Below are 57671 nucleotides of genomic sequence, written 5' to 3'. Positions count from 1 at the left end.
ATTGCGGGATTCTCGGGCGTGCCCTGGGTTCGATCGAGATGGGCGCGGAACTGGTTGAGGGTACGAACGATCTCGGTCGAGAGATGATCCTTTGTCGCCGCACCATTCACCAACACGAGCCAGAGCGTATCGAGGCCGCGTCGCTCACGGGCATGTGCAGACAGCCGTTCTGCGATATCGACGGCGCGCCCGACGGGAGCGATCGTGATCCATTCCGCAGCCTCGCCGGTCACGCTGCGCATTTTATAGGCCGTGCTGCGCACCCTGTGCCGCTCGATCAGGCCGTCGGCGCTTCGTTCGACGGAGTGGCATCCGACCCGCATCGCCTGGACCTCGCTGTCGCGCATTCCGGTCAGGTATGCGCAGACAATGTAGGCGGCCGCCTGCAACATCTTTTCCTCGCGCATCAGCGTGAACTGATCGAAGCGCTGCGAACGCCATGGGCGTCCTGTATCCGGGTCGATGCTGATCGGGGTGTCCATGCCGCCGATCTCGGTCCCGAGTTCGGCAACCGCCGTCAATATCGTACTGTGATGGCGCCGGGCCTGGCATATTGCACCGGCGCGGCATCCGATGCGCAGAGCCATGTAGCCGTAGTTGACGCGAGTCCCTTCCTTGCTGACGACGCTCACATCATCCGGCCAGACGGGCACACCGCGTCCTTCCTTGCGTAACCGGGATAGATAGGCGTCCAGTCGCTGTGCAATGGCATCGGATGTCGGATGCCCGAGTTCGGTTCTTGCTATCGTCGCCTTGTTGGCCTGATCGGCGAGCATGGTGAGCTCGGCCCGAGCTGCCAGAATGTCGGCCGAGAACACGTCGACATATTTGAGCGACCAACGAAGCAAGGCGTTGATGACGGGCTCCGGAATGCGTGGGGTCGTATTCTCTAGTGGCGACGGCTTGCAGCCGGCGACCTGGAATGGTGCTCGACCTCGCCAAGGCTCGAACTGATACCCTCCCTGCGTCAGCCGATCCGCGTGGGCATGCAGATCGACCGGAATCTCGAGGAGCGCAGCAACCTGCCTGGGCAATCGCCCGGGTGTCCGGATAAACGCAAGCCATGCGTCGAGGTCCGCCTGCGTCAGTTCTCCAAGCCGGAAGCTGCCTGTCCGCTCCTCGATAAAGGCGATGAAGCGGCGCATCCGGTTATAAACGGCGCGGACTGTGGCCGGGGCCATCCGGGATCGGGGTGCGCCCGCGGGTTCATGCAGCCGAGCGAACAGGTATTCCTTGGCGGTGAGCCGGGTGAGCGGATTGGACAGATGCGTGAAGTCGACACTACAATGGCATCGCCTCGCGTTCTCGCGGAAGACAGCGGGTGACAGGTTCCAACTATCCTCACCGAACAGAGGCAACGGTTCCGCCTTTTTGCGCGGATGAATGCGGAGCCCATCAAGGACACCCTGACCGTCCTTGACGTGGAGAGAGGCTGGCGCCGTCGCTGGAGCTGTGGCTGGCTTTACGCTCATGTCGCGCCGAGCTCCGGCGGCAAATGGATCAAGCCAGCCCGGTTTTGCGCCAGTGTTCTCGCTTCCGCGACCACAGCCTCAGGGAAGGCCGGGAGAACCTGGTCGGTGATCCGGGCATGAGCCTGGCCGAACTTGGCCTGCCAATCGCTCGCGGATAGGCTCGCGCGCTGCTCCACCATGAACGTATCGAAGGCCACGATCGCTGGCAATTTGGATGCGGTAATCACCGCGCTCTTGCATTCGAGACACCCCCAGAACGGAACCGGGCAAGCCTCGCCTGCGCGACCGAAGGGGCTGGCATAAAAGCCGGAACAGCTGGCGAGCCATAGATCCTGGGAGCCATTGAGCAGTTCTGCGATCTCGGCAGCAGGCAGCGGGAGACCGGCAGCCTCGGGCGAGGCACGCATTCGCATCTCGTCTTCCGGCATGAGCAGCTTCGGCGCCAGCGCAGAATCGAGAGCCTCCTTCAAACCGTCGGCGACCGTGGTCTCGTGCAGCGAACGCAGTGCCGGGATGTCCGCATAATGGTTCGCAGCGATCTCCTTGCTGTGATTGACGGCGAAGCTCTCCATCTGTCCGCGCGTCTGCCTGTACCAGTGGGACTTCTGGGTCTTGCGCAGCCGGGCCAGGACCAGATTGATTGGCTGTCCTTCCGCATCGGCGATCTCGTGCCGCGCCACAAATCTGGCAAGTGATTCCGCCGAGGGATGACCTATTCCGGCGACCAGCCGTCCATCATTGAAGTAAGCCCAGAGGCTATTGGTATCGAGGCGCCTGCGCGCCTCGGTTCCGAGCTTCATCGCGAGCCGTATCAGGCCTCCAGGCGTACCACTGCCGCCGTCGCGCACCCGCAGCCTCTTCCATTCGGCGCCTCGAGCTCGCCGCTTTATATATTCGATATCGACGTGGCCGCCCGCGGCATTCTTGAGGCAATCGACGCCCAATTCCTTGCAGCACTCGATCTCGATGCCAGTCGTCAGCGACAGCATCACCAGGAAGGCGATGATATCCTGAAGGTTGAGGTAGAGATGGCCATGCAGTTCGTCCACGAGGTTGCCCGTCGACAATCCCTCTTCCTGCCGGAGCCAATAGAGGTACTTGTAGATAGGCTTACTGAAGCTGATCGTACCGTCCAACTCCAGCCTGCTCATCGTCATGCGGTAGGCAGATCGAAGTTCTTCGCCGCCTTCGATGGGACCATCGCGCCGCACGGCATTGCCGACGGTAACGATGCGGTTGTGGGCCGCGTGAACATCGCGTCGAGCCGCTTCGCGGAGCGCTGCATTTACATGGTCGTCGTAGGCGTCGCGCGGTTTGCTCGGGTTATATGGCGACCCGACATAGTGCAGCCGGGACAGCATCAGCACGGAGAGCGTCGCCGGGCAATCCTGATGGACGAACCGGAGACAGCCGACAATCTTTGCGATCGTCTGATAGCTGACAACCTCGGTGTGTCGCTCGCTCAGCCATCCCGCAAAGTCATCGAGATGCTGGGGTGCCATCTGTTCCAGACGGCAGAGGGCAGGATGGCGATCATCAAGATAGGTCCAGAACCGGCGGGTGGCGGCGACGTAAGCCTTGGCGGTGCTGACCGAGCCGGCCGGTCCGCCGATCTGGCAGATACGCCACAATGCATGGGCGAATGGGCCGAGCAACTCTGGCCGCCCCAGGTCTGCGAGGTCAACGACCATCGAACCGCCATGTCGTAGAGTTGCATGGAAGCGGAATGTTGTTTTTGCCTCCTGTGCTTCGGGCGTCGGATCGGCGATATCGGGGAAGATAACGCGGCCCCTGCGGCCAATGATGGAAGAGGCCGCCTTCACGCTGGCGCTCCGATCTCCAGATCGTCGAGCGTATCGGCAAAATCGCCGGCGGCCTTGTCGACCAGCATGCGAGCTTCATCGAGGCTGTCGAGGTAAATGTAGGTGCTGGCGATGCTGGCGTGACCGAGGAGGCGCTGAAGTTTTTGAAGTGGATCTCCGATGACGCGACGATAGGCGGCGCTCTTCTGATCAGGATCAGGCCCGATCCAGCCAAGCTGCGCCCGGATGAGGAGCGACAGCATGTGAACCGCAAATACGTGCCTCAACATGTGCGGTGTGATGTGGATATCAAGGCCGTTTTGCCGACACCGCGCTTCGGCCCGCGCGAAGACCGCCTCCCATGTCGAGGGTCGCATCGGCCGGCCGTCATCCGTCAGCCACAATGCCGCCGGTTCGAGGGGCAAACCGGCGGCATCCACCATGAGCAGGCGCCTTCGTTCGGAAGGAAGAAGCCCATCGCGGCGGCGCCGGGACTGGCCATTGCGATCAGAGACAAGTGCGAAGTCCCGAGACCAGCCCTGGACCATGATTGGCTGACGGATGTTGTCCCAGCGGCGATGTTCGCGCCAGCGAGCAACGATCTGGGAGCGCTCGATCCCAACATACTGATCGATGCGGCGCAGAAGGCGGCGCGGAACGCGGATCTCTCGTCCCTTGCCACCTTTGCATATCGCCGCCGGCAATTTGAGTGGACACGAGCGGTCGGCGCCGAGAGCCGGATCGTCGTGCCTCGGCAGGTCAGCCGGAAGCAGACTGGTTGCCTCTTCAAGACGTAGACCAGTGCAGACGAGAAGCTCAGCAAAGAGCGCATCGCGTTCGCCGTGGCGGCCACGCCAATCCGGATTGTCGCGGCCATCCGATTGACGACCACGCAACCCGATATCCCGGAAGGAGTAAAAGCGATCGAGCCCAACGTAGCGCATATCATGGTGGCGGGCGCCAGCTTCACGGTAGGAATAGCGCTGGCCTTGGGCCGGGCCGCGCGGAGTCCGGGATATTTTGATCCAATCGCGTTTGCCAAACGGCGTAGTGGTCAGAAGACCCTCGTCACGCGCCCAGCCGTAGAACTTCTCGAAGGCGGTAACGGACCTGTTCCAGGAGGACGCCGATATCCGCGCGGAGTGATCCGTGAGACGCCGCGCCCGATGGAAAGCGATGAGGTCCTGTCGATCCGCCTTCCAGATGCCCTTTCCATGCCGCTGTTCATGCAAAAAGCGCGAGAACGTCAGAATATCCAGCGCATAGGCCTTGATCGTGTTCGGCGAGCGAGCCCCCATGGTGGGGCATTCGCGAAAGAAGCGGTTCAGATGATGATCGTAGCTGCCATCATCATCGAGAATGAACGGTATGCCGTCGATCAGGCCAAGGTCGCCTGCGTGTTCGCCGGCGGATAGCAACGGCTGATGGCTCACGCCATCGAAGGTCGTCGGCTCTCGAAGAGCTACCAGGTCGGTGAAGTAAAGCTCCGGCACCACGGCCTCCGCAGTTTTTTGGCGAGGGGACGGGCTCGAGCCCGCCCCCTCGCCAAAAAACTGCGGCAGCGCTCCGATCGAAAGCTCGTCGTTACGCCGCACAATGTCTGTCGAAGATCACACGGGTAAGACAGGATCAAAGAATCCGGATAACACACAGCACTCCTCGGCCGCGTAGGCAGCCGAGCCGAACCGACCCGAGAGATCGCGGTCCAGCCTGTGCTTTGCCCCGGAAGCGTGGCCGTTCTCATGCAGCCAGACCCCGTAGAACGACGCGGCATCCCGGAAAGAAGCGAAGTCCGGCATGAACACCGTGTCCGAGGAAGGAACGTAGCAGGCTTCCGAACCGCCAAACACGGTCTTGATTCCGAGGTTGGCGATGAAGGCCTCGGCGTGGGCCAGACGCTCTTCCTCCGGCAAGATGCTCGTCGACGGACGTTCGTATCCATCCACCTGCGCGATGTTGAACACCGAGAAGGCCCGCGCGAACATCCGAACACGGCCGCTGTCGTCGCCGTCATCGTCATCCGTCGAGTCGGACGAAGCGATCTGCTTCCACAACACGACGGTGGTCGAGCGTTCGCCCTTGCGCACCTGCGCTCCGGCGTCCTGCCATTGCCGATAGGTGCCCCACAGGCCATCGCTGTAACCGTTGGCCATGGCTGCGACCCACAGCGCCACCGTGTTGATGCCGCGATAGCGGCGGCCAGATGCGACGTTGGTCGGGCGGGCGGCGCTGGTTCCGTTGTGGAACCACGGTGCGCGCCAATCACCGGCACCTTCTTCGATTGCCGCTATGATCTCGGCGGTGATGCGCGTGTAAACGTCGGCACGCGCTCCGGACTGTATCCTGGAAGACATCGTGATAGCTCCTTGGGAGCGACGCGAGCGCACGGGATCGCCACCGCTTGCGGGCGGCGTCGGGCTCAACGTCGGTGGAATGGGATCAGTGAAAAGCCGGTGAGACAGCTTGACTGTTTAGATAACGACCGTAATCTGGCCCCGTCACTGCTCGAAGCTCGAGACGGCCGTTCTCGACTTCGAGCGTCTTCACCTGCTCGGCGCGGTTTGAGGTCAGGCCGTACTGCAGATTGATGGCCGCAAGAGGGGCCGGGAGCTGGCGCAGATAGTGGGCCGGTGCGCCGACCAGGCTGGTAAGCTGGCCAAAACTCCAGTGCGTCGGCGCGACAGGCCTGTCTGAATCGGGCAGCATGAGCGTGAGACGTTCAGCATCGTCACGGCTGGCCTCAACGTGGATCCGTTGGGTTTCGACGACGCGCGTGCGGCTGCGCTGAGACCGGGCCTGCACTGCATCGCGTAGCTCGGTAAGTGACAGGAACCGCTCGTCGTCGGGCCGATTGAACCATTCCGACGAGACGCGGCCGATGCGCTCGCCACGGCTGACGTCTACCTTGTAACCGTCTCTAGGGTTCCGCGCCGGCGTTTGAATTTCTATCTGGGTCATGGCTGTTCTCCACGGCGGGCGCCAGGAGCCTCCCTCCCGGACCTCAACCCGCCATGACCCCGAAGGCCGTCCTCTTACTCTGATGGGAACTGCCGACCAGCGCGCGAAAGCCGGGCTTCGCCTCTGACCAAAGTGTGAATCCAGTTTCTGGTCAGCAACCGTTCACGGCCCGTTGCTGACCAATATTCATATATAATCTTCGGTCAGAAATCGGCCGATATCACACCTGCCATCCGACGCCTTGCTCGTATCCATGACCGCCGCCTAGGCGGCGCCGGCGGCCGTGCGGTACCCGCCGATTTTCTCGACATCGGGACGTCCAATCCGTCCAGAAGGCGCTGCACGGGTTGTGCGGTGGGGCGGCATCCGCCGGACCTATCGCGGTCTCTATGACAAACTGGAAGGTAGCACAGCTGACGGGCATGGGTGTTCCGCCCGGGACGTCGTTCATCGACTCCATCGCCCGGAGCGTTTCCGTTTAATCCGGGTCATATCGCATTCGGCAGGCGTAAAGAGCTCGATCCTTCAATTAGGCGGACCGGCTCGGCCCACGTCCATCGGCGCCCGAAAATCCTAACATAGGGGAACGGCAGATGGCAAAAAGGTCGATCAATTCGGGCTCACGGCGGATCGCTATTCCTCGTCGTCGCGCAAATCCGCCTCATAGTCCCGGCCGCCATAATAGACGCCAAGAATGTTCACCGTGTCGTCTGACATCGCAAACGCAATCGTTGCCTGTCGGCGGTATCCGACCGTCCGCAAACCCGCTCGAATATCGTCGCGCCGTGTGCCACGAGTGGGAACGCCGAGAATGTGCGGCAATATTTGACTATGGCGGCCGTGTATCGCTCCCCGATCGTCGGCGACGATCTCTCGGCAATGTCCCGATACAGCTTCACAAGCTGCGCCTCCGCCCTAGGCGAGAAGATGACGCGATGCGACATGCTCTCTACCGGGATTTCGACTGGCGCCCGGTCTCGGCTTTCAATGACGCCAACACCTGTTCGGGCGTCCGTCCCTTCGATGGATCCGCTTTCAGTTCGTCATAGGCGGCGGCAACCTCCGTGCGCAGCCAGGTATCGAGGGCCTTGTCACGCGCCTGCAAGGCGCGCAGGCCGTCACGGATAACTTCGCTCTCACTGGCATACTCGCCCGATGAAACCTTGGTCTTGACCATCTGCGCCATTTCATTCGGCAACGTGACGCTGAGCTGTTGTGTGCTGCGCATCGGTCACTCCCGTTCGGATCGCGCTAAATAGGATTGAACACTATCACATAATGCTTCGCCGGGAAAGTGCGTCAGCGTGACGACGCCCCACAGGATCTGGCGGTTCAGCTTTGCGCCCTTCGTTACCAGGCTGCGTAGGCCAACGTGGGGACATCCCAGACGATAGCTGGATGAGGACCATTGTTGGCGCAACACAGGTGGGCCGTTCAACAATGCAGACGCGCCTTTCCGACAAGACAATTGAAGAACTGGTCGTCGAGATGGCATCAAATGTGGTTTGCCCATGGTCTTCGAAAAGCCTGCAGCATAGTCAGTGCTCCTACGTCTTTGGGAAATATTAAGTAGGTAAGGAGCTCCCTCGGAGGATCGGCGAGAATGGCAGGGTCAAGAAACGGCCATTGCTCAGTCTTCAACATCTCCGGCGGCTCAAGATGACCCGCTGCTTCTATGCGCTCTCATTTGACCGCTGAAATGGCGCCGCCATATTGCGCGATTCTGTACAGCACATTCCCTAGTCAGCGACTGATCATCATCCACCCCGGTTTCCTGTCGCCTACGCGGCGATGCTCCGGACCCTTGAAGACCCATCCTTCCGAGCGCATATCATTCGCTTGCGTCGACTGCGTTTCGGCTGGTCGGGTGGCAACGCCGATTAGGTGTGGAGGATGTCATGAACGATAAATTTTTCGGCAGTCCCGTCTTCGTCAAGGATGGTCAGTTCACGATTGCGGAGATCGCTTCCATTGCCGATGCGTTGGATTTCCTCGATGAATGGCCGCTCGAACTCCAGGATATCCTCTATCAGACGACGAAGCGGGTCTGCCACGCTGCTCACGATGGCCGCCATCCACTCGATGCAGCTCGTGATGCCTTTGCCCAGTGGGCAAGGGCCGCAAATATCCTGGAAGACATCGCTCCGATTCCGGCCTGGATGACCGGACCAAAATCCGGCCCCGGAGGTGTTTTGGCGTAAGCATGATGGTTCCGCGGTTCCGCGCATCGTCTCGTCGACTAACACAGGGATCATGCCGGCACCCTACCCTGCCCTTCGCTCTGGCGGCGAAGCATTGGCTTTGAGCGCAGCCATAAGCATAGGGCCGACCGAAAATTCCCCGGCTCTCGCCTTGTCGGTCAGCGCCCGCAGGTAGCCACCCGCCGAGTTGATATGCTGAGCTCGTTGCAGGATGCAGGCGATGACGATCGCCGCCGTTTCCTGCCCCATCACGTGACAGGCGTCCTCATAGGCCGACGGCGAAACACCGAGATAACCTCTCACCTGCGCCGCGGTCACCATCAGATCGCGCCAGTTGGCGATGCCGCCGGGGGCGTAATCCGAAATTTCAGGGCAAGCTTTCAGCACAAGTCCAAGGTGATACGTCTTTGGCGGCTCCTGCGGTTCTCGTCTGGGCTCGGCCGATCCCCCGGCTTTCTCGAAAGCGGGTTCAAATTCAAAATGAGAGTCGGTATTTGAATCAGATTGCTGCGGTTCATTTTGAGACTCATTGGCGCTCGGATTCGTGTCATTCATGAGACTTTTCAATGCGATGTTGACTTCATCCCGGATCGCGTCGAGTGCTGCCGCGAACGGCTCCAGCTCGCTGATGCTTGCTTTCCGCGGAAGCTGATCCACGACGGCCCTGAACCGCCTCCAAAGGGCCTGCCAGGCACCTGGGGCACCTTCCTCGATCGCGGCCTCGATAAGCTTGGCGATGTCGCGGCGCTGCAACGTGATGCGCTCACGCATCAGCTTCAGCGCACGACTATCCGCACGGACGCGCTCGGCCGCTGCGTGGAACTCCTCGGAGCGGGACAGTAAAGGCGCCAGGGAGAAGCCGAAGGCCTCCTCCAACTCCCCTCCCCTGCCCTTGCGGGCATATCGCTTGCCGTTGGGGCTGTCCCTGCGAAAGATGATGCCGCACTCGAGCAGTGCAGCCAGGTGCCGGCGTAGCGTTGCGTTTGCCATGCCATGCGAGCGCAGCGACAACAACCTGTTCGACGGGAAGACGATCAGCCCGTTTTCTTCCGACAGCTCATCATCCGGATGGCATGATAGCAAACCGGCCAGTACGGCCAGCGCTCGGTCGCCAATGCCAACAATGGTCTTGCCCTCGCAGAGATCGCGATAGACCTGCCATTTGTCGACGGCCTTGCCTTCCGGAATCTCCTTGGCTTCCATCTGCGCTGCCATAAGGGCAAGCGACATCGGTCGGCTCCCGAAGGGAGTCGTTGCAATTTCCTTCTCCATTTTCCTTCACCTTCAATCAGGCAAAAGAAATCTGCTCGCCGAAACGACGCCAAGACTCTTGACAGTGATTCGCGGATTTGCGATTCTCGGAGTGCTTAGATCTGAGAAGGGCTTCCGCGCGGTGACGTTCGGGGGCCTTTTCTTTTGCGGTTTTAAGTCTCCTGCTTCGACTGCCTGTAAGCCTCGTAGAGGCTGTCCAGATTGCCTGTTATCCACTCTGCGAAAGGCTTCGCTTCGGCCTTCGTTATGTCGAGCAAAACGCCTTTCGTGCGTGATTTTGCGACGACGGCAACTGATTTGTCCGGAGGCGCCCAGGATGTGGCTTCCGCCGTGTTGGCGGGATTCCTGACCTTCAATTCAGCGTAAACGGCCTGGAACCTGTCATCGCTCTTCTGTGCAAGGAAATCAGGTTGTTGAATAAGCTTCAGGGCTTTTGCCCGTTTGCCATTCTCCTCGATCATGTCGGCCAGTTCAGCCCAGCGCAGGCGTCCGAGTGACGGCGCAGCGCCGATGGCCGCGATCAGCTCCGGCGGCAACCGCTTCGTCAGCGCAATCTGGCGAGACAGGGCGGCCTTGTCCACGCCAAGGGACGCCATGATGATTTCACGAGAGAACCCGCGCTCCTCGAGTCTCAAGGCAAAGAATGACCTCTCAATAAACGAGAGGTCGGTTCTAGCGTTGTTTTCCTGGCCTTGAGAGACGACGAGGAGTTCGTCAGTGAGATCGCGTACAACCGCCCTCACCTTCCTTCCGAGTTCCTTGGCGGCCGCCAATCGCCGATGGCCGTATGCAACCTGATAGCGGCCTTCACTTTCCGGATGCGGACGCACCAAAATGGGCACCTGCTGACCGTGTTCCCTGATCTGGGCAACTAGGGACGCCGTGTCCTCGGCGTCTACACTAAGGCGATCAACGACGAACGAGGAGTCGATCAAAGAGGCGTCGAGTTCGACGATCGTCTGACCTTCTGCTAGCTTTTTCTCAATCTCCTCGGCTCTGTGGGCGCGGGAATTGATGTTTTCAAGCGACTGAGAAATCGAGCCCAGTGGACTGGCAGGCCTGATTGGCCTCTCGAGACCAAGCAAGGGACGCCCCAGCTTCGGCTGCGCGAGCCCTGCAGCTGCTTTGGTGGTTTCCTGCTCCGGTGTGAGATCGAAAACGTTCTTTCGAGCCATAAGTTATTTCCTCCCCCACTTGGAGCGGATGAGGTCTTCGATTTCGCCGTTGACCTGTGTCAAGGATTCGAGAGCGCGATCATAGGTGCCGCGTGTGAAGGCAGACTTCTCAACTTCGTAGAGCGTCTGTTTGGTCAATCCGGCATCCGATATCGCGGTGGATTTCAACATCGAGTGCTCGAGGACCCGCTGACCGAAAATGGAACGCATAAAGCCTGCCATCTGGCTCTGCGGACCATCATTTGGCTCGTAGCGGGTAACGAGGTAGCGCAGCCAGTCGTACTCGGTGCTGCCGCCCGCGTTCTCGACCACCGCGAGCAAATCGCCCGTCATGGTCAGGAACTGGGACATTGACATGACATCCAGCATCTGCGGGTGAACGGTGATCAACACCGCAGTCGCCGCGCAGAGCGCCGACAGCGTCAAGAATCCAAGCTGGGGCGGGCAATCGATGATTACGACGTCGTATGCGTTTTCGATATCGGCGAGACTCTCCCCAATCCGGGAGAAGAACATCGACTTCTCGGTGCGGTCAGCCAACGCCTTGGGTGTCGTATGCTCGAATTCCATCAATTCCAGATTGCCCGGCACGCAATGCAAGCCAGGCGTATAAGTCTCACGTACGATTTCTGAGATGTGACGGCGGCTCTCGTCATATCGGATCGCGCCGTAGATTGTTTCCCCGTCTCCAACATCCAGTTCGGGCTGGTGGCCGAAAAGGGCCGACAGTGACGCCTGTGGGTCGAGGTCGATTGCCAGCACCCGATATCCTCGCAGCGCGAGATACTGAGCAAGGTGAGCGGAGGTCGTGGTCTTTCCAGACCCTCCCTTAAAATTCATCACACTGACGATCTGGAGCTTCTCGCCCGGTCGGCGATGCCGGACATACTTTGGCGCTCCCTTTCCACCCTCGTCGAGAACGCAACGCAGATTTTCGATATCGGCGACGGAGTACAGACGTCGACCGTTTGGCATTGGCTCCGGACCATGGCCTTCGGCGACGATCTGTCGGAGATAGCCTTCATGGATGCCAATGAAGTCGGCAGCTTCGGCCGGGGTGAACAAGCGTATCGTCTTTTGGGAAGTCGGCGGAAAAGTCCGCTGCTGGTGCGCCTGCAGTTGTCGAGACAACTCATTGGCGTCAGCCATGATCTGGCTACGAAGGTTCGAAACGACGACGTGCGTTTGGTCAAGGTGTGCGTTTACCAAAACTCTGCCCCTGATATCCGCGCTTATTTCGACGTCCACGCCAAAAATGCGCTGATCATATAAGCCAGATTCGGAGGCCGGTGGCAAATCTTTTAAAGCTAACAAAAAGTTAACGCTACCCCGGCTGTCCAAAAGCGACAGAGTTGTACATGTGCAACTCGACCGGGCGACTGTTTAAAGCTCTTTCCCTGTCCCCTCTGATGTGCGTGTAGCAGCACAGCCTACATCTCACGCGCCACTTCAGGCGGAAAGTTGTACATGTGCAACCTGGCAGGTCACCACGCGTAGACATACGCATCGGAGGCCTTACCCCGCATGTTCGCGGCAACTGGAATCTTCAACGTCACGAATCTCCTCTCCGACAAGCCTGCATTGAGAACCTCCGTTGGCAGATTGCCGATCGTTCGAACGCGTGAAGCAGACTGTGAATCGGAGGGCAGAGCGTGGCTTCCGCAGTCGGTCGACATCTGCACGTTCCGGGTTCCAGCTGGACATGATTATCGCGCCATATGTATCAAAGTGAGCGGCTCGCGAAATCCAAACTAGTCGTGAACGTGATTGCCTAGATCTAAGAGAGGTCTACGAGAGCAGTTGGCGTTGAAGAACAACTCGTTTGCCTCAAGCGCTCTTGAAGGTTTCGGGATTGTCTCGATTGGCCACCAGAAGATAGGCAGTCGTCGACAAGGAGTCTCCATCGTTTGCCTGCTGCGAGGGCGATGAAGCCGAGCTAATTTACCCGATCAGAGGGTCCATAGAGGCATTCGGATCACGTTGAGAAACTGCACCTGATTCCAGAGCGCAATAGATAGCTTCAGAGTCGGGCGACGGCGCCCTTGCCATCGCGGCATCCGTGCCTGCGCGCGCGGTCCTCTCCGCAGCCGGCTGTTCAGCGCATGTGCGGCAGGAAAATAGAGCGACAGCGCAGAGCTCTTTAGGATGTCCACGGATTGTAAAGATCGATCCCGAAGCCTTCGAAATCCTTCGTGTTGCGGGTGGCCAAGGTGAGCTGTTTCGCGATCGCTGTCGCGGCGATCAAGCCATCCATGGATGACAGACCGCGACCGCGACGCTTGGCCAGGGCCATCAGATCACCCCAGGCCAGAGCGATCGGCTCGTCAACATGGAGAACCCTTTGCTGGAAACGCTGCGGCAGATCCTGCGCCAGCCATTTGGTCAGAGTCCCGCGTTTCCGGCCTTCGTCCATGAGGGCGACGCCGCGCCGGATCTCGGCAATCGACACAACGCTGATGAAAGAACGGTCCTCATCGAGCTGGTCTAGCCATTCCAGAACGTTTGGGTCGGGGGTTGGCTTCGTCACCTCAGACAGGACGTTCGTATCGAGCAACAGCCTCACAGCCGCAGATCACGCGGTTCGTCTCGCTGGCGCTCGAGGTCGAGATCGGCGCCGCTCAGCGGTGATTCCATAAGGAACTCCGCAAGCGTGCCCTTGCGCACCGTCTTGCGATGCCATTCCTCGGCTGAGACGACGACGACGCTTGGCTTGCCGTTCCGGGTGATCGTTTGAGGTGCAGACTGTGCGCGCTCGATGACTTCCGACAGCCGGGCTTTGGCTCCGGCGACGGTCCAGCTAGTATCTTTCTTGGGTGCAGATAGCATTGTTTGCCTCCGTGACCACCTTGACTATCCTGACTATATGGGATTGCCCATACGGCTGCAACAGGGCAGATGGGGTATTCGGCTTGAGCCTCATCTTCACACGCCGGTGGGCTGTAGAGGGGTGCTGCGCTTCGAGCGATGATAGAACGTGGTCATGTTTTTCAACAGCCACAAGCATCGGAAGGGAAGCGCAGCATGAAACACTATAGCGGCCTCGACGTATCGGTGAAAGAGACGTCGATTTGCATCATTGATGAAACCGGCAGGATTTGCCGCGAGATCAAGGTGGTCAGCCATCCTGACGACCTGGTGGCCGTGCTACGAGATCCTGCCTGGAATTTGGAGCGCATCGGGCTTGAAGCGGGGCCGCTGTCGCAATGGCTGTTCGAAGGCCTCGCCAGGGCCGGGCTGCCGGTGATCTGCATCGAGACGCGCCATACCAAGGCATTCCTGAAAGCCCAGCCGAACAAGACCGACCGCAACGATGCGCGCGGCATCGCGCAGATGATGCGGGTCAACCTGTTCCGGCCTGTGCATGTGAAGACGCTGACCAGCCAGAAACGGCGGGCCTTGCTGACGGCGCGCAAGCTGCTGCAGGAGAAGGCGATCGCGATTGAGAACGACCTGCGCGGCCTGCTGCGCAATTTCGGGCTGAAGGTCGGGATTGTAGGCGCCATGAAGTTCGAGGAGCGCATCCGGGAGCTCGTGGATGACATGCCCGACATCCGGGAAATCATGGAGCCGTTATTGGCGGCACGGCAGAAACTGCGTGACGAATTCACCCGATTGCACAAGAAGGTTGTCGACATCGCGCGCGATGACAAGACATGTCGACTGCTTATGACGATCCCGGGAGTAGGGCCCATTGTATCGGTTGCCTTCACCAGCACGATCGACATTCCTCAGCGGTTCAGGAACTCAAAGACCGTCGGCGCGGTATTGGGTCTGACACCCAGGATGAACGAGTCCGGCGAGAGCAAGCGCGCGGGGAAAGTCTCCTGTTGCGGAGATGGCATGATGCGGATGCTGCTTCATGAAGCGGCGCAAACCCTGCTCTCGGTCGTCAGGAAGTGGTCATGGTTGAAAGCCTGGGCGATGTCTGTCGCCAGGCGGCGAGGGCGGGCCAAGGCGATCACCGCACTGGCGCGCAGGCTGGCTGTGATCATGCACCGCATGTGGAGCAACGGCACAGAGTTCTGCTGGACACGGGCGGAGCTTGCGGGCGCATCACACGCGTGATCGGCCGCGTTTCCATCAATACTGAGATTAACCAGTTCCGCGGTCCGCGGACAAATGTCCCTCGCAGGACGATGAGTGAAGCAAGTTCGGCCCTCCCCTGGTATCGATCGGATCGACCGATCAGAACGCGTGGGAGATTGTTCTGCTTCATTCTTCTGACCCCATAGTGGGAGCGCCGACTGGCGCATCCCGGAGAGAAGCAAGACCCTGCGAAGGCCCTTGACCTAACCGCCAACAACAAGATCGAAAATCGCTTGACCTCAACCAGCCAAATAGAGAAGGGGAGGGGGCATTTCAGAGCCCGGACGCCTTGGTGAGGTTGACTCGGAACCGATCGCGCCGGCGCTGGTATCCCCGGGTCATCTCGGCGCTCGCGTGCCCGAGCTGTTTCTGCACATAGCGTTCGTCGACCTCGGCTGAGGAGGCCAAGCCGGCGCGGAGCGAATGGCCGGCGAACATCATTCCGCGTTCGCCCTCCGGCAGATCGCCGCGCACACCGGCCGCCAGCGCGGTTCGCTTGACTAGGCGGGCGACCTCCTGGTCGTTGAGCCGATTGGCGCCGACGGCCTTACCCCGGCCGGTGACGCGCCGAAACAGGGGACCGTGCGCGATGCGCGCGAGCTTGAGCCAGGTCTCGAGCGCAACCACCGGGCAGGTCGCATCGGAGGAGCCGCGCCCGACCTCGACCTCACGCCAGCCGGTTTTGCCGCGCAGGCGCAGCAGCATGCCCTTGTCGAGGATCTCGATCCAGCCGGAGGAATCCTCGGTCTGGTCGCGGCCGACATCGAGGCCCACAACCTCGGAGCGGCGCAGGCCGCCAGCAAAGCCGAGCAGGAGCATCGCGCGATCGCGCAGGCCGCGCAGGGCGCCGCGGTCGAGCGTTTCCAGCATGGCGATAAGGTCCTCGGGCAGCACCGCCTCTTTCTGGCGGGGCGGGGCGGCGTGTTTGTTGCGGATGCCGGCCATGACAGTCGCGATATGACGGTCCTTCCTGTCCAGCGGCTGGCCACGCTGGGCAAAATTCCAGGTCAGGGAGGAGAGCTTGCGCTCGATCGTCGACACCGATTTTTTGTCCCCCGAGGCTGAGCCTGTTGCACTGCCGGACGCAAGCGCGGTGATGTAGAGCCCGACCACGTGGGGATCGGGCGGCATGATCGAAAAACCTTGCCGGCGGCACCAGCTCGCAAAATGCTTCCAGTCCGAGGCATAGGCGCGCCGCGTATTGCCCGAGCTCGCCGCCTCGACATAGTCGCGGGCGCGATCGGCCAACGCATCCAGATGCGCCGGCAGGCGGGGATTGGCGACGGCCGGAAGAGGGGAGGGGGCTTCGCCCGCGTTTCCGGTAGACGCCTCATCAGTGGGGGTCATGCCCATGGCGCGAACCATCTCGACGATGTCGGGCAACTCTTCCTCTGTCTCATCCATGCCATGGCTTTCCGCTCGCACGATTCATGCCTGAGAATCATATTTGGTCCGGCAGGCGCTTGTCCACGAACTCAGGGATCTGGCGCGTCTTGAATAAGATAGCACCGAGTGCTATCTTTCGCCATGCCTGATCGAGTCTTCAAAACAGCCTGGTGCGCCAGTGCGGCGCGCAAGGCGCGGCTTTCGGATGCCGCGCTTCTACGTGCTGCCAGGGAGGCTGTGCAAGGCAAGGCGGACGATCTGGGTGGAGGCGTTTTCAAGAAGCGGCTCGGCGACAATCGGCTTCGGTCGATCCTGCTCGCCAAGGGCGGTGAATTCTTGGTCTACGTCTATCTGTTCGTCAAGCAGGACAGGGGCGAACATCGATGACGACGAATTGCGTGCGTTTCGCGAGCTGGCAGCGCTGTATCGGCGTAAATCCGCCACGGATCTGGACGCGGAATTGATTGCTGGAGCTTTGACGGAGATAGCCATTGGCCACTAAGCGGAAGTTCAAGAGCAGCGCCTTCGAGGCAATCCATAGCGCGGTGGAAGGCATGGTGCGTGCCGGCACGGTCAACAAACAGACTCTGCGGTCCTTTGACGAAAGGTGCCTGTCGATGCCGGTGGAGTTCGACGCCAGGAAGATCAAGGCGCTGCGCGAGCGCAATCACGTCAGCCAGCCGGTGTTCGCACGCCATCTGAACACGTCGGAATCGACGGTGCAGAAATGGGAAAGCGGCGTCAAGCGGCCGAGCGGCATGGCGTTGAAGCTTTTAACCGTAGTCGAAAAGCACGGCCTTGACGTCCTGAGATAGGCTGTCACTCTGCTTGGATGAGTGGACTGTATGCCTTTATTTTGTAACATTCACCGCTCACCTTAATTCCGTGGATTCGTCCAGGTTAGGTGGATTCTTACCCCTGATTTGGTGGACGAAGGCGATGGCGACAGTGATGGGTCGTAACCCCGCACAAGCTCGCGGCCGACAATGCCGACTGGCGCGGTAGCGTCCGAGGCCATCATTCGCCTCCGGCATCCAAGGATCGCATGTCCCCCGCCGATATAGGCCTGGCATGCCGCCAGCTCGGTATAAAACCGGCACGTCTTTGTGAACTTCTCGGTCGATATCGGGCTTCCCCTGTCGCGAGTTCGCTGCTCGGCCACAATCCCGATCCGGCGGAAAGGACGACGGCGCTCGATCATCGATACTGAGTTCGGCTTCTTGTCGTGGTCGCCTTTCCCGAGGCACGATGGAGACGGTTGCGCGATTGGTTGAGGCTTCCGGGCTGTCCGGCGGCTGTTTGGCAGCATTCTGACAGCCGTCGTTTGTACGCCTTTAAGACACATCGGCTTGACGCGCGGGCACTGCTCAGCTACATCGGGACAAGAGAGTAAAGGGGGTTCTTATGCCTCGGGCAGCGGTTGAAGCGAATGAACGGATGAACTTGCGGGTGGCAGCGCAGCAGAAGGCCACGCTGATGCGGGCGGCCGCGCTTGTGCATGCGGATTTGACGGAGTTCGTCACCCGTGCGGCCTTGCGCGAGGCCGAAGCGGTGATCGAGAGCGCCGAGAGGATAGTGGTCTCGGAGCGGGATTTCCTGCACATTCTGAAGCTTCTGGACAACCCCCCGCCGCCGAACGAAAAACTGCGGGCCGCGATCGCCGCATTGCCGCGTGACCGATGAGTCTTCCGGCATGGCATGAGGAGCCGATCGCGAAGGAGCACGATCGGAGCAGCTTCGATTGCGGTGACGCGGACATGAACCAGTTTCTGGCCCGTTATGCGCGCCAGAGCCATGAGCAGAACGCCACCAAGACCTATTGCGCAATCGAAACGGCCCGGCCAGAGCGGATCCTTGGATTCTATTCGATCGCGCCGTCGGCAGTGGCCCACGCAGCCGTCCCGGCGCGGATGATCAAGGGATTGGCGCGCCATGACGTTCCGGGCTTTCTGCTGGCGCGCATCGCCACCGACAGATCGGTAGCGGGGCAGGGGCTGGGTGGCCAACTGCTGGTTGCCGCAGCCAGGCGGTGCCTGCGGCTGGTGGCGGAGGGTGGCGGCATCCTTTTGATCATCGACGCCAAGAACGAGCGTGCGGCCGACTGGTACGCGTCGTTTGGGGCCGAGCGCCTGCAGGGCCAGCCCGAAGGCCAGCCTTTACGGCTGGTCATTCATCTGTCGACATTCGCGGCGGACTTGCGGGCTACTGGCCATCTTTGAACGACTGTCGTCCGCCGTGGATGGCCGCGGGGCGATTTTTTCGAGCCACCCAGAAGACGAGCGGTTTCGGGGCTTGCGATGCGTTGCCGGTCACGCGGGCGAGAAAAACCTCTGTACGGCCTATATGGCCGAAATCGCCGATTTTGCGGCACGGCACGATCGGCGGGCAGGACGGGCCGCGCGCATCTTGAGCAAGGCCCGGGATTGTGCTATACAAAGGCCTGTAGTCGCTGACGGGCGCCCGATTGGACGTCAAATGGTTGTTGGCCACCACCGTAGAGCCGGAGGACGGCCCGCAACATCGGCGCCGCGCCGGCAATCTCAAGAAATCCGCTCCAAAAACGCCCCGGCGAACGGGATTCCATGGCTTTTTAAAAACGACCGATAAGGCAACATTATCAGTCATTATGTGATGAAGACAAGCCGTGCGGATAACTGCGAAGAATCTGGCCTAAACCGCACCGATGCAGTAGTCTTGCGGACATGGATTCGTCTTTCGCCACCGCCTTTCCGAGATCCGCGCCACCGGCCCTGCTGCCCGCCTGGTCTGTTCCGCGCGGACGTGATTTGGCAGAGACGGATGCGGCGTTTCATGCCGGTATCGCGCTGAAATCACTTGATGATCTTGTGCGTTCCGAACCGAACTGGGCCGGCTGCTGGCGGCAGCGCCAGGCGCTGAAATGCGCCGCAACGGCCGTGCGACTGATGGGCCGCAACGAGGACGAAACGGCGCTGCGGGTGGCGTCGCCTTAACGGGCTGTTTGCACCGACTTGCTATCGGGCTTTGATGACCGAGACCTCGCTTGCCCACTTCAAACGCCACCGGTTTCCCGCTGAGATCATTGCTCATGCTGTCTGGCTCTATTATCGGTTCCCGCTCAGCTTCCGTGATATTGAGGATCTGTTGGCGGAGCGCGGCATCAGCGTCTCATTTCAGACCGTCTCGGAATGGGCGGCGAAATTTGGCGTGAAGTTCGCCCATCAGCTCCGACGCCGCTCACGAGGCCACTTTGCCGACAAATGGCACCTCGATGAGATGGTGGTGACGATCAAGGGAAAGAAATACTGGCTGTGGCGCGCTGTCGATACCAACGGTTACGTCCTCGATGCCCTGCTGCAAAGCCGAAGGAACAAGGCGGCCGCTATGCGTTTGATGCGCAAGCTGCTCAAGGACCAGGGTACCGCCCCGCGTGTGATGGTGACCGACAAGCTGCGTTCCTATTCCGCCGCAAAATCCCAGTTGATGCCGGGCGTCGAGCATCGCTCGCACAAAGGGCTCAATAATCGGGCCGAGAATTCTCACCTTCCCGTGCGACGACGCGAGCGACGCATGATGCGCTTCAAATCCGCGCGCCAATGTCAGCGTTTCGTCTCAGCTCACGGCCAGATTGCCAATCTCTTTCTTCTTCACCGGAAATACTTGACCGCCGCAGACCATCGCCAGCTTCGCGCTCACGTCATCTCGACATGGCGCGAAATCGCTTCATCCATTGGCGCGTGAAATTCTAGCGGAAGAAACTATCGCGTCTCAAAATCGGTTAAGGCGACGCCACCACGCGGAGAGTTCACAGCGTTCCATTGGCGGCATGTTTCAGCGCCCGAACGCCGTTCAGATTCGCATAACGCTCGATGAGATCGAGCCTGAGATCTGGCGTCGCCTTGTCCTGCCATTGGACTGGACTCTCGAGCAGCTCCATCTGGCGATCCAGGCTGCCTTCAATTGGTGGAACTATCACCTCCACGAATTCCGGATTGGTGGTCTGCGCTTCGGCGATGTCGCGCTTCTCACGGAAGATTCGTTCGACGATGATCCCCGCATCTTCGATTTCCGTGAGGTCCGGATGCGTGATTTCGGACCGGGATCGGCATTCATCTATGCCTACGACTTCGGCGACAATTGGCGCCACGTCGTGGAGATCGAAAAATTCCTTGTTCTCGATGCAACTCCAAAGCATGGCATGTGTATCGATGGCGCCCGCGCCAGGCCACCGGAGGATGTTGGCGGAACACTGGGTTACGAGCGGTTTTTGGCGATCCTCGCAGACCATGAAGATCCGGAGTATGCGGAAACGAAGCGCTGGTGCGGCGGTCACTTTGACCCGGAATGGTTCGACCTGTCGATCATAGACAAGGATGTCCGCAATGCCCTGCGGCCGAATGTGCGACGGCGTCTTCATCAGCCTAAGCCCAAACGCGCCAATCATTGAGCGCGGCAGAAAAAGATCTTACTTCCGCGGTCCGCGTAATCCATGCGTTCGTCCTGGCCGCTCATGCTTCGCGCGCGCCACCCCATCCGACATTCGATACGCTTGCGATTGCGTTGTGTGACAGGTCGTACTATTTTGCACACAAGAGTTGATGGAACATGACATGCCGAACCCAAGCACGATCAAGGCCAGCGGCGTCCCCACAGGAACGCGCAAAGCCGGCACTCCCGGACTGGCCTCGGCCCTCGAAGATGCCCGGCGCGCCGGGCTCCTCGATGGCGAGAAAACCGCGCACGTCTCGTTTCGGGCGCCAAAGGCGCTGATCGAGGCGGCCAAGCGCGAAAGCGGCGTCGAATCCCCGACCGATCTCGGCATCCTGGCGCTCGCGACGCTGGCCCAGCCCGATCCGGTGGCGGCCTTCCTGAAGCGCACGCACGGCAAGCTCGGCGCGGGTCACACGCTTGAGTTCTGATCTCCGCACCGTCCTGCGGCGTTACAAACCCTACAAGCATCGAACCCAGCTTCGGCCAAGGCCACGAGACAAACTGGTCGGCGTCGCGGATATCGGTCCGACCGGCCGGCCCATGCTCGTGCCGGACACCAACGTCTACACCATGTCCGCTGCCGGTACCCTGCCCGAGCTGGCGCGGCTGCTGATGGAGCGCGCGTTGCTGTTCCACTGTTCGGTCTGCCTGGCAGAACTTGCCACCGGCGTCGCCAATCTCGACCCGTCGCGTTCCGAATGGCGTCCCATTCGCGATCACTATGCCGCCCTGTTCGCGAGCGTCGCGGACAGCCGGCTGCTGATACCTGATCATCAGCTCTGGATCGAGGCCGGCGTCATCGCCGGCATGCTGGCGCGCACCCAGAATTTTCAGAAACACCAGCGTAAGGAATGCCTCAACGATGCGCTGATCTATCTTACGGCCGCCAAGGCCGGCCTGTCGGTCCTCACCGCCAATCGGGACGAATTCGATCTCATCCAGCAAATCGCGCCGCGAGGACAGTTCGTGCATCTTTGAAGAGCCGCCGCAACGCCAGAGGCGACTTCCAGACATCTCCTGGAGGATTGGCGGCGCGTTCGCTACTTCGTACGCAGCAGCGACATCGACTGATTAGCCGTCCTTGGGAGGCCTGCCGCGAACGCCGCTATTGAATGGTGTCAAAGCGTGAACCGGGAGCCGACTGCCACGCCCCCAAGCGATCGAGGAAGGTTCGTGCGGCGGGGTCGTTCGCCCGGAGATCCTTCGAGCGATTCTCCAGCGTCATCGCATCAATTCTGCCAGCACGCCAATCCGTCCACAACTGCCTTACCGACGGCGGGGCAAAGTTAAGCACATCGTCGAATTCCATCGCGGATCCTTTCACCGAGCGGTTGCTTGTTGCGAGGACCTGCACTCGATCCAGGAGATCGAGCACGGCGAAGAGAATAAGGGTTTATAGGTTTCGATGCAACAATCTGGCAAAAAGATGCGATCGTCCCGTCGCATCTCTGGCCCATTTCATGTTTTAAAGTTGAACGCGGTTGGCTGTGCGTTGCAACATCGCAAGCGGACGCATACCCTCTGCATGCTGTTCGTTCCTCTCCTCCCAAGCGACCGGCGATGAATGCGGCACACGTCCTTCGCGTGTTGCAACTTGGGACAGAGCCCGCCGCACTCCTCCCGCGGCGGGCTTTTCCTGGACAGCCACCTTATGCTCAGCTAGTCGACCGGCATGACAGTCCCGGTGGAGGTAATATGACTGGTCGGGTGAAGAGATCCGCCGCCGAAGGCGGATTTCTCGCGCCTTCAGGACGATGTTGGCCGCGGTCGTCATCGTCGCCGCCATTGCCGCGTTCGTCTTTCGCTAATATGTGAATTCGGTGCTCGCCAAGCATCATCTTGAATTGCAATGGTGCGCTCGGCAGGGTTTGAACCTGCAACCCCCAGATTCGAAGTCTGGTGCTCTATCCAGTTGACGCTACGAGCGCATGGCGACTGCCAGTTGCATTCTATCGGTGCCTTCACCGGGTTGATCAAGAAATGCGGCGAGGTCTTCGGCATCGGCTATTGTGACGCCAACATCGCCGTTCCGGTACGTGTCCGTGTCGACGCCAGGATGGTCCGGGCGTTATCCTTCCCTGAAGACGACAGAATCGACCATCGCGCCAAAATAGGGACGGGCGCGCAAAACGGCAAACGATGATAACGGCGGCGGACAGGTTGCGCGCCGGGAGCGCAAGAACCGCTGCCGACTCTCATGCCGGCAGCGGTGGAGCTGTTGCAGTTGTCGCGATCAGACGATCAGCGACCCATCTTCATCGCGAGGCTGGCATAGGCCGATATCGGCCGGTCCGCCACGAAGTGCAAATCCCGCTCGACCGGCAGGCCTAGGCCGCCGCGAATGTCTCGAATTTCCGAAAGCCTGACGGCGCCGAACTCGACGCATCCGAGACCGAGGTCGCAGAGGTCTTCCAGAATGTCCGGATCTTCAGGATCGACGGCCGATATCAGCCAGGTCGCGCTGGCATCCGGCGTGAACAGTTTTATCACGGGATAGGGATCGAACGTTGGGTCGGCGGCGGATCTCCTGCCGTTTTCAAGGAGGATGTCGAATTGTTCGTCGGTGATGAGTTGCATGGCGATGGGTTCCTTTGCGACTTGCCGGCCGGTGCGGCCGGGCGTTGGACCAGGGCGCCGGCCCCGCGGGGAGCGGGACCGGCGTCGGCGGCGATCAGGCAGGCGGGTTCCAGAGGATCACCTTCTTGGCCGGGTCGTTGCCGGGGGCGGGCGCGACGTTGCCGTAGATGACGCCGATCTCGGGGGCCGACAGCTTGACGGAGGTGTATTCCTCGCCGGTCTGCTTCGAGACGCGGTTCCAGCCGGCGCCGAGTTCGAAGCCGCTGCGCCTGGCGATGACGCGGAAGTCCGGAGCGTCGTCGTTCGCCTTCATGGCGTTGGGGACAATGGCGATCGGGGCGTTGATGCTCAACGTTGCCAGGACGCCTTCGAGCGTGCCGTCGTTCTTCTGGGTGAGGGTTGCTATCGTGGTGGCCATTTTCAGTCTCCTTCGGTTGCTCGGGACCATTCCCGATGGAGCCAAGGGAGAGGAGCGACCGCCGCCGTCACCGAGGCGAAGCCGAGGGGAACCCCCTTGCGGGGTTGGCGGCACAAGGCGGGCGGTCCTCTACAAAGGCGACATGAATCGGGAATGGTCTTCGAAGCGGCCGTCAGGGGAGACGAATTGATGTGGCTATCCGATCGCTGCCCCGGGCAGGAAACCGGCCGGTCGAGGCAACTGCATGACCTCGCATCGCCCGACCATCGCCTGCGCAACGCCACGCCGAACGCGCGACCGCTGCGTCACCATAACCATCGCCCCGGCGCTTTCGGCTGCTCGGGGATTGGTGGATCGTCCTGCGACATCATGTGACGAGGATCGCCTCAGGCTGGCGGCTTAGCAGATATCGGGTTCGTTGGTCTCCGCCGCACCATGCGACGCCGCGTCCAGATCGCCGGCGGCTCTGCTTGCCTTCGTCGCCGGCGCTCCCGCACCGGCGGGGTTCGCCCGTCATGGCCCGCGTGTCGATCGGTCCGGCTGCTTTGCCTCGCGCCCGATCTGTGCCGATACGTCGCCGCCCATCGCAATCGACCCTTGAAATGCCTGGCGTCAAGTGTCATATTGAAATGCGACAGATGACGCACCGAGGTGAAACCAATGGCGATCGCGGCTGAAACCATAGCTGCTGAGAGGGGTACTGGCGACCTGCAGAAAGTCGCGGAGCTGCTGGGCGGCGCCCGCATCCTGTCGCGCCGCGTAACCAGCGCGCTCGATGCGCATGAACTGCTGCTGCACGGCTTGCCGACGTCGGCGCTGGATTATCTCGTCGGGCGCCTGGTGTTCATTCACAAGGCCGAGTCCCTCGAAAAGGCCGTCGGCATGAGCGTGCGCACCTATCAGCGACGCAAGGATACACCGTCGAAGCCGCTCAGCCAGGAGCAGAGCGGGCGGACGTGGAAATTCGCCGAGATCCTCGCCAAGGCGACGGATGTGCTGGGGTCGCAGGCCGAGGCGGAGCAGTGGCTGGAGCGCCCAGCGATCGGACTGGACCAGCGCCGGCCGATCGATCTTCTGGCGACGCCCGCCGGCATAGAGCTTGTCGAGGATTATCTCGAACGGCTCGAATACGGCGTCTATGCATGACGCCGCTGCCGGCGGCGCTCGGCGGCACGGAGTTCCTCGTCTGGCGCCTCGATCAGGCCGGCTTTGCGCCGACCTGGGACAGCGGTGAAGGCGCCTATCGTGTCGGCGGGCGGTGGAACAGCAAGGGCGTGCGCGCCGTCTATTGCTCCATCGATCCTTCGACCGCGATTCTCGAAGTGGCGGTTCATAAGGGTTTTCGGGCGCTCGACACGATACCGCATGTGATGACGGCGGCCGTCATCAGCGACACGACGAACGTTCATGTCGTGGATCCCGCCGCGGTTCCCAATCCCAACTGGCTGCGTCCGGGCATTCCCGGCGCAGGACAGCAGGCCTTCGGTGATGATCTCCTGCGGCGTCATCGCTTTGTCGCGATCCCGAGCGCAGTATCCTCGCATAGCTGGAACCTCGTCTTCGTCGCGAGTGCCGTAACCGGCGCCTATGCGCTAAAGCTTCAGGAACCCTTTGCGCTGGATACCCGCTTGCATCCGCCGGCAACGGCGTGAACGGCGAGTTCACGCTATAATCGCTGCACGCTAGCCCATCCATAGGAGGACCCGCATGCCGAGACAGCTCGAAGGCGCTTTGCCTGTGGCAGCTATCGGTATAGCGATAGCGCAACGCCATTGCCGATCCCGACATCTGTCACAATGAAAAACACCGCTCGCCCATTCACCGTCGAGGTCAAGCGTCGCGGCAAGAGACTGGTCGAGACGCCGAAAACATCGATCTGGCCGGACCCCTCCATCCTCCGCGCGGCGGAAGATGTTTCAGAGGATGACGGTGGCAATCCTGCCGCGCAGGCTGAGGCCATTGAAGTGTCCGCGAAAGACCAGCACGAGCAAACCGCGATGCCTCGGATTCTGCTGGACCTGACAGATGTGAGCGATGAGGACCCGCACCATCGTGCTAAAAATCCGGGTGGGAAAACCGAGACCGGCTGAAGGGCTCCGTTTGGGAGCCCTTCAGTCTGGGCTGGCGGTCAAGCGTTGGTTGCCGAGAACCGCAGGACCGGGATGCCGAGCTTCCTGGCCTTGTCGGCGAGATTTTCCTGGATGCCGGTGCCGGGGAAGACGAGCACGCCGATCGGCAGCGCTTTCAGCATCGCATCGTTGCGCCTGAAGGGCGCGGCTTTGGCGTGCTTCGTCCAGTCCGGCTTGAAGGCGACCTGCGCGACCTTGCGGGTCTGCGCCCAGCATGAAGCGATCAGCTCGGCGCCCTTCGGGCTGCCGCCATGCAGCAACACCATGTCGGGATGCTTGGCATGGATCCGGTCGAGCTTTGCCCAGATCAGGTGATGGTCGTCGAAGTCGAGCCCGCCGGTCAGGGCGACCTTGGGGCCCGCGGGCAGCAGCACTTCGGTGTCGGCCTTGCGCCGGGCGGCGAGGAAATCGCGGCTGTCGATCATCGCCGCGGTCAGATGGCGGTGGTTGACCATCGACCCGGTGCGTGGACGCCACGCCGAGCCGGTGTGCCGCTCATAGTGCTCGCCGGCCTGGTCGCGCATCAGTTCGAAGACGTCGCGGCGCTCGATCATCGTCTGGCCCTGGGCGGTAAGGTTTTCGAGCTCGACCGCCTTGATCTCGGTGCCATCCTGTTCCCGCTGCAGCCGGCGCTGCGCCTGCTCGTTGTCATCCAGTTGGCGCTCGACCCGCAGCACGGCGCGATGGAAGACATTTGTGGTCGACCAGAGCAGATCGTCGAGGTCGGGTCCGAGCCGGGTGTCGACGAGGGTAGCGATCAGGGCGTCGAAGATGTCGGCCACGGCGCCGGCGACGTGATCGCCTTCGGGCAGCGGTCGCGGATCGGGCTCGTCCGCGTAGGGGCGCCAGCCGTAGAGCTGGAGTTCGGTGAGGACGTGATCGGTCGGAGAGAGGGCGTGATGCGGTTCGGTGTCAGCGTGCTTGCTCATGGGGTGCTCCCGTCGGTTGGACCGCGACCCTCGCGGCCTTCATGGCGGCGAAAGCCCACAGGCGGGAGGGTCTGGCAGGCCGAGCGCAGCCGAGGCCCTTGATGGCCAAGGCCGACTATTTTGTTTCGCGCTGCAAAGCGCCCGCAGGGCGCGGCGGAAAATAGTCGGCCTTGGCCATTGCCGGACCAGCCCGCCTGTGGGCTCGATCGCCCTCTCGAAGGCCGGGGCGCGGCTCACATCCGCCGGGCCGCCATCCGAGCGATGCCGACGGCGTGATGCGCCACGCGGCGCCCATCGAGTCAGCCCGCGCGCTTCAGATAGCGGATGCGGTCCCTGCGCATGAGCTGGTCCGCGATCGATTTCCGCAAGATCTCGAGGCCGCGGTAGACGAGGTCTTCGTTAAAATCCTGCATCGTAGGCGACAGCACAATCGCCTCGATCCCGGCCTGCCTCGCTCGTTCGACCAGCATGTCGCGCGCACTGTCGCCGGCCGGATCGTTGTCGCAGATGATGTAGAGCCGGCGTAGGCTCGGCGGGAACCGGATGGCAACGAGATGCGCGGCCGAGAGCGCCGCGGCCATCGCCATGCGGGGCAAGGCGCAGCGCAGCGACAGCGTCGTCTCGATGCCTTCGCCGGCCGCCATGACGGAATTCGGCACGCCGAAACGGACAGCGTTGCCGAGCAGGTCACCCATCGCCCGTCGCGGTGTATCGACCGGTGCCTTGCCACGCCCGTCAGGAGCAAGCCAAGTGCGCTGCGCGCCGGTCTGCTTTCCGGCAAGGTCGGTGACCGCGGCGATCATGGCCGGCCAGGTTTCGGTGGGCGAATGCTCATCGGGCCGATGGTAGCAGCGCGGATGGAAGCGCAGCGCGCCGGTTCCGTGCAAAGACGAAATGGAACGCCCGCGCAGATACGTCTCCACGATCGTGCCGCGGATCGGTTGCGACATGGCGAAGAGCCGCCGTGATGCTTCCGGCGAACCGGGCGGTACGGGCTGCCGCTGCTCGTTTCGCGTCTTCCTTTCCAGGTCGGGATGCGGAAGACGGAGGAACCTGCGCGCTTCGGCGGCCACGTCCTTGAAATCGACAAGGCCAAGCGCTTCACGGATGACATCGAGCAGGTCGCCATATTCCGAGGTCGCGGCGTCGACCCAACGCCCGGCCGGGCCTTTTGCGGAATCGTTTAGCCGGACAAACATGGAGCGGCCCGGCGTGTTGTGCACGTCGCCGACGATCCAGTATTTGCCCTGGCGCCTGCCGTTGGAGAGGTAGTGGCGGCATACCGTCTCGGCATGGTCGGCAAGCCGTCGCGCCAGCTCATGCGGTGCTTCTGGCATGTTGGCCTCCATGGAAAAGGCCCGCCGTCGGGGTCCCCACGAAGTAGTACTTCGTGGGAGTGCCCCGTCGCCGGCAGGCCCGTTTTGAATGGACGTGGACTATTCGGCCGCGATGGTCATCGCCGTCGAGCCGGCATCGTCCTCCTCGATGCCGTCATCTTCGGCCGCGGCGCTTTCGCCGACGGCTTCAGCCGGCTCCGCGACGGTGGCGTCGGACGTTTCCACATCAATCGTCGCCGCCTGGCCTGGCGTGCGCAGCGGCTCAGGCAGCCAGCCGGAACCGGCGAGCAGCGTTTCGGCTTCCGCCGCCATATCGCCCTTCTTCAGATTGGCGATACGGTTTGCGGCGTGCTGCCCCTTGGCCTCGGCGACCGCCTGCAGGATGCGTGCCTTGGTCACGCGACCGAGGAACGTGTCCACGGTCGGCGTCCAGCACGCGGCCATGTCGAGACCGACAGCCTCAGCCAGCCGATCGGCGTGAGCCAACGCCCTCGGCTTCCGATTCCATGCCTCGTGCACCGCATTGACCGAGAGGCTGACGACATGGGCGAAGAGCGCCCCCCGGCTGTCGCTGTCCCATTCGCCGAGCGCGTCCCAGAGATCCTCCGACTCCTTCGGCAGGGTTTTTGCCCAGTTCTCGTGCCGTTCGCGGATGGCTTCGGCCGAGACGCTGTCGTTCAGCCCCGGCGCCTGGGCGCCGAAGCTGACGGCCTTCAGATCCAGCTCGAGGCAGCTGTCCGAGCCATAGTGGTAGAACGCCTTGAGCGTCAGCGCGTGCAGCGCCGCGCGCAACGCGATGTCGGGCTGTTCGCCCAGTGCATGCCGCAGGCCGAGCGTGCGGTGGGCCGTCAGCTCCGTCATCAGCCGGTCAGAGATCGGCGAAAGACCCTCGTCCTCGTCGGACTCGGTCAAAGCTTCATCACCGGCGTTCTCGGCGCGATCGACATCGTGCGCGCCATCCGATGCTTCCCCGCCGGTCGCTTCGTCATCGGACGCGTCGTCCTCCGGCTCGGCGGGCGCTTCGTCCTCGGGTCGGACATAGCCCCGGTCGACGCGCAGGCGGCCGTCGCCCGCGATGCTGACGAAGGCGCCCGCTCGGGCGACCTCTTCGGGATCGAAGGTGAGCGGCCGCTCATCGAACGCCTCGATCGCGGTCTCCAGTTCGCCGAGCCGCTCATCGACATCGTCGGGCAGTTCGTCAGCGTCCTCATGCGTCCCGACGAGACCATCATACTCGGCCTTGAGGGCGTCGCGCGTCGCTTCCTCCTCGGCCGACAACGGCACGGGATCGCCGTGCAGCCGCCGCAGGCCGTAGGTATGGCCATAGGCGAAGTCGGGCGCGACCTCGGTCCACTTCCACCCTTCGGCGGCCACGGTCTCCGATTCCGCCTTGAGCTTGTCGGCAACCATCTGGTTCACGAGATCGACGTCCTGCAGCCAGCCGCCGCCATCGCTCTCGAAGAGATCGCGCAGCACCATGCCTCCGGCCTCCACATAGGCGTCGATGCCGATGAACTGCACGCGCTTGTCGGAGCTTCGGACCGCGCCCTCGGTCAGCATGCGACGGATCACGTAGGGCGACTTGTCGTAGGAGGTCTTCAGGCGCTCGAACACCTGCTCCTGGCGCTCATGGTCACCCGACACGGTGAAAGCCTCGAGCTGGCCAAGCGCCATGCCGTCCTCGGCATAGACTTCGAGCAGCACCGGCGAGACCGAAGCGAGCTTCAGGCGCTGCTTGACGACGTTCACCGACACGAAGAACGTGGCGGCGATCTCCTCCTCGGACTGTCCCTTTTCGCGCAGGGTGAGGAAGGCGCGAAACTGGTCGAGCGGGTGCAGCGGCGCTCGCTGGACATTTTCGGCCAGCGAGTCCTCTTCCGCGATACCGCCCTCGCGGATGACGCAAGGGACAGGTGCCGCCTTGGCCAGGCGCTTCTGCTTGACCAGCAGTTCGAGCGCCCGGAAGCGGCGGCCGCCGGCCGGCACCTCGAACATGCCGGTTTCCGCGCCGGCCTGGTCGACGACGGGTCGGACGGTGAGGCCCTGCAGGATGCCGCGGCGCGCGATGTCCTCGGCCAGTTCCTCGACCGAGATGCCGGCCTTGATGCGCCGGACATTGGCCTGGCTGAGCACGAGCTGGTTGAAGGGAATGTCGCGCGAGGGCGACAGGGTGATGGTGGGCTTCTTCCTGGCACTAGCCATGACGATCTACTCCGCGACGGGCGGCCGAAACCTTTCCCGGCCTCCTGACCCGTCACGAAAACCGGCGCCGCCCTCTCACTTTAGAGGACGGCGCCGCACGACGGGGAATCGGGAAAACACGCCGCCGAAGACACGGGCGCGCCTGTTCGGCGTCGTTGAGGTCAGCGTGCGAGCTCGAGGAGCTTCTTGGCCTTGCCTTCGAGGTCGAGCCGGGCATCCTGATGTGGTTTATCACGTGCGACGCGCGTAATTCCCTGCACGAAATCGAACACGGTCTCGGGTTTCCGGCCCTCTTCGGCCAAAACCGTGTCGATGATCTTCGCCGTTTCGGCCCTGGAAAAACCACGCTTGCGCAAAAAACCCTCGCGATCCTCATCGTCGCGGGCAACGATCCGATCCCGCGCGGCCTTGATGCCGTTGACGAACGGCATGGGTGAGGATTCGGCGAACTGGATCAGCGCCGGTTCCGCTTCCGCGGCGAAGCGGGAGGCCGCATATTTGGAATGCCGTATGGTGATTTCCTCGAAATCTTCGACCCCCCACAGCGTACGATTTTGGCAAACGGCACGCAGATAGAAGGACGCGATGCCGAGCGTGCGGGCGCCCACCTCGGAATTCCAGCAATAAAATCCCCTGAAGAAGACATCGGGCGAACCATCGGGCAGTTTGCCGGCCTCGATCGGGTTCAGATCGTCGACGAGGAAGACAAAGACATCGCGATCGGATGCGTAGAGCGTCGTTGTGTCCTTCGAGATGTCGATGTTGGGGTTGTAGACCCCCGTCGACCAGTCGAGCACGCCAGGTGTTTTCCACCGTGTGTCGCCGGTTCCGTCACCGGCAATTTTCTGTACCGCCTCGATCAGTTCTTCATCGAAAATTCGACCGTTATCCAGACTCTGTGTGCCTGTCTCACAGACGTCAGGGTTGGCGGTTAGTATCGCCGACAGTCAGAGACATAGAACCGTCGAGTGGTGCCGGTGCGAAGTTTTTGCCGGGGGCGGGCTCGAGCCCGTCCCCGGCAAAAACTTCGGCGCCGTTGGGAGGTCCATTGCCGCAGTTATTCTTCACCGATCTTTCCGCCGTGCACCGCTCCGTGACGGTCCACGGCACGACATACGAGTTGTCCTCAGACGAGATAACGGCCGCGGACAACGTCGGGCTCATCGAGGGCATGCCGTTCATTCTGGGAAGCGACGGCGCCTACGATCACCACCTCAACCGTTTCCTCCGATCGTGCCCGACCATGGGCGTGCGCTCGATGAACAGCCTTCGCGCTTATGCGCGGGACATCGTCGTCTGGATGCGCTTCCTCGAAGAGCGACGGGAAGGCAAATCTCCCTGGGCGGCAGATCGCGATGACATTGCCGCATTCCACGAAGCCCGGCGCATGTCCGAACCGCCGTTCCGGATATCGGCCTCTTCCTGGAATCGGATGATCGCGGCGCTCGACAAGCTTTATCGGTGGGCAGTCGACGAGAAGATCCTTGCCGCTGCTCCATTCACCTATCGGCAGCTCTGGTCACGCGCATCGACGTCAGGTGCGGTCATCGCCATGGCGGTGAGCTGCGCCAAGGAAAGCGGTGCCCGCAAGGGCGACATGCGCTTCCTCGACATGCCGCGCTATCTGGCATTCCGCGAGATCGGGCTGCGCGGCAGACTTCCCGATGGCCGGGAAGACCCGACATGGCGAGGCCGCAACGGCGAGCGCAATGCGCTGTTCACGGAACTGCTGATCACGACCGGCCTGCGGCTGCAGGAGGCGTCGAGCCTGCTTCTGAGCGAGTTGCCCACACTGGATACATGCGTGGACACCACTGCTCGATCGCTGCCCTTCCGACTGGCGGCTGCGACCGCAAAGGGCTCGCGCGGTCGGGATATCCGCATGCCGACCCGTCTGATCGGACAGTTGCACGACTATGTCCGGATCGAACGGGACAACGCCCTTGGGCGAGTTCGGCGGAGCGATCGCATCCGCCGGCGTAGCCCGATCCCGGTCGTCGGATGCGAGCACCGTGCCGTTCGCGTGAGCGATGGCGACCGCGCCTTGAAGGTAAGCGTCGATCAGTTGACGCCGTCGGAGCGGACGCGCCTCGTCGACGCCGCGACGGGCGCGCCGCTGGCGCTCTGGTTGACCGAGGACGGAGAGCCGATGCCGATGGCGTCGTGGGAGGCCGTGTTCGGACGCGCCAGCGAGAGATGCCGTCGCTTCGGCTTCGATGACATGCACGTGACCCCTCACATGCTGCGACACAGCTTTGCCGTGCACATGCTGACGCTGCTTCTGCGCGAGCAGGTTGTCTGGGTGGTCAGCGAGCGATCGCAGTATCTCGGCTCCGCCTATCGCCGGATGATCGGTGATCCTCTGCTGAAGCTCCAGAGATTGATGGGGCATAGCAGGATCGAGAGCACCTATATCTATCTCGATCACCTCGCGGACAGCCAAGAGATCGTCGATGCGGCGGCGGGCAACCTTGGTCTCGACGTGACCTCCAAGGACCTGGCGCCATGAGTCGGGGGCGACGGGCAACATTCCCGCGTCAGTCGGATGCGCTGGATAAGAACGCTGCTGCAACCGTCATCGTCGCCGATCCCTGCCGCTTCGCTGTGCGCGTCGACACGGGTGGCGAGATCATCGTCGACCTGAGTTCCTGGTCGACCCCCTCCTTCGTTGCCGAGATCGCTCCGCTGGTGCGGGAACGCATCCGCCAGATGGGCCCGACGCCGATCGGACGTTCGGTGCAGCGTCAGGTGCTCAAACTCCGCCGGTTCTGGTCGTTCCTGGATGATCGGAAGATCGTCCTGCACGGATTGGGCGACATCACCGTCGAGTTGATCAACGAATATGAGGCATGGCTCGAGCAGAATGGCGGGAACCGACTGTTCCAGCGGCACCTTCTGGCGGCGCTGATCAGTGTTCTCCGCATCGCGGTCGAGGACCGTCCCGGCGCGCTGACCCCAGACGTCGTGTCCCGCCTGCGCTATCTCGGTCACGGCGACAGTGGGGGCAGCCGGCCCCGCGACGCCTATAGCAGCGGGATCGCCGAGGCACTACGTGCGGCGGCACGAGCTCAGATCGTCGAGGCTCGTCAGCGCATCGCACTCGGTGACGACGTTCCGCTGCCGCCGCCAGGAGTGGATGTATGCGCGCGGCTACGCGCTCATTATGACGTCGTCATCGCCGAGATCGTGCGATCCGGACAGATCGAGACGCGGCACCCTGCCTTCAAGCGCTTCAAGAACCTCGGTGCTTACCGCCATGTTGACTGCAGGATCGAGGTGCCGCACCGGGGATTCCATCTCACGCCGATTGACCTTGCTGCGTTCCTGACATTGCTGTCGCTGGAGACCGGCATGGAGATGGAATGCCTGATTGCTGAAGGCGGACTGCCTGCGCAATCCCACCAAGGGCTATGTCGAGATCGAGTACTACAAGCGCCGAGCACGCGGCTCTGAGTGGAAGCGCCTGCGGGTGCGGGACGGATCGAGTGCCACGCCCGGCGGGCTGGTCAGAATGGCGGTCGCGCTCACCGAATGTGCCCGGCGGCACACCGGGTCGGATCGCCTGTGGGTCCTCTGGACCATCGACGGCTTGCGTCCAGCCAATGACGAAGGCGGACAAGGCATCAGCGCCTTCATCGAGCGCTACAAGCTGGTCGATGACGATGGCGGACCGTTGAGACTGAGGCTGTCGCAGTTGCGGAAGACCCATAAGGCCGAGTGGTATCGACGCACGAACGGCCAGCTCGAGCAGTTCGCCGTCGGTCATTCGATCGGTGTCGCGGCCCGTCACTATGCGGACATACCGGCCCTGCGCCATGTTCACGAGCAGACCTTGGCCGCCGCGTTCCACGATGCCCTCGACGCTGCGCTGAAGCCGCGCATCGCCATGAGCGAACGGGCAGACCTTGTCGCGGAGCGGCAGAATCTGCCTGCGGCAACGGACGAGCAGGATGTGTGGCTCGCGCGGTGCGGCAGCTTTTACGAAAGCCCGTTCGCGGAAGCCGGCAAGCCCTGTCCGACCCCGTTCTGGGGCTGCCTTGAATGCGAGAATGCGGTGATCACCGAACGCAAGCTCCCGGCGCTCATCGCATTCCAGTCCTTCATGGCCGATCAGCGCGCCACCCTCAACGCCGACGAGTGGTCGATCAAGTTCGGCCGCCCCTGGCATCGTGTCACGAACCAGATCCTGCCGGCCTTTGCGCCGCAGACCGTGGAAGCGGCCCGGGCACGGATCGCTGCAGAAGGGCCGACGCTCCTCTACCTGCCGGTAGAGGCGACGGCACAATGAGGGCGACGAACGTCGCCCAGGCCACAGCTTCATCGGCGATACGCAGCCCGAGCGACATCGTGCTCTGCTCGATGAGGCTCTAGAAGGGACCGACCCGAAGACGCTCTCGCGCTTCGGCGACGACGTGTGGAATCTCGATCCGGCAATCTTCCATGTGACTGCGCGCAATGCATTCCGAACGATCGACTTCACCGATATTGCCTGTCCGGTAGAGAGGCTGACGGCCAAGGAATACATCTTCGCCTGGCTCAACGAACGCCTTCCGGATCGCTCAGGACGGCTGCGGCCGTTGAGCGCGCGGGCGGCGCTTGCCACGCTGCGCCAGCTCATGACGTTCGTCCGGGAACGAGAGGGCCGGTTCGATGCCGCGCTCATCGATCAGGACCTGCTCGACGCCTACCTTGCTCTTCAGAAGAATCGGTCCGTGCTGCCGAGCCGGGTTGGCGCCTGCCTCAGACCGGCCGTCCAGCTTCACCGGCTCGCCCGCTTCCTGACCCACGGCGGCCTGCGCTTCGTGCCCTGGAACGGGACGCCGGTCTTCAAGGTGGCGGGCTGCGGCGGGCGACCATATGAGAACATGACGCCCCGCATTCCCGAGCCGGTGATCGGCGCATTGCTGCGATGGTCGTTGCGCTACGTCGAGCTGTTCTCGGCCGACATCCTCGCGGCACGCGCCGAACTTGACGAGCTCGAAGCGGATCGAGTTTATCCTCGTGAGACCGTGGCCATGCGCATGGCGTCCTATATCGAAGGGCGCCGCAAGGCAGGCCGTGGTATCCCCGTCTGGAACGCGCCCGGCAGCATCGGCGGCTTTTGCGCCTCCCTCGTGCGCGCCGATCGGCACAAGCTGAACGGTGACGTGCTGAATCTAAAACTGATCTCGCTGCAAGGCAGGATTCACGTCAGCAACATCATCCAGAATAAAGAAGCCTATGGCCTCCTTCTTGGCGCCGTGACGGAACTCGGTGTCGAGCAAGGCGGTATGGACACGCCGATCAGTATCGACCCCGACAGCGGCAAACCATGGCGCACCCGCTTCGACTTTTTTGCGCTCGCGAACGAGGAACGCCAACTCCAGACTGCCGCCTACATCCTGTGCGCCTATCTGACCGGCATGCGCGACGGCGAAGTTCAGGCAATGCGACCAGGCTGCCTTCAGCGCAATCGCAGCCCCGACGGCATGATCGAACGACTGACGATACGCAGCATCGTTTTTAAGGGTCGAGCGGAACTCGGCACGCCGGAGGAATGGGTGACGATCGAGCCGGTCGGCCGCGCCGTCGAGATCGCCGGCCGTCTTGCCGCAAGGCATCAGCCACGACGCAAGGATGATGGCATCTGGATCGTTCTTCATCGTGCTGTTGCGCGCGATCGTGGCGTGCCGCATGTGGTCAAGCAGATCAATCGGTATCGCCAGCATCTGGACGAGTGCTTCGGCACACCCGAAGAACCAGCAATCCCGCTCGTGGAAGGACGAAGCTGGGTCTTCAATACGCGGCAGTTCCGGCGGACCGTGGCCTGGTACATAGCCAACCGCCCGTTCGGGGTGGTCGCCGGCAAGATCCAGTACAAGCATGCCTCCGTCGCGATGTTCGACGGCTATGCCGGATCATCGGTCTCCGGCTTCCGCCAGGAAGTGGAGCAGGAGCACCATCTGGGGCAGCTCGACGACATCGTGGTGCATTATGAAGCGGCGCAGCGCGGCGAGCGATTGGCCGGTCCCGGCGCTTCCCGCGTCACTCATGAGATCGACCGTGTCGGACGAGAGATCGGCTCCCTGACCGGCGTGATCGCAGACGGCAAGCGCGTGAAGGCAATGCTCGCCCATCTGGCTCGCACGCTGCACGTCGGCTATCTGAACGACTGCTTCTTTGAGCCGGCGACGGCACTCTGCCTTGGCCGGTCGACAGTCCCGGCACGCCAGCCCATCCTGTCGAACTGCGCACCAGACCGTTGCCCAAACTCCTGTATCGCTCGTCGTCACCTGCCGGCATGGCAGGCCGCGATCGCACATGCTGACGCGATGCTGGAAGAGAAGCGATTGTCGAGCGTGCAGCGGACCGCGATCCGGCAGGACCGGGATCGAATGCGCAAGCTGATAGCGCCACTCTTGGAGGAACGGTCGTGAAGCCGGTCAGCGCATCGACAGAGCGAGCCCTTCGCGAAGCGCTGACCCGGCTTGTCTCAGGGGGTGCGTCTCGGTCGGACGGCCGTATGACAATCGCCGGCCTGGCGCGGGAGGCCGGCGTCAGCCGCGCAACCGCGAACCGTGCTCCGGCCATACTCGCGGAACTGCGGGAGGCGGCCGAGGCGGCGAAGCTGTGCCGGCTTGAGGAGCCCCGCCCCCCGCAGATTGACGTGGAGCGGCAGCAGCGTGATCGGGAGAACGTAATCGCTCAGCACGTCCAGGTTCGCGCTTTGCTACAACGCGCCGACGAGAACAGGAGAAGCAAGGTGGCCCGCCTCCGTCTCATCGGTGACGTTGGATGACGCGGGCGCAGGTTGCTGTTCGTGCATCCAATCGGCTGCCTGCTGTGCCTTGCCGGCAGCCGTGAAGATGGCGCGGGGGTCGTCCTTCAATACTTTGATCCACGAGGCAATGTACGCGGCATGATCAGGGCGCGGATGGTGGGCGATGCCGAGATCGGCAAGCACAAGGCCGCTGAGAATCTCCGCGATGTATCCAAATGGGAGACATGTCTCAGTGATGCCGCGCATGGCGCAAGCCGTTGTAATCATGGTCTTTCTCCGGGATCGAATGAGGTGAGACAGATTTGGGCGAGCTGAAGCCGCTCTCTCTGGCTTCCAACCGCTCCCCCTGAGCGGTCGGTCCTCTACCTCTGGCGGGCTTCGGCCGGGCACTACCTTCCCGGGAAGCGCACCACCTGACCGGCCGTCGCCTGATCCAGTGCCGTTCGGAGAGCGTCGATCATGCGCTGCTGCTCAGCGTTTTGCACGGTAAGATACTGGACCTGCTGAGCCAGTCGCTGAGCAGTATCCCTGAGGGTCGATATGGTGATGGCATCCGCTGCACGTTGATGCCGTTCGGGCCCTGCCGCTGACGATGTCCTGGCGCTGGATATCCCAGAACGGAAGTGCGCGAGCAGTTCGGTTGCCCGATTAGCGGTAGCGCGGCCAACGCCTGCTTCCCGAGCCAGATTTGCGACGGTCAGCTTGCCGTTGGTCACACGTGGCTTGCCTGCGAGAAGGCGCTCCGCCGCTTCGCGTAACGCTGCTTCAGATCGGGCACTGACAGGTTTCATGCTTCCTCCCCCTTCAGCGGCGCGATCAGAGCCCGCTTGCGGGCCTGTTCGATCTCGAGCGCCTTGCGCTGATTGGCAGTCAGCTTCGGATCGCGAAGGAGGATGTCACCTTCTTCGATGGAGGCTTCCCAAGGCGGAAGATGTCGGCGGCTGAGGCAGGAGTTAGGGCAGCGTTCGGGGCTGCAATGGGACAGGACAGGCGCCTTGCGGTCGGTCTGCGGAGTTCGGCGAAGGCAGAGAGCCGAAGCCGCTTCGAAGAAGCAGTCATTGAGGAACCCGACGTGAAGATCGCGAGCGAGATGGCGCAACATCGAGCGCAACCGGGCGGGATCGACAATCATGCCGGGTAAATCACCGAGAGCATCGGCAACGCGGCCAAACTCGGATACGAGTCGGCTCGCCGCGGGACCGGTGGGTGGGTGGCCGCGCCGGAACTCCTCGTAGTGCTCGATGATGTCCTCGAGACGTCCCAGCGAGCGCTCTCGCGCAACTTCAGCGCCGAATCCCGATGCTGACTCGCCAGCATAGCCCTCGAAGGTCGCGATGGAGGCATGCTTGTACTGGATCTTGCCCGCCACAGTTCCGAACGGTCGATTGGCGATGTGCCAGGCTATCGTTCGGCGGAACTGTCGTGTCGCAAAGCGCCAGGGCTGACCCGACGCTTCACGCGGGATTGCGGGATTCTCGGGCGTGCCCTGGGTTCGATCGAGATGGGCGCGGAACTGGTTGAGGGTACGAACGATCTCGGTCGAGAGATGATCCTTTGTCGCCGCACCATTCACCAACACGAGCCAGAGCGTATCGAGGCCGCGTCGCTCACGGGCATGTGCAGACAGCCGTTCTGCGATATCGACGGCGCGCCCGACGGGAGCGATCGTGATCCATTCCGCAGCCTCGCCGGTCACGCTGCGCATTTTATAGGCCGTGCTGCGCACCCTGTGCCGCTCGATCAGGCCGTCGGCGCTTCGTTCGACGGAGTGGCATCCGACCCGCATCGCCTGGACCTCGCTGTCGCGCATTCCGGTCAGGTATGCGCAGACAATGTAGGCGGCCGCCTGCAACATCTTTTCCTCGCGCATCAGCGTGAACTGATCGAAGCGCTGCGAACGCCATGGGCGTCCTGTATCCGGGTCGATGCTGATCGGGGTGTCCATGCCGCCGATCTCGGTCCCGAGTTCGGCAACCGCCGTCAATATCGTACTGTGATGGCGCCGGGCCTGGCATATTGCACCGGCGCGGCATCCGATGCGCAGAGCCATGTAGCCGTAGTTGACGCGAGTCCCTTCCTTGCTGACGACGCTCACATCATCCGGCCAGACGGGCACACCGCGTCCTTCCTTGCGTAACCGGGATAGATAGGCGTCCAGTCGCTGTGCAATGGCATCGGATGTCGGATGCCCGAGTTCGGTTCTTGCTATCGTCGCCTTGTTGGCCTGATCGGCGAGCATGGTGAGCTCGGCCCGAGCTGCCAGAATGTCGGCCGAGAACACGTCGACATATTTGAGCGACCAACGAAGCAAGGCGTTGATGACGGGCTCCGGAATGCGTGGGGTCGTATTCTCTAGTGGCGACGGCTTGCAGCCGGCGACCTGGAATGGTGCTCGACCTCGCCAAGGCTCGAACTGATACCCTCCCTGCGTCAGCCGATCCGCGTGGGCATGCAGATCGACCGGAATCTCGAGGAGCGCAGCAACCTGCCTGGGCAATCGCCCGGGTGTCCGGATAAACGCAAGCCATGCGTCGAGGTCCGCCTGCGTCAGTTCTCCAAGCCGGAAGCTGCCTGTCCGCTCCTCGATAAAGGCGATGAAGCGGCGCATCCGGTTATAAACGGCGCGGACTGTGGCCGGGGCCATCCGGGATCGGGGTGCGCCCGCGGGTTCATGCAGCCGAGCGAACAGGTATTCCTTGGCGGTGAGCCGGGTGAGCGGATTGGACAGATGCGTGAAGTCGACACTACAATGGCATCGCCTCGCGTTCTCGCGGAAGACAGCGGGTGACAGGTTCCAACTATCCTCACCGAACAGAGGCAACGGTTCCGCCTTTTTGCGCGGATGAATGCGGAGCCCATCAAGGACACCCTGACCGTCCTTGACGTGGAGAGAGGCTGGCGCCGTCGCTGGAGCTGTGGCTGGCTTTACGCTCATGTCGCGCCGAGCTCCGGCGGCAAATGGATCAAGCCAGCCCGGTTTTGCGCCAGTGTTCTCGCTTCCGCGACCACAGCCTCAGGGAAGGCCGGGAGAACCTGGTCGGTGATCCGGGCATGAGCCTGGCCGAACTTGGCCTGCCAATCGCTCGCGGATAGGCTCGCGCGCTGCTCCACCATGAACGTATCGAAGGCCACGATCGCTGGCAATTTGGATGCGGTAATCACCGCGCTCTTGCATTCGAGACACCCCCAGAACGGAACCGGGCAAGCCTCGCCTGCGCGACCGAAGGGGCTGGCATAAAAGCCGGAACAGCTGGCGAGCCATAGATCCTGGGAGCCATTGAGCAGTTCTGCGATCTCGGCAGCAGGCAGCGGGAGACCGGCAGCCTCGGGCGAGGCACGCATTCGCATCTCGTCTTCCGGCATGAGCAGCTTCGGCGCCAGCGCAGAATCGAGAGCCTCCTTCAAACCGTCGGCGACCGTGGTCTCGTGCAGCGAACGCAGTGCCGGGATGTCCGCATAATGGTTCGCAGCGATCTCCTTGCTGTGATTGACGGCGAAGCTCTCCATCTGTCCGCGCGTCTGCCTGTACCAGTGGGACTTCTGGGTCTTGCGCAGCCGGGCCAGGACCAGATTGATTGGCTGTCCTTCCGCATCGGCGATCTCGTGCCGCGCCACAAATCTGGCAAGTGATTCCGCCGAGGGATGACCTATTCCGGCGACCAGCCGTCCATCATTGAAGTAAGCCCAGAGGCTATTGGTATCGAGGCGCCTGCGCGCCTCGGTTCCGAGCTTCATCGCGAGCCGTATCAGGCCTCCAGGCGTACCACTGCCGCCGTCGCGCACCCGCAGCCTCTTCCATTCGGCGCCTCGAGCTCGCCGCTTTATATATTCGATATCGACGTGGCCGCCCGCGGCATTCTTGAGGCAATCGACGCCCAATTCCTTGCAGCACTCGATCTCGATGCCAGTCGTCAGCGACAGCATCACCAGGAAGGCGATGATATCCTGAAGGTTGAGGTAGAGATGGCCATGCAGTTCGTCCACGAGGTTGCCCGTCGACAATCCCTCTTCCTGCCGGAGCCAATAGAGGTACTTGTAGATAGGCTTACTGAAGCTGATCGTACCGTCCAACTCCAGCCTGCTCATCGTCATGCGGTAGGCAGATCGAAGTTCTTCGCCGCCTTCGATGGGACCATCGCGCCGCACGGCATTGCCGACGGTAACGATGCGGTTGTGGGCCGCGTGAACATCGCGTCGAGCCGCTTCGCGGAGCGCTGCATTTACATGGTCGTCGTAGGCGTCGCGCGGTTTGCTCGGGTTATATGGCGACCCGACATAGTGCAGCCGGGACAGCATCAGCACGGAGAGCGTCGCCGGGCAATCCTGATGGACGAACCGGAGACAGCCGACAATCTTTGCGATCGTCTGATAGCTGACAACCTCGGTGTGTCGCTCGCTCAGCCATCCCGCAAAGTCATCGAGATGCTGGGGTGCCATCTGTTCCAGACGGCAGAGGGCAGGATGGCGATCATCAAGATAGGTCCAGAACCGGCGGGTGGCGGCGACGTAAGCCTTGGCGGTGCTGACCGAGCCGGCCGGTCCGCCGATCTGGCAGATACGCCACAATGCATGGGCGAATGGGCCGAGCAACTCTGGCCGCCCCAGGTCTGCGAGGTCAACGACCATCGAACCGCCATGTCGTAGAGTTGCATGGAAGCGGAATGTTGTTTTTGCCTCCTGTGCTTCGGGCGTCGGATCGGCGATATCGGGGAAGATAACGCGGCCCCTGCGGCCAATGATGGAAGAGGCCGCCTTCACGCTGGCGCTCCGATCTCCAGATCGTCGAGCGTATCGGCAAAATCGCCGGCGGCCTTGTCGACCAGCATGCGAGCTTCATCGAGGCTGTCGAGGTAAATGTAGGTGCTGGCGATGCTGGCGTGACCGAGGAGGCGCTGAAGTTTTTGAAGTGGATCTCCGATGACGCGACGATAGGCGGCGCTCTTCTGATCAGGATCAGGCCCGATCCAGCCAAGCTGCGCCCGGATGAGGAGCGACAGCATGTGAACCGCAAATACGTGCCTCAACATGTGCGGTGTGATGTGGATATCAAGGCCGTTTTGCCGACACCGCGCTTCGGCCCGCGCGAAGACCGCCTCCCATGTCGAGGGTCGCATCGGCCGGCCGTCATCCGTCAGCCACAATGCCGCCGGTTCGAGGGGCAAACCGGCGGCATCCACCATGAGCAGGCGCCTTCGTTCGGAAGGAAGAAGCCCATCGCGGCGGCGCCGGGACTGGCCATTGCGATCAGAGACAAGTGCGAAGTCCCGAGACCAGCCCTGGACCATGATTGGCTGACGGATGTTGTCCCAGCGGCGATGTTCGCGCCAGCGAGCAACGATCTGGGAGCGCTCGATCCCAACATACTGATCGATGCGGCGCAGAAGGCGGCGCGGAACGCGGATCTCTCGTCCCTTGCCACCTTTGCATATCGCCGCCGGCAATTTGAGTGGACACGAGCGGTCGGCGCCGAGAGCCGGATCGTCGTGCCTCGGCAGGTCAGCCGGAAGCAGACTGGTTGCCTCTTCAAGACGTAGACCAGTGCAGACGAGAAGCTCAGCAAAGAGCGCATCGCGTTCGCCGTGGCGGCCACGCCAATCCGGATTGTCGCGGCCATCCGATTGACGACCACGCAACCCGATATCCCGGAAGGAGTAAAAGCGATCGAGCCCAACGTAGCGCATATCATGGTGGCGGGCGCCAGCTTCACGGTAGGAATAGCGCTGGCCTTGGGCCGGGCCGCGCGGAGTCCGGGATATTTTGATCCAATCGCGTTTGCCAAACGGCGTAGTGGTCAGAAGACCCTCGTCACGCGCCCAGCCGTAGAACTTCTCGAAGGCGGTAACGGACCTGTTCCAGGAGGACGCCGATATCCGCGCGGAGTGATCCGTGAGACGCCGCGCCCGATGGAAAGCGATGAGGTCCTGTCGATCCGCCTTCCAGATGCCCTTTCCATGCCGCTGTTCATGCAAAAAGCGCGAGAACGTCAGAATATCCAGCGCATAGGCCTTGATCGTGTTCGGCGAGCGAGCCCCCATGGTGGGGCATTCGCGAAAGAAGCGGTTCAGATGATGATCGTAGCTGCCATCATCATCGAGAATGAACGGTATGCCGTCGATCAGGCCAAGGTCGCCTGCGTGTTCGCCGGCGGATAGCAACGGCTGATGGCTCACGCCATCGAAGGTCGTCGGCTCTCGAAGAGCTACCAGGTCGGTGAAGTAAAGCTCCGGCACCACGGCCTCCGCAGTTTTTTGGCGAGGGGACGGGCTCGAGCCCGCCCCCTCGCCAAAAAACTGCGGCAGCGCTCCGATCGAAAGCTCGTCGTTACGCCGCACAATGTCTGTCGAAGATCACACGGGTAAGACAGGATCAAAGAATCCGGATAAGACCGTGCATTCCTCCATAGCATAGGCGGCCGAGCCGAACCGTCCGGAGAGATCACGGTCGAGGCGATGCCTGGCGCCGGAGGCGTGCCCGCATTCGTGGAGCAGCACGGCGTAATAGGCTGCGGCATCGCGGAAGCAGGCGAAGTCGGGCATCTGCACGTGGTCGGTGGATGGGCGGTAACAGGCCTGCGATCCGCCGTGGCGGATGTCGATGCCGAGCGCTGCGCAGAACCGTTCGGCCCGCTCGATGCGCTCGGCCTCGGGTAGCACCGGTATCTCGGGCGGCGTGTAGCCGTCGACCTGCGCGCAGTTGAAGACCGTGTAGCCGCGGGCGAACATGCGCCGGGCGGGCTCGTCGCGATCCTCGTCGCCGTCCTGTACGTCTGCCTTGCCGTGGCGATCGACGGTCTTCCAGAACACGACGAGGTGCCCGCGCTCGCCCTTGCGGACCTGGGCGCCGAGCGCCTGCCACTGGCGATAGGTGCCCCAGATGCCGGCGGGAAAGCCGGCGGCGTGCGCGGCGGCCCAGAGTGCGATGACGTTGACGCCACGATAGGCCTTGCGCGAGGCGACGTTGACGGGCGTAGTGATGGCCGATCCGTCGTGGTGCCAGGGCATCCGGTACTGGTCGGCGCCGGCCTCGATGGCGGCGATGATCTGGCTGGTGACACGCTCGTAGATGTCGTTCCGGGGCTGGGGTGTGCGATCGGTGGTCATGGCTGCCTCCTGTGTTCGCCCTCTCCGTCGAGGGCGAGGCGGCAGGGGCAGACGCGGGAAGCCGGGCCGTCACACCCTGTTCTCGGTGCTGGTGCGGAACAGGGTTGATGGGCCGGCAGCGTCTGCCACAACCCGAGCCCTGCCTCGACGGGCGAGCACGGGAGGCAGCCATGACCGGCGAGCGGCGCCTGGACCGGTCAGGATGAAGCGCGGCTGTCAGCCGGTGCCGTCCAGAGGCGGACGCCGCAACGGGACGACCCTGGCGTCCACGGATCGAGACAGCTCCGCTCGCAGACCTTCGATGACGGCATCTCGCTCGGCGAGCTGCAACGTCAGCATCTGGATGTGCTGCGCGAGCGTCCGGGTGAGCGCCCGCAGCTCCGCCATCTCGGCACCACGCACGGCGCGTAGTTCCGCTTCCAGAGCATGGATGCGTTCCTTGAGGGCCCTGGGCGACGATCGCCGCAGGCGGGCTTCGGCCGCGCGGAGCTCGGCGAGAAGATCGCCGGCCCGGTTCGCCGTCGCTCGGCTGACGCCGGCCTCGCGCGCCAGGTTGGCGACGGTCAGCGCCCCGTCGGTGCGTTCAGGGCGGCCGTCGAGCAACCGCTTCATGGCAGCCCTTAGCGCCGCTTGGCTCTTCGGCCCGAGCGCGGTCATGCGTCACCGTCCATGAGAGGCGCGATCAGCCGGCACTTGCGCTCGTTGTCCCGCAGGATCGCCGTGCGCTGCAGCGGCGATAGACGCCGGTCGGCCAGAAGCGCTTCGCCCTCGACGATCGAGGCCTGCCACGGTTCGCGGTGCCGGGCGGTCAGGCAGGCGTTCGGGCACCGGTCGGGGCTGCAGCGCGATAGGGCCGGCGCCGTCCGCTCGGCATCTGGCGCGCCGGTGAGGCAGAGCGCGGTCGCTGCATCGAACAGGCAGTCGTTGAGGAAACCGACATGCAGGGTCCGCCCGAGATGGGCAACCATGGTGCGCAGCCGCTTGCGGTCCAAGATCCGGCCGGGAAGATCGCCAAGTTCCTCCTGCACGCGGCCGAACTCGCGTCGCAGTCGCGCAGCACCCGGTCCCGCCGGGCCTTCACGGCGAAGATAGGCCTCGTAATGGGCGACAATGTCGTCGAGCTGGCCGAGTGCACGTTCGCGCTCGATCGCCAAGCGGAAGTCGGCCTGCGCCGATCCGGCATAGCCTTCGAACATGGCGACCGAGGCGTGCTTGTACTGGATCTTGCCGGCGACCGTGCCGAACGGCCGGTTGGCGATGTACCAGGCGATCGTGCGTCGGAGCTGCCGGGTCGTAAACTTCCAAGGCTCGTCGCCGATGCGCGGAATCGCCGGCGCGGCCTCCGAGCGCGTGTCGAGGCCCTCGCGGAAAAGGTTGAGTGTCGGCGTTGCACCCATCCCGAGATGATCGTTGCTCCAGGGCCAGTCCTTCAGCGCCACCCACAAGGATGACAGTTCCTTCTCTCGGCGATTGCGTGCCGAGAGAACCTCCATCACCGCGACGGCGCGAGCGACGGGCTCGATCGTGATCCAGTCGGCCGTGACGCCGCGCGCGCCATGGCGCTTGTACACCGTGCTGCGCAGCCGGTACCGCTCGACCAGGCCGTCGGCGCTGCGCACCGGCGACACGCAACCCGGCTGCATCGCCTGCACCTCGCTGTCGCGCATGCCGGTGAGGTAGGCGCAGACGAGATAGCAGGCGCCCTGCAACATCCGTTCTTCGCGGGCGAGGCTGAGGCCGTCGAAGCGCTCGCGCCATGGCAGTCCGGTGTCCGGATCGATCGAGATCGGCGTATCGAGCCCGCCGATCTCGGTTCCGAGCTCGGCGGCTGCCTTCTCGATCAGTCGTGCAGTCGGCTCGGACTGGCTGATGCGGCCGCTCTGCGGAGCGCCGGCGTGAAGGCGCATCAGATGGAGATTGTAGGGCGGGGTCTCTTCGCCGGTGAGCGGGTCGATGCGGCGGGCCACATTGGGCGCGTGCTCCCAGATCGGCACGCCTCGGCCCATGGCCCGGCGCACGTCGAGCCACTTGGCCACGCGGGCGCGATAGTTCTTGGCCACGGCCCGTCCGGCCCGCGCGTCCCGCGCCATCAATCGGGCGCAGCGGGCTTCGAGAGCGTCAAGCTCGGCCCGCGCCGCGAGGATATCGGGCGCATAGACCTCGACATACTTGAGCGCCCAGCGCAGCATGGCGCCGATGACCGGCTCGGGAATGCGCGGCGTGGCGTTCTCGGCGGGCGCTGGCGGCCGGCCGGCAACGCGGTGCGCCGCACGTCCACGCCACGGCAGGAAACCGATGCCGCCGCCGGTTAGCCATGGCGCCAGGTGATGCAGGTCGATCGGCACCTCGACATACTTCACCGTCTCGTGAGGCGTTCGCCGTCCGCCGTCACGGGCATACGCCAGATAGGCGTCGAGCAGCGCCTGATCGATCCGGCTGAGATCGACGGCGCCAGTCCTTGCGCGGAGGAACGCGGCGAAATGCTGGATGTAGCGCAGCAGGCGGATCGCCGAGGTCGCGCCGCAGGGCGCCCGATATCCCGGCACATGGATGCGCAGGCGGGCGATCACGTACTCCTTCGCCAGCCGCCGCGTGACGGGATCGGCGATGCGGGCGAGGTTCAGCCGGTAATTGCTGTAGCGGGCGTTCACCCGGAAAATGGCGGCGCCCAGGTCCCAAAGATCGTCACCGAAGCGCGGAAGTCGCGTGCGGTCGGCATCGTCCCTGACCGCCACGCCGGCAAGCACGGGCTCGTCGTTGCCATAAATGGCCGAAGGCAGCGACGCGTGCTGCGGCAGCTTGATCGGTGCCGGCATCATGGCGCTCTCGCTTCGGGCGGCAGGTAGAGGAGCGCGGGGTCCGATGACCCAATCCGACGGGCTTCCTCGATCTCGGCGTCGGCGAACCGGGGCAGAATCTGTTCGGCGATGCGTCCGTGAACCCGGCCGAACTTGGCGATCCAGTCGGCTTCGCTCAGCACCTGCCGCTGCGCCCGGATGAAGTTGAGGAAGGCCAGGAGCGCGGGCACCTTGCGGGCGGTGACCACGGCATTGCTGCATTCGAGACACCCCCAGAAGGGGGACGGACAGGCCTCTCCCTCCGAGCCGAACGGGCTGTTGTAGAAGCCGCCGCAACTGGCGAGCCAGACGTCCTGCTCGCCGCCGAACAGCGCCTTGACCGCGGCGGCGCCGACAACGGGAAGGCCGGTCGCCTTGTCGGGATCGGTCTGGACGGCCGCTTCCTCCTCCGACGACAGGACACAGGGGGGGAACGCGGCGTCGAGCGCATCGGTCATGGCGTCGGCAATTGTCGCCTCGTGCAGATGACGAAGCGCGGGAATGTCGGCGTAGCGGTCGGCCGCGACCGCGACAGTGTGGCCGACGGCGAAGCGGTCGAGCTGGCCGCCCGTGCGCCGGTACCATGCCGCCTTATGCGTCTTGCGCAGGCGCGTCAGATTGAGGCGAAGGCGTTGGCCCCGCTCATCAAGGATGCCGTGCCGGCGCGTCCATGAAGCCGCGAGCTCCTTCATGCTGAGCACCCGAGGGGTCAGGCGGCCCCAGGCACAGTGCGCCCAGAGCGTGTCGGCGCCGAGCCGGCTTCTCGCCGGACCGGTCCACTGCAGCGCCTTGCGGATCAAGCCGCCCGGCGTCGAGGAACCGCCGTCGCGCACACGCAGCCGCTTCCACTCGGCGCCGCGCGCCCGACGCTTGCAATACTCGATCTCGACATAGCCGCCCGCCGGGTTCTTCAGGCAGTCCGCTCGCAAGCCCTTGATCGCTTCGATCTCCATGCCGGTGTCGAGCGAGATAAGCACGATGAGCGGCACGAGATCGGCGGCGATGAGATGCCGGCGGCCATGCAGATCGTGGATCAGGCGATCGTTCGGCAGGCCACTCTCGCGGCGGAGCGTGTAGAGTCGCTTGAAGAGAGGGTGCCTGTGCCCGATGACGCCTTCCGCGTCGATCACTTCCATTACCTGTTTGTGGGTTGCTGCCAGCGCCTTGCTCCGATCGGAATCCTCGACCGCCGGAATACGATCGGCCTCGCCCAAGCGGCGGATGATGGCGGCGAGATCGGTGCGCGCCGCCTTCCGCAATGCCGCGGCGACATCATCGCCATAGGCATCGCGCGGCCTGGCGCGCACGCCGGGCCGATCGCTCGTGTACATCAGCCGGCGTGAGGCATCGGGCGGCAGGTGGCTGGGCTCCGCGGCCTCGGCAAGCCGCAGCAGGTTGAGCACCTTGCTCATGCGGTGCAGGCGGTGATTGGGATGCAGGCCGCTCCCCTCCATCCAGGAATCGAAGCCGTCGATGCAGACGGCACTGACGTCGGAGAGACGGGCGACGTGCGATCCGGCGGAATCGAGATAGCGCCAAAATGTCTTGAGCGCATTGGCATAGGCGTAGGCCGTCGAGATCGAGCCGGCCGGACCACCGACCTGGCAGGCGCGCCAGAGCGCGCCGGCAAAGGTCCGCGCCAATGCCTTGCGGCCGGCGAGCATCGTCAGGTCGATCGTCTTGCTGCGATCCGCCAGCGTGACGGTAAAGCGCAGCGATGCGATCGCAGCGGCGGCCTCGCCCTCGGGATCGGGCAGCGCCTCGGGAAAGAGGGCGCGGCGACCCGGCCGCCGCACCGATGGAGCCGCCGCGGCGGTCATGCCGCGCCGCCAGCCGTGTCTTCGGCCCAGCGATCCGCGGCGGCCTCGACCAGCTCCTGCGCCTCGGCGAGGCTGTCGAGATAGATGTAGGTGCTGGTGATACTCGCATGCCCCAGCAGGTGCTGGAGCTTCTGCAGAGGATCGCCGAGAATCCGCCGATAGGCTGCGCCGTGCTGGTCCTGCGGATCGAACACGGATCCGATCTGCTCGCGGATCAGCATGGAGAGCATGTTGACGGCGAAGGTGTGCCGCAGCGTGTGTGGCGTCACCTCGACCTCGATGCCGAAACGGCGGCAGCGGGTGCAGGCCCGCCGAAAGGCAGCTTCCCAAGTCGCCGAGGGCACGGGCTTGCCGCCTTCAGTCAGCCAGAGCAAGGCATGCTGCGCCTGGCCGGGCGTGCCGACCAGCACGCGGCGGCGTTCGCCCAGCGTCAGACGGTCGAGCCGGACACGCTTGCCCGCCGCGTCTGTTGCCTTCCCGTCCTCCAGCATCAGCCAGAGCGGATCGGACACCGAAGGCTCTGAGCGCGCGGCAGAGACCGTGCGCTCGAGATCGACATAGTCGCCGATCAATCTCAGTACCCGGCGGGGAACGCGGATGCGCCGTGGTCGTCCGCCCTTGGCGATCGGACCGGGGAGATCGAACGGCACCGAGCGCGATTCGGGATCGGTCAGGCGCGGCAGCTCACTCAGCAGCAGACTGCCGGCCTCTGTCAGCCGCAGGCCGGTCGTGACGAGAAGCTCGGCAAACAACGCATTGCGCTCGCCGTTGCGGCCGCGCCACGTCGCGTCCTCCGAGCCGTCGGGAAGCCGGCCGCGCAATCCCACCTCGCGGAACAGCAGGTAGCGGCCAAGATCGATGTAACGGGTATCGTGGCGCCGCGCGGCGCGCTCGCGGGCACGGTTCGTCGTCACAGCGAGCACTGCGCGGCTACCGCCGGCCCTGCGAAGGGTGGCGCCGTAGCTGAAGGGCGAGATCGCAATGATTCCTTCCTCGACAGCCCAGCGATAGAGCTTGTCGAGCGCGGCAACGCTCCGGTTCCAGCTCGCAGCCGAGATGCGGTAGGGAGCTGCCGACAGCCGACGCGCCCGGTGAAAGGCCAGGACATCGTCGCGGCCGGCCTGCCAGACCGTCTTGCCGCCGCGCCGTTCGACAAGAAAGCGCGCCCAGACGAGAATGTCGCGGGCGTAGGAGCGCCACGTGTTCGGCGATCGCGCTCCCATAGCAGGACAGGCACGAAAGAACCGGTTGAGAGCGAGATCGTAGCTGCCGTCATCCATCAGGATGAACGGCATGCCGTGAATCAGCCCGGTGCGCTCGACCGCGTCGAGCGCACCGGGCGCGAGGCTCACTGCAAGGTCATCAAGGAAAAGCGGACGCGAAATAGTGTCAAGATCGGTAAAATACAAATGCACGCACGATACCCAAGCGGAGCGCCTTCGGCGCAACTTCATTGTTTAGAATGCGAGGGGTTCCCCTCGCGCTCTCCCGCTCGCCGCGTGGCAGGGGTGCAGGACTTAGCCTGCACCCCATGAACAGCTTGTCGTGCCGCCGCCGCGTCAAGCGTTGTCCTCGCTACGCTGCGGGAACGCTTGACCCGGACGTCTGAAGAGCTTCACCGGAGCCGTGGTGAGGCGCCTCCAATGCATGATTCTGAGACAGGATCACAGAGTCAGGATAAGACCGTGCATTCCTCCATAGCATAGGCGGCCGAGCCGAACCGTCCGGAGAGATCACGGTCGAGGCGATGCCTGGCGCCGGAGGCGTGCCCGCATTCGTGGAGCAGCACGGCGTAATAGGCTGCGGCATCGCGGAAGCAGGCGAAGTCGGGCATCTGCACGTGGTCGGTGGATGGGCGGTAACAGGCCTGCGATCCGCCGTGGCGGATGTCGATGCCGAGCGCTGCGCAGAACCGTTCGGCCCGCTCGATGCGCTCGGCCTCGGGTAGCACCGGTATCTCGGGCGGCGTGTAGCCGTCGACCTGCGCGCAGTTGAAGACCGTGTAGCCGCGGGCGAACATGCGCCGGGCGGGCTCGTCGCGATCCTCGTCGCCGTCCTGTACGTCTGCCTTGCCGTGGCGATCGACGGTCTTCCAGAACACGACGAGGTGCCCGCGCTCGCCCTTGCGGACCTGGGCGCCGAGCGCCTGCCACTGGCGATAGGTGCCCCAGATGCCGGCGGGAAAGCCGGCGGCGTGCGCGGCGGCCCAGAGTGCGATGACGTTGACGCCACGATAGGCCTTGCGCGAGGCGACGTTGACGGGCGTAGTGATGGCCGATCCGTCGTGGTGCCAGGGCATCCGGTACTGGTCGGCGCCGGCCTCGATGGCGGCGATGATCTGGCTGGTGACACGCTCGTAGATGTCGTTCCGGGGCTGGGGTGTGCGATCGGTGGTCATGGCTGCCTCCTGTGTTCGCCCTCTCCGTCGAGGGCGAGGCGGCAGGGGCAGACGCGGGAAGCCGGGCCGTCACACCCTGTTCTCGGTGCTGGTGCGGAACAGGGTTGATGGGCCGGCAGCGTCTGCCACAACCCGAGCCCTGCCTCGACGGGCGAGCACGGGAGGCAGCCATGACCGGCGAGCGGCGCCTGGACCGGTCAGGATGAAGCGCGGCTGTCAGCCGGTGCCGTCCAGAGGCGGACGCCGCAACGGGACGACCCTGGCGTCCACGGATCGAGACAGCTCCGCTCGCAGACCTTCGATGACGGCATCTCGCTCGGCGAGCTGCAACGTCAGCATCTGGATGTGCTGCGCGAGCGTCCGGGTGAGCGCCCGCAGCTCCGCCATCTCGGCACCACGCACGGCGCGTAGTTCCGCTTCCAGAGCATGGATGCGTTCCTTGAGGGCCCTGGGCGACGATCGCCGCAGGCGGGCTTCGGCCGCGCGGAGCTCGGCGAGAAGATCGCCGGCCCGGTTCGCCGTCGCTCGGCTGACGCCGGCCTCGCGCGCCAGGTTGGCGACGGTCAGCGCCCCGTCGGTGCGTTCAGGGCGGCCGTCGAGCAACCGCTTCATGGCAGCCCTTAGCGCCGCTTGGCTCTTCGGCCCGAGCGCGGTCATGCGTCACCGTCCATGAGAGGCGCGATCAGCCGGCACTTGCGCTCGTTGTCCCGCAGGATCGCCGTGCGCTGCAGCGGCGATAGACGCCGGTCGGCCAGAAGCGCTTCGCCCTCGACGATCGAGGCCTGCCACGGTTCGCGGTGCCGGGCGGTCAGGCAGGCGTTCGGGCACCGGTCGGGGCTGCAGCGCGATAGGGCCGGCGCCGTCCGCTCGGCATCTGGCGCGCCGGTGAGGCAGAGCGCGGTCGCTGCATCGAACAGGCAGTCGTTGAGGAAACCGACATGCAGGGTCCGCCCGAGATGGGCAACCATGGTGCGCAGCCGCTTGCGGTCCAAGATCCGGCCGGGAAGATCGCCAAGTTCCTCCTGCACGCGGCCGAACTCGCGTCGCAGTCGCGCAGCACCCGGTCCCGCCGGGCCTTCACGGCGAAGATAGGCCTCGTAATGGGCGACAATGTCGTCGAGCTGGCCGAGTGCACGTTCGCGCTCGATCGCCAAGCGGAAGTCGGCCTGCGCCGATCCGGCATAGCCTTCGAACATGGCGACCGAGGCGTGCTTGTACTGGATCTTGCCGGCGACCGTGCCGAACGGCCGGTTGGCGATGTACCAGGCGATCGTGCGTCGGAGCTGCCGGGTCGTAAACTTCCAAGGCTCGTCGCCGATGCGCGGAATCGCCGGCGCGGCCTCCGAGCGCGTGTCGAGGCCCTCGCGGAAAAGGTTGAGTGTCGGCGTTGCACCCATCCCGAGATGATCGTTGCTCCAGGGCCAGTCCTTCAGCGCCACCCACAAGGATGACAGTTCCTTCTCTCGGCGATTGCGTGCCGAGAGAACCTCCATCACCGCGACGGCGCGAGCGACGGGCTCGATCGTGATCCAGTCGGCCGTGACGCCGCGCGCGCCATGGCGCTTGTACACCGTGCTGCGCAGCCGGTACCGCTCGACCAGGCCGTCGGCGCTGCGCACCGGCGACACGCAACCCGGCTGCATCGCCTGCACCTCGCTGTCGCGCATGCCGGTGAGGTAGGCGCAGACGAGATAGCAGGCGCCCTGCAACATCCGTTCTTCGCGGGCGAGGCTGAGGCCGTCGAAGCGCTCGCGCCATGGCAGTCCGGTGTCCGGATCGATCGAGATCGGCGTATCGAGCCCGCCGATCTCGGTTCCGAGCTCGGCGGCTGCCTTCTCGATCAGTCGTGCAGTCGGCTCGGACTGGCTGATGCGGCCGCTCTGCGGAGCGCCGGCGTGAAGGCGCATCAGATGGAGATTGTAGGGCGGGGTCTCTTCGCCGGTGAGCGGGTCGATGCGGCGGGCCACATTGGGCGCGTGCTCCCAGATCGGCACGCCTCGGCCCATGGCCCGGCGCACGTCGAGCCACTTGGCCACGCGGGCGCGATAGTTCTTGGCCACGGCCCGTCCGGCCCGCGCGTCCCGCGCCATCAATCGGGCGCAGCGGGCTTCGAGAGCGTCAAGCTCGGCCCGCGCCGCGAGGATATCGGGCGCATAGACCTCGACATACTTGAGCGCCCAGCGCAGCATGGCGCCGATGACCGGCTCGGGAATGCGCGGCGTGGCGTTCTCGGCGGGCGCTGGCGGCCGGCCGGCAACGCGGTGCGCCGCACGTCCACGCCACGGCAGGAAACCGATGCCGCCGCCGGTTAGCCATGGCGCCAGGTGATGCAGGTCGATCGGCACCTCGACATACTTCACCGTCTCGTGAGGCGTTCGCCGTCCGCCGTCACGGGCATACGCCAGATAGGCGTCGAGCAGCGCCTGATCGATCCGGCTGAGATCGACGGCGCCAGTCCTTGCGCGGAGGAACGCGGCGAAATGCTGGATGTAGCGCAGCAGGCGGATCGCCGAGGTCGCGCCGCAGGGCGCCCGATATCCCGGCACATGGATGCGCAGGCGGGCGATCACGTACTCCTTCGCCAGCCGCCGCGTGACGGGATCGGCGATGCGGGCGAGGTTCAGCCGGTAATTGCTGTAGCGGGCGTTCACCCGGAAAATGGCGGCGCCCAGGTCCCAAAGATCGTCACCGAAGCGCGGAAGTCGCGTGCGGTCGGCATCGTCCCTGACCGCCACGCCGGCAAGCACGGGCTCGTCGTTGCCATAAATGGCCGAAGGCAGCGACGCGTGCTGCGGCAGCTTGATCGGTGCCGGCATCATGGCGCTCTCGCTTCGGGCGGCAGGTAGAGGAGCGCGGGGTCCGATGACCCAATCCGACGGGCTTCCTCGATCTCGGCGTCGGCGAACCGGGGCAGAATCTGTTCGGCGATGCGTCCGTGAACCCGGCCGAACTTGGCGATCCAGTCGGCTTCGCTCAGCACCTGCCGCTGCGCCCGGATGAAGTTGAGGAAGGCCAGGAGCGCGGGCACCTTGCGGGCGGTGACCACGGCATTGCTGCATTCGAGACACCCCCAGAAGGGGGACGGACAGGCCTCTCCCTCCGAGCCGAACGGGCTGTTGTAGAAGCCGCCGCAACTGGCGAGCCAGACGTCCTGCTCGCCGCCGAACAGCGCCTTGACCGCGGCGGCGCCGACAACGGGAAGGCCGGTCGCCTTGTCGGGATCGGTCTGGACGGCCGCTTCCTCCTCCGACGACAGGACACAGGGGGGGAACGCGGCGTCGAGCGCATCGGTCATGGCGTCGGCAATTGTCGCCTCGTGCAGATGACGAAGCGCGGGAATGTCGGCGTAGCGGTCGGCCGCGACCGCGACAGTGTGGCCGACGGCGAAGCGGTCGAGCTGGCCGCCCGTGCGCCGGTACCATGCCGCCTTATGCGTCTTGCGCAGGCGCGTCAGATTGAGGCGAAGGCGTTGGCCCCGCTCATCAAGGATGCCGTGCCGGCGCGTCCATGAAGCCGCGAGCTCCTTCATGCTGAGCACCCGAGGGGTCAGGCGGCCCCAGGCACAGTGCGCCCAGAGCGTGTCGGCGCCGAGCCGGCTTCTCGCCGGACCGGTCCACTGCAGCGCCTTGCGGATCAAGCCGCCCGGCGTCGAGGAACCGCCGTCGCGCACACGCAGCCGCTTCCACTCGGCGCCGCGCGCCCGACGCTTGCAATACTCGATCTCGACATAGCCGCCCGCCGGGTTCTTCAGGCAGTCCGCTCGCAAGCCCTTGATCGCTTCGATCTCCATGCCGGTGTCGAGCGAGATAAGCACGATGAGCGGCACGAGATCGGCGGCGATGAGATGCCGGCGGCCATGCAGATCGTGGATCAGGCGATCGTTCGGCAGGCCACTCTCGCGGCGGAGCGTGTAGAGTCGCTTGAAGAGAGGGTGCCTGTGCCCGATGACGCCTTCCGCGTCGATCACTTCCATTACCTGTTTGTGGGTTGCTGCCAGCGCCTTGCTCCGATCGGAATCCTCGACCGCCGGAATACGATCGGCCTCGCCCAAGCGGCGGATGATGGCGGCGAGATCGGTGCGCGCCGCCTTCCGCAATGCCGCGGCGACATCATCGCCATAGGCATCGCGCGGCCTGGCGCGCACGCCGGGCCGATCGCTCGTGTACATCAGCCGGCGTGAGGCATCGGGCGGCAGGTGGCTGGGCTCCGCGGCCTCGGCAAGCCGCAGCAGGTTGAGCACCTTGCTCATGCGGTGCAGGCGGTGATTGGGATGCAGGCCGCTCCCCTCCATCCAGGAATCGAAGCCGTCGATGCAGACGGCACTGACGTCGGAGAGACGGGCGACGTGCGATCCGGCGGAATCGAGATAGCGCCAAAATGTCTTGAGCGCATTGGCATAGGCGTAGGCCGTCGAGATCGAGCCGGCCGGACCACCGACCTGGCAGGCGCGCCAGAGCGCGCCGGCAAAGGTCCGCGCCAATGCCTTGCGGCCGGCGAGCATCGTCAGGTCGATCGTCTTGCTGCGATCCGCCAGCGTGACGGTAAAGCGCAGCGATGCGATCGCAGCGGCGGCCTCGCCCTCGGGATCGGGCAGCGCCTCGGGAAAGAGGGCGCGGCGACCCGGCCGCCGCACCGATGGAGCCGCCGCGGCGGTCATGCCGCGCCGCCAGCCGTGTCTTCGGCCCAGCGATCCGCGGCGGCCTCGACCAGCTCCTGCGCCTCGGCGAGGCTGTCGAGATAGATGTAGGTGCTGGTGATACTCGCATGCCCCAGCAGGTGCTGGAGCTTCTGCAGAGGATCGCCGAGAATCCGCCGATAGGCTGCGCCGTGCTGGTCCTGCGGATCGAACACGGATCCGATCTGCTCGCGGATCAGCATGGAGAGCATGTTGACGGCGAAGGTGTGCCGCAGCGTGTGTGGCGTCACCTCGACCTCGATGCCGAAACGGCGGCAGCGGGTGCAGGCCCGCCGAAAGGCAGCTTCCCAAGTCGCCGAGGGCACGGGCTTGCCGCCTTCAGTCAGCCAGAGCAAGGCATGCTGCGCCTGGCCGGGCGTGCCGACCAGCACGCGGCGGCGTTCGCCCAGCGTCAGACGGTCGAGCCGGACACGCTTGCCCGCCGCGTCTGTTGCCTTCCCGTCCTCCAGCATCAGCCAGAGCGGATCGGACACCGAAGGCTCTGAGCGCGCGGCAGAGACCGTGCGCTCGAGATCGACATAGTCGCCGATCAATCTCAGTACCCGGCGGGGAACGCGGATGCGCCGTGGTCGTCCGCCCTTGGCGATCGGACCGGGGAGATCGAACGGCACCGAGCGCGATTCGGGATCGGTCAGGCGCGGCAGCTCACTCAGCAGCAGACTGCCGGCCTCTGTCAGCCGCAGGCCGGTCGTGACGAGAAGCTCGGCAAACAACGCATTGCGCTCGCCGTTGCGGCCGCGCCACGTCGCGTCCTCCGAGCCGTCGGGAAGCCGGCCGCGCAATCCCACCTCGCGGAACAGCAGGTAGCGGCCAAGATCGATGTAACGGGTATCGTGGCGCCGCGCGGCGCGCTCGCGGGCACGGTTCGTCGTCACAGCGAGCACTGCGCGGCTACCGCCGGCCCTGCGAAGGGTGGCGCCGTAGCTGAAGGGCGAGATCGCAATGATTCCTTCCTCGACAGCCCAGCGATAGAGCTTGTCGAGCGCGGCAACGCTCCGGTTCCAGCTCGCAGCCGAGATGCGGTAGGGAGCTGCCGACAGCCGACGCGCCCGGTGAAAGGCCAGGACATCGTCGCGGCCGGCCTGCCAGACCGTCTTGCCGCCGCGCCGTTCGACAAGAAAGCGCGCCCAGACGAGAATGTCGCGGGCGTAGGAGCGCCACGTGTTCGGCGATCGCGCTCCCATAGCAGGACAGGCACGAAAGAACCGGTTGAGAGCGAGATCGTAGCTGCCGTCATCCATCAGGATGAACGGCATGCCGTGAATCAGCCCGGTGCGCTCGACCGCGTCGAGCGCACCGGGCGCGAGGCTCACTGCAAGGTCATCAAGGAAAAGCGGACGCGAAATAGTGTCAAGATCGGTAAAATACAAATGCACGCACGATACCCAAGCGGAGCGCCTTCGGCGCAACTTCATTGTTTAGAATGCGAGGGGTTCCCCTCGCGCTCTCCCGCTCGCCGCGTGGCAGGGGTGCAGGACTTAGCCTGCACCCCATGAACAGCTTGTCGTGCCGCCGCCGCGTCAAGCGTTGTCCTCGCTACGCTGCGGGAACGCTTGACCCGGACGTCTGAAGAGCTTCACCGGAGCCGTGGTGAGGCGCCTCCAATGCATGATTCTGAGACAGGATCACAGAGTCAGGATAAGGCG

At 63.6% G+C, this 57671-nt stretch carries 48 protein-coding genes, 1 tRNA gene and 6 pseudogenes (1 of these 55 running past the window's edge); 19 read left to right on the top strand and 36 right to left on the bottom strand.

Going from position 1 to position 57671, the window contains the following annotated elements; translation table 11 throughout:
- The 7 genes and pseudogenes from AC5I5B_RS11330 to AC5I5B_RS11300 form a co-directional block, all read right to left on the bottom strand.
- On the bottom strand, positions 1-1472 hold the 5' portion of the coding sequence (locus tag AC5I5B_RS11330) for an integrase (protein ID WP_327521543.1). The gene continues 676 nt to the left of window position 1, outside the view; 1472 of the gene's 2148 nt are visible here — the first part of the coding sequence; the start codon lies at positions 1470-1472; its stop codon lies off the left edge, out of view.
- Complete coding sequence (locus AC5I5B_RS11325) at positions 1469-3295, bottom strand: site-specific integrase (protein ID WP_327521542.1); 1827 nt, start codon at positions 3293-3295, stop codon at positions 1469-1471. The genes AC5I5B_RS11330 and AC5I5B_RS11325 overlap by 4 nt, the downstream gene beginning before the upstream one ends.
- Positions 3292-4767 carry a tyrosine-type recombinase/integrase gene (locus AC5I5B_RS11320; RefSeq protein ID WP_495752635.1) on the bottom strand — a complete coding sequence of 492 codons (1476 nt, stop codon included), beginning with the start codon at positions 4765-4767 and terminating at the stop codon, positions 3292-3294. The genes AC5I5B_RS11325 and AC5I5B_RS11320 overlap by 4 nt, the downstream gene beginning before the upstream one ends.
- A gap of 117 nt (positions 4768-4884) precedes the next feature.
- Positions 4885-5628 carry an ArdC family protein gene (locus AC5I5B_RS11315; protein ID WP_495752665.1) on the bottom strand — a complete coding sequence of 248 codons (744 nt, stop codon included), beginning with the start codon at positions 5626-5628 and terminating at the stop codon, positions 4885-4887.
- Between the two features lie 103 nt (positions 5629-5731).
- A pseudogene (locus AC5I5B_RS11310) lies at positions 5732-6232 on the bottom strand (hypothetical protein); the annotation flags it as partial.
- A 698-nt stretch (positions 6233-6930) separates the two neighbouring features.
- A complete protein-coding gene (locus AC5I5B_RS11305; protein ID WP_495752664.1) occupies positions 6931-7176 on the bottom strand; it encodes a type II toxin-antitoxin system RelE/ParE family toxin in 246 nt (81 codons plus the stop codon).
- Positions 7177-7181: 5 nt separating this feature from the next.
- Positions 7182-7460 (bottom strand): type II toxin-antitoxin system ParD family antitoxin, encoded by a 279-nt coding sequence (locus AC5I5B_RS11300; RefSeq protein ID WP_495752663.1) that lies wholly within the window; start codon positions 7458-7460, stop codon positions 7182-7184.
- Between the two features lie 670 nt (positions 7461-8130).
- Here AC5I5B_RS11300 and AC5I5B_RS11295 point away from each other — a divergent pair.
- Positions 8131-8433, top strand: a complete 303-nt coding sequence (locus tag AC5I5B_RS11295; RefSeq protein ID WP_495752662.1) for a DUF982 domain-containing protein — start codon at positions 8131-8133, stop codon at positions 8431-8433.
- Positions 8434-8496: 63 nt separating this feature from the next.
- On the opposite strand, the gene repC is transcribed toward AC5I5B_RS11295, so the two are convergent.
- From repC to AC5I5B_RS11270, 5 genes are all read right to left on the bottom strand, one after another.
- Positions 8497-9705 (bottom strand): plasmid replication protein RepC, encoded by a 1209-nt coding sequence (repC, locus tag AC5I5B_RS11290; protein WP_495752661.1) that lies wholly within the window; start codon positions 9703-9705, stop codon positions 8497-8499.
- A 152-nt stretch (positions 9706-9857) separates the two neighbouring features.
- Positions 9858-10880: a plasmid partitioning protein RepB gene (repB, locus tag AC5I5B_RS11285; protein ID WP_495752660.1), complete on the bottom strand. Its 1023-nt coding sequence runs from the start codon at positions 10878-10880 to the stop codon at positions 9858-9860.
- A gap of 3 nt (positions 10881-10883) precedes the next feature.
- Entirely contained in the window at positions 10884-12029 is a 1146-nt protein-coding gene (repA, locus tag AC5I5B_RS11280) for a plasmid partitioning protein RepA (RefSeq protein ID WP_495752659.1), read from the bottom strand.
- Positions 12030-13020: 991 nt separating this feature from the next.
- Positions 13021-13443: a type II toxin-antitoxin system VapC family toxin gene (locus AC5I5B_RS11275; protein WP_495752658.1), complete on the bottom strand. Its 423-nt coding sequence runs from the start codon at positions 13441-13443 to the stop codon at positions 13021-13023.
- A complete protein-coding gene (locus tag AC5I5B_RS11270; RefSeq protein WP_495752657.1) occupies positions 13440-13706 on the bottom strand; it encodes a type II toxin-antitoxin system prevent-host-death family antitoxin in 267 nt (88 codons plus the stop codon). The genes AC5I5B_RS11275 and AC5I5B_RS11270 overlap by 4 nt, the downstream gene beginning before the upstream one ends.
- Before the next feature lie 195 nt (positions 13707-13901).
- Here AC5I5B_RS11270 and AC5I5B_RS11265 point away from each other — a divergent pair, with 195 nt between their 5' ends.
- Positions 13902-14945, top strand: a complete 1044-nt coding sequence (locus AC5I5B_RS11265; protein ID WP_495752656.1) for an IS110 family RNA-guided transposase — start codon at positions 13902-13904, stop codon at positions 14943-14945.
- Positions 14946-15239: 294 nt separating this feature from the next.
- Here AC5I5B_RS11265 and AC5I5B_RS11260 read toward each other — a convergent pair whose 3' ends face one another.
- Entirely contained in the window at positions 15240-16370 is a 1131-nt protein-coding gene (locus AC5I5B_RS11260) for a tyrosine-type recombinase/integrase (RefSeq protein ID WP_495752655.1), read from the bottom strand.
- A 123-nt stretch (positions 16371-16493) separates the two neighbouring features.
- On the opposite strand from AC5I5B_RS11260, the pseudogene AC5I5B_RS11255 reads away from it, so the two are divergent.
- From AC5I5B_RS11255 to AC5I5B_RS11215, 9 genes and pseudogenes are all read left to right on the top strand, one after another.
- Positions 16494-16854: pseudogene (locus AC5I5B_RS11255) on the top strand (type II toxin-antitoxin system RelE/ParE family toxin).
- Positions 16844-17167 (top strand): helix-turn-helix domain-containing protein, encoded by a 324-nt coding sequence (locus AC5I5B_RS11250; protein ID WP_495752654.1) that lies wholly within the window; start codon positions 16844-16846, stop codon positions 17165-17167. The pseudogene AC5I5B_RS11255 and the gene AC5I5B_RS11250 overlap by 11 nt, the downstream one beginning before the upstream one ends.
- A 589-nt stretch (positions 17168-17756) precedes the next feature.
- A complete protein-coding gene (locus tag AC5I5B_RS11245) occupies positions 17757-18035 on the top strand; it encodes a type II toxin-antitoxin system TacA family antitoxin (protein WP_495752653.1) in 279 nt (92 codons plus the stop codon).
- Positions 18032-18571, top strand: coding sequence for an N-acetyltransferase (locus AC5I5B_RS11240; RefSeq protein WP_495752652.1), 540 nt, complete (start codon positions 18032-18034; stop codon positions 18569-18571). The genes AC5I5B_RS11245 and AC5I5B_RS11240 overlap by 4 nt, the downstream gene beginning before the upstream one ends.
- 567 nt (positions 18572-19138) lie before the next feature.
- Entirely contained in the window at positions 19139-19324 is a 186-nt protein-coding gene (locus AC5I5B_RS11235) for a DUF1403 family protein (protein ID WP_370643881.1), read from the top strand.
- 34 nt (positions 19325-19358) lie between these two features.
- Positions 19359-20072, top strand: coding sequence for an IS6 family transposase (locus AC5I5B_RS11230; protein WP_112590951.1), 714 nt, complete (start codon positions 19359-19361; stop codon positions 20070-20072).
- A gap of 85 nt (positions 20073-20157) precedes the next feature.
- Positions 20158-20778: a plasmid pRiA4b ORF-3 family protein gene (locus AC5I5B_RS11225; RefSeq protein WP_495752651.1), complete on the top strand. Its 621-nt coding sequence runs from the start codon at positions 20158-20160 to the stop codon at positions 20776-20778.
- Positions 20779-20941: 163 nt separating this feature from the next.
- Entirely contained in the window at positions 20942-21250 is a 309-nt protein-coding gene (locus AC5I5B_RS11220; RefSeq protein WP_495752650.1) for a hypothetical protein, read from the top strand.
- Positions 21240-21800, top strand: a complete 561-nt coding sequence (locus tag AC5I5B_RS11215) for a type II toxin-antitoxin system VapC family toxin (protein WP_495752649.1) — start codon at positions 21240-21242, stop codon at positions 21798-21800. The genes AC5I5B_RS11220 and AC5I5B_RS11215 overlap by 11 nt, the downstream gene beginning before the upstream one ends.
- Positions 21801-21927: 127 nt before the next feature.
- Here AC5I5B_RS11215 and AC5I5B_RS11210 read toward each other — a convergent pair whose 3' ends face one another.
- The 4 genes from AC5I5B_RS11210 to AC5I5B_RS11195 all read right to left on the bottom strand — a co-directional run bounded on the left by AC5I5B_RS11210 (position 21928) and on the right by AC5I5B_RS11195 (position 23817).
- Positions 21928-22131, bottom strand: coding sequence for a hypothetical protein (locus tag AC5I5B_RS11210; RefSeq protein WP_495752648.1), 204 nt, complete (start codon positions 22129-22131; stop codon positions 21928-21930).
- Positions 22132-22672: 541 nt separating this feature from the next.
- Positions 22673-22750, bottom strand: a tRNA-Arg gene (locus AC5I5B_RS11205).
- Between the two features lie 313 nt (positions 22751-23063).
- A complete protein-coding gene (locus tag AC5I5B_RS11200) occupies positions 23064-23399 on the bottom strand; it encodes a DUF2958 domain-containing protein (protein ID WP_495752647.1) in 336 nt (111 codons plus the stop codon).
- Positions 23400-23493: 94 nt separating this feature from the next.
- Positions 23494-23817, bottom strand: coding sequence for a DUF736 domain-containing protein (locus tag AC5I5B_RS11195; protein WP_495752646.1), 324 nt, complete (start codon positions 23815-23817; stop codon positions 23494-23496).
- Positions 23818-23970: 153 nt separating this feature from the next.
- Here AC5I5B_RS11195 and AC5I5B_RS11190 point away from each other — a divergent pair, with 153 nt between their 5' ends.
- The 4 genes from AC5I5B_RS11190 (at position 23971) to AC5I5B_RS11175 (ending at position 25907) form a co-directional block, all read left to right on the top strand.
- Complete coding sequence (locus AC5I5B_RS11190; protein WP_495752645.1) at positions 23971-24192, top strand: hypothetical protein; 222 nt, start codon at positions 23971-23973, stop codon at positions 24190-24192.
- Positions 24193-24477: 285 nt separating this feature from the next.
- Positions 24478-24963: a type II RES/Xre toxin-antitoxin system antitoxin gene (parS, locus tag AC5I5B_RS11185; RefSeq protein WP_495752666.1), complete on the top strand. Its 486-nt coding sequence runs from the start codon at positions 24478-24480 to the stop codon at positions 24961-24963.
- Entirely contained in the window at positions 24960-25469 is a 510-nt protein-coding gene (locus AC5I5B_RS11180; protein ID WP_495752644.1) for an RES family NAD+ phosphorylase, read from the top strand. Before parS ends, AC5I5B_RS11180 begins: the two co-directional genes overlap by 4 nt.
- A gap of 144 nt (positions 25470-25613) precedes the next feature.
- Positions 25614-25907, top strand: a complete 294-nt coding sequence (locus AC5I5B_RS11175; RefSeq protein ID WP_495752643.1) for a hypothetical protein — start codon at positions 25614-25616, stop codon at positions 25905-25907.
- 38 nt (positions 25908-25945) lie between these two features.
- Here the strand turns inward: AC5I5B_RS11175 and AC5I5B_RS11170 are convergent, their stop codons facing one another.
- The 4 genes and pseudogenes from AC5I5B_RS11170 to AC5I5B_RS11155 form a co-directional block, all read right to left on the bottom strand.
- A complete protein-coding gene (locus AC5I5B_RS11170) occupies positions 25946-26875 on the bottom strand; it encodes a DUF2493 domain-containing protein (RefSeq protein ID WP_495752642.1) in 930 nt (309 codons plus the stop codon).
- Between the two features lie 299 nt (positions 26876-27174).
- Positions 27175-28212: a DUF7146 domain-containing protein gene (locus AC5I5B_RS11165; protein WP_495752641.1), complete on the bottom strand. Its 1038-nt coding sequence runs from the start codon at positions 28210-28212 to the stop codon at positions 27175-27177.
- A 99-nt stretch (positions 28213-28311) separates the two neighbouring features.
- The gene (locus tag AC5I5B_RS11160; RefSeq protein WP_495752640.1) at positions 28312-30414 is read right to left on the bottom strand and encodes a ParB/RepB/Spo0J family partition protein; all 2103 of its coding nucleotides are present in this window, start codon (positions 30412-30414) and stop codon (positions 28312-28314) included.
- A gap of 161 nt (positions 30415-30575) precedes the next feature.
- Positions 30576-31304: pseudogene (locus tag AC5I5B_RS11155) on the bottom strand (DUF932 domain-containing protein); the annotation flags it as partial.
- Between the two features lie 158 nt (positions 31305-31462).
- On the opposite strand from AC5I5B_RS11155, the gene AC5I5B_RS11150 reads away from it, so the two are divergent.
- The 4 genes from AC5I5B_RS11150 to AC5I5B_RS11135 all read left to right on the top strand — a co-directional run bounded on the left by AC5I5B_RS11150 (position 31463) and on the right by AC5I5B_RS11135 (position 36830).
- On the top strand, positions 31463-32923 hold the full coding sequence (locus AC5I5B_RS11150) for a tyrosine-type recombinase/integrase (protein WP_495752639.1): 1461 nt from the start codon (positions 31463-31465) through the stop codon (positions 32921-32923).
- Positions 32920-33867, top strand: coding sequence for a hypothetical protein (locus AC5I5B_RS11145; protein ID WP_495752638.1), 948 nt, complete (start codon positions 32920-32922; stop codon positions 33865-33867). Before AC5I5B_RS11150 ends, AC5I5B_RS11145 begins: the two co-directional genes overlap by 4 nt.
- Entirely contained in the window at positions 33785-34702 is a 918-nt protein-coding gene (locus tag AC5I5B_RS11140) for a hypothetical protein (protein ID WP_495752637.1), read from the top strand. The genes AC5I5B_RS11145 and AC5I5B_RS11140 overlap by 83 nt, the downstream gene beginning before the upstream one ends.
- Before the next feature lie 124 nt (positions 34703-34826).
- Positions 34827-36830: a hypothetical protein gene (locus AC5I5B_RS11135; RefSeq protein WP_495752636.1), complete on the top strand. Its 2004-nt coding sequence runs from the start codon at positions 34827-34829 to the stop codon at positions 36828-36830.
- Positions 36831-37123: 293 nt separating this feature from the next.
- Here the strand turns inward: AC5I5B_RS11135 and AC5I5B_RS11130 are convergent.
- The 15 genes and pseudogenes from AC5I5B_RS11130 to AC5I5B_RS11060 all read right to left on the bottom strand — a co-directional run.
- Positions 37124-37375: pseudogene (locus AC5I5B_RS11130) on the bottom strand (zincin-like metallopeptidase domain-containing protein); the annotation flags it as partial.
- A gap of 188 nt (positions 37376-37563) precedes the next feature.
- Positions 37564-37965: a hypothetical protein gene (locus AC5I5B_RS11125; RefSeq protein WP_267211516.1), complete on the bottom strand. Its 402-nt coding sequence runs from the start codon at positions 37963-37965 to the stop codon at positions 37564-37566.
- Complete coding sequence (locus AC5I5B_RS11120) at positions 37962-40109, bottom strand: integrase (RefSeq protein ID WP_327521543.1); 2148 nt, start codon at positions 40107-40109, stop codon at positions 37962-37964. Before AC5I5B_RS11120 ends, AC5I5B_RS11125 begins: the two co-directional genes overlap by 4 nt.
- Positions 40106-41932, bottom strand: coding sequence for a site-specific integrase (locus AC5I5B_RS11115; RefSeq protein WP_327521542.1), 1827 nt, complete (start codon positions 41930-41932; stop codon positions 40106-40108). Before AC5I5B_RS11115 ends, AC5I5B_RS11120 begins: the two co-directional genes overlap by 4 nt.
- Complete coding sequence (locus AC5I5B_RS11110) at positions 41929-43404, bottom strand: tyrosine-type recombinase/integrase (RefSeq protein ID WP_495752635.1); 1476 nt, start codon at positions 43402-43404, stop codon at positions 41929-41931. The genes AC5I5B_RS11115 and AC5I5B_RS11110 overlap by 4 nt, the downstream gene beginning before the upstream one ends.
- Before the next feature lie 153 nt (positions 43405-43557).
- Positions 43558-44274 (bottom strand): annotated as a pseudogene (locus AC5I5B_RS11105) (ArdC family protein); the annotation flags it as partial.
- Positions 44275-44490: 216 nt separating this feature from the next.
- Complete coding sequence (locus tag AC5I5B_RS11100; RefSeq protein ID WP_012112820.1) at positions 44491-44931, bottom strand: hypothetical protein; 441 nt, start codon at positions 44929-44931, stop codon at positions 44491-44493.
- A complete protein-coding gene (locus AC5I5B_RS11095) occupies positions 44928-47093 on the bottom strand; it encodes a hypothetical protein (protein ID WP_012112821.1) in 2166 nt (721 codons plus the stop codon). Before AC5I5B_RS11095 ends, AC5I5B_RS11100 begins: the two co-directional genes overlap by 4 nt.
- Entirely contained in the window at positions 47090-48931 is a 1842-nt protein-coding gene (locus tag AC5I5B_RS11090) for a site-specific integrase (RefSeq protein WP_495751052.1), read from the bottom strand. The genes AC5I5B_RS11095 and AC5I5B_RS11090 overlap by 4 nt, the downstream gene beginning before the upstream one ends.
- Positions 48928-50346 (bottom strand): tyrosine-type recombinase/integrase, encoded by a 1419-nt coding sequence (locus AC5I5B_RS11085; RefSeq protein ID WP_012112823.1) that lies wholly within the window; start codon positions 50344-50346, stop codon positions 48928-48930. The genes AC5I5B_RS11090 and AC5I5B_RS11085 overlap by 4 nt, the downstream gene beginning before the upstream one ends.
- Before the next feature lie 266 nt (positions 50347-50612).
- A pseudogene (locus tag AC5I5B_RS11080) lies at positions 50613-51329 on the bottom strand (ArdC family protein); the annotation flags it as partial.
- Positions 51330-51545: 216 nt separating this feature from the next.
- On the bottom strand, positions 51546-51986 hold the full coding sequence (locus tag AC5I5B_RS11075) for a hypothetical protein (RefSeq protein ID WP_012112820.1): 441 nt from the start codon (positions 51984-51986) through the stop codon (positions 51546-51548).
- Positions 51983-54148: a hypothetical protein gene (locus tag AC5I5B_RS11070; protein WP_012112821.1), complete on the bottom strand. Its 2166-nt coding sequence runs from the start codon at positions 54146-54148 to the stop codon at positions 51983-51985. The genes AC5I5B_RS11075 and AC5I5B_RS11070 overlap by 4 nt, the downstream gene beginning before the upstream one ends.
- Positions 54145-55986 carry a site-specific integrase gene (locus tag AC5I5B_RS11065; RefSeq protein WP_495751052.1) on the bottom strand — a complete coding sequence of 614 codons (1842 nt, stop codon included), beginning with the start codon at positions 55984-55986 and terminating at the stop codon, positions 54145-54147. Before AC5I5B_RS11065 ends, AC5I5B_RS11070 begins: the two co-directional genes overlap by 4 nt.
- Positions 55983-57401: a tyrosine-type recombinase/integrase gene (locus tag AC5I5B_RS11060; protein ID WP_012112823.1), complete on the bottom strand. Its 1419-nt coding sequence runs from the start codon at positions 57399-57401 to the stop codon at positions 55983-55985. Before AC5I5B_RS11060 ends, AC5I5B_RS11065 begins: the two co-directional genes overlap by 4 nt.
- Positions 57402-57671: the final 270 nt, after the last annotated feature.

This window comes from Agrobacterium sp., assembly GCF_059499945.1.
This window is presented reverse-complemented; position numbering and strand designations above follow the sequence as displayed.

Coding starts and splice junctions, on each gene's coding strand:
- AC5I5B_RS11200 (WP_495752647.1), bottom strand. CDS start 23,399: ATGCAACTCATCACCGACGAACAATTCGACATCCTCCTTGAAAACGGC.
- AC5I5B_RS11295 (WP_495752662.1), top strand. CDS start 8,131: ATGAACGATAAATTTTTCGGCAGTCCCGTCTTCGTCAAGGATGGTCAG.
- AC5I5B_RS11260 (WP_495752655.1), bottom strand. CDS start 16,370: ATGGATGAGACAGAGGAAGAGTTGCCCGACATCGTCGAGATGGTTCGC.
- AC5I5B_RS11265 (WP_495752656.1), top strand. CDS start 13,902: ATGAAACACTATAGCGGCCTCGACGTATCGGTGAAAGAGACGTCGATT.
- AC5I5B_RS11195 (WP_495752646.1), bottom strand. CDS start 23,817: ATGGCCACCACGATAGCAACCCTCACCCAGAAGAACGACGGCACGCTC.
- AC5I5B_RS11170 (WP_495752642.1), bottom strand. CDS start 26,875: ATGAGCAAGCACGCTGACACCGAACCGCATCACGCCCTCTCTCCGACC.
- AC5I5B_RS11180 (WP_495752644.1), top strand. CDS start 24,960: ATGACGCCGCTGCCGGCGGCGCTCGGCGGCACGGAGTTCCTCGTCTGG.
- repC (WP_495752661.1), bottom strand. CDS start 9,705: ATGGAGAAGGAAATTGCAACGACTCCCTTCGGGAGCCGACCGATGTCG.
- AC5I5B_RS11210 (WP_495752648.1), bottom strand. CDS start 22,131: ATGGAATTCGACGATGTGCTTAACTTTGCCCCGCCGTCGGTAAGGCAG.
- AC5I5B_RS11190 (WP_495752645.1), top strand. CDS start 23,971: ATGGTCTTCGAAGCGGCCGTCAGGGGAGACGAATTGATGTGGCTATCC.
- AC5I5B_RS11245 (WP_495752653.1), top strand. CDS start 17,757: ATGCCTCGGGCAGCGGTTGAAGCGAATGAACGGATGAACTTGCGGGTG.
- AC5I5B_RS11175 (WP_495752643.1), top strand. CDS start 25,614: ATGAAAAACACCGCTCGCCCATTCACCGTCGAGGTCAAGCGTCGCGGC.
- AC5I5B_RS11160 (WP_495752640.1), bottom strand. CDS start 30,414: ATGGCTAGTGCCAGGAAGAAGCCCACCATCACCCTGTCGCCCTCGCGC.
- AC5I5B_RS11225 (WP_495752651.1), top strand. CDS start 20,158: ATGTTTCAGCGCCCGAACGCCGTTCAGATTCGCATAACGCTCGATGAG.
- AC5I5B_RS11305 (WP_495752664.1), bottom strand. CDS start 7,176: ATGTCGCATCGCGTCATCTTCTCGCCTAGGGCGGAGGCGCAGCTTGTG.
- AC5I5B_RS11125 (WP_267211516.1), bottom strand. CDS start 37,965: ATGAAACCTGTCAGTGCCCGATCTGAAGCAGCGTTACGCGAAGCGGCG.
- AC5I5B_RS11075 (WP_012112820.1), bottom strand. CDS start 51,986: ATGACCGCGCTCGGGCCGAAGAGCCAAGCGGCGCTAAGGGCTGCCATG.
- AC5I5B_RS11065 (WP_495751052.1), bottom strand. CDS start 55,986: ATGACCGCCGCGGCGGCTCCATCGGTGCGGCGGCCGGGTCGCCGCGCC.
- parS (WP_495752666.1), top strand. CDS start 24,478: ATGGCGATCGCGGCTGAAACCATAGCTGCTGAGAGGGGTACTGGCGAC.
- AC5I5B_RS11315 (WP_495752665.1), bottom strand. CDS start 5,628: ATGTCTTCCAGGATACAGTCCGGAGCGCGTGCCGACGTTTACACGCGC.
- AC5I5B_RS11095 (WP_012112821.1), bottom strand. CDS start 47,093: ATGATGCCGGCACCGATCAAGCTGCCGCAGCACGCGTCGCTGCCTTCG.
- AC5I5B_RS11240 (WP_495752652.1), top strand. CDS start 18,032: ATGAGTCTTCCGGCATGGCATGAGGAGCCGATCGCGAAGGAGCACGAT.
- repB (WP_495752660.1), bottom strand. CDS start 10,880: ATGGCTCGAAAGAACGTTTTCGATCTCACACCGGAGCAGGAAACCACC.
- AC5I5B_RS11300 (WP_495752663.1), bottom strand. CDS start 7,460: ATGCGCAGCACACAACAGCTCAGCGTCACGTTGCCGAATGAAATGGCG.
- repA (WP_495752659.1), bottom strand. CDS start 12,029: ATGGCTGACGCCAATGAGTTGTCTCGACAACTGCAGGCGCACCAGCAG.
- AC5I5B_RS11145 (WP_495752638.1), top strand. CDS start 32,920: ATGAGTCGGGGGCGACGGGCAACATTCCCGCGTCAGTCGGATGCGCTG.
- AC5I5B_RS11100 (WP_012112820.1), bottom strand. CDS start 44,931: ATGACCGCGCTCGGGCCGAAGAGCCAAGCGGCGCTAAGGGCTGCCATG.
- AC5I5B_RS11230 (WP_112590951.1), top strand. CDS start 19,359: ATGACCGAGACCTCGCTTGCCCACTTCAAACGCCACCGGTTTCCCGCT.
- AC5I5B_RS11220 (WP_495752650.1), top strand. CDS start 20,942: ATGCCGAACCCAAGCACGATCAAGGCCAGCGGCGTCCCCACAGGAACG.
- AC5I5B_RS11120 (WP_327521543.1), bottom strand. CDS start 40,109: ATGAGCGTAAAGCCAGCCACAGCTCCAGCGACGGCGCCAGCCTCTCTC.
- AC5I5B_RS11165 (WP_495752641.1), bottom strand. CDS start 28,212: ATGCCAGAAGCACCGCATGAGCTGGCGCGACGGCTTGCCGACCATGCC.
- AC5I5B_RS11090 (WP_495751052.1), bottom strand. CDS start 48,931: ATGACCGCCGCGGCGGCTCCATCGGTGCGGCGGCCGGGTCGCCGCGCC.
- AC5I5B_RS11270 (WP_495752657.1), bottom strand. CDS start 13,706: ATGCTATCTGCACCCAAGAAAGATACTAGCTGGACCGTCGCCGGAGCC.
- AC5I5B_RS11070 (WP_012112821.1), bottom strand. CDS start 54,148: ATGATGCCGGCACCGATCAAGCTGCCGCAGCACGCGTCGCTGCCTTCG.